The following is a 57,671-nucleotide window of genomic DNA, read 5'->3' on the forward strand; positions in this document are numbered from 1 at the left end:
TTGCTCCCAGCCTTTATTGGCGTGCGAATGTGCTTGATGCGCCTCTACCGTTAAAACGGTATTGAGTAAGAACACGCCCTGCTTTGCCCAAGCACTTAAATCGCCTGTTTTCGCAATATCAACATTCAAATCATTGTGCAACTCTTTATAAATATTCATAAGCGACGGCGGTAGTTTAACACCTGCCTGCACTGAAAATGCCAAACCATGAGCTTGATTGATATTGTGATAAGGGTCTTGTCCGAGAATAACAACTTTTAGCGATTCAAATGTACATAATTTAAATGCATTAAAGACATCTTCCTTTTGCGGAAAAATTTGTTTTCCTTGGCATCGTTCACTTTCAACAAAAGCCAATGTTTCTTTAAATTCAGTGCTTTTTTTATAACCAGATAACACATCCGACCATGAGAGCAATGAGAGATCTGCTTGCATCTTAGTTATGCTCTGATGACATTAAGCTCACTGGCCATACGAAACCACTCAGCTGCCATTCTATAATCACCACTATTATATGCATGCAAACCACGCAGCATCGGTGATTTATTATAGGCATTGCGTTGTACACCAATATAATACCAAAGACTAGCTGTTTTCATATCTTTGGCAACTCCACAGCCAAACTCATACATATAGCCAATCACTAAAGTGGCATTAGTATCCGCACTTCGTGCAAAAGGCAAAAGCTGCTGATAAGCAAGAGGACAGTTGCCTTGTTCAAAGTTATGATAACCCAGCTGATAATTTTGCGGCTCATCACTTGTCAATTTAATGGAAGACAACAAGGCACTTGCATCGGCTTGAACCTGACGTTGTGAGGTATTTAACGTCAGCTTACTTTCATAACGACTATGCAGAGCATCTACCATAATGCCCGCAAAGATAAACAATAAAATGACCAGAATAACCCACTGCATAGGTTTTGATTTTTTTAATTTCAAAACAATCTCCTAGTTTAATCGTTTAGGTTTTCTGCCAATAGCTCACGACGCTGGCGCACGACTTCATACATCGCAACACCTGCTGCAACTGAGACATTGAGACTCGATACTTGCCCCTGCATTGGCAGTTTAGCTAGATAGTCACACATCTTACGCGTACCAAAACGAAGACCTGAACCCTCAGCACCCATCACTAACGCTATCGCACCGCTAAAGTCGCTGTCATAGATCAGACTCTCTGCTTCACCTGCTAATCCTGTAACCCATATACCTTCATCTTTTAAAACACCAATAGCACGCGCGAGATTAGTCACCGAGACAAGCTTCATGCTACTTACTGCACCACTGGCAACCTTCTCAACCGTTGCATTGATCGTCGCACTGTTATCTTTTGGGAAAACGATAAAATCAACCCCCGCAGCTTCGGCACTTCTAATGCATGCACCCAAATTATGCGGGTCTTGAACGCCATCAAGGATTAAAATAAAAGGTGTTTTTGAAGAGCTCGCGACAAGATCAGATAAATCACTTTCTTCATACAGCTTAATATCGCTTTGGCAAGCTGCTAATACATTTTGATGTACCACATCTTCAAGGGCATGAGACTCTAGTAATGATTGAAACTTCTCTTTATTGACAAGCTCAAACTCAATATTTTTCTTAGCCATCAATGACTTTAACTCACCCAATCTTGGAGAGGTGTCTTTGCCTTTAAGACAATAGATAACTTTAATGCCATCGGCATGCAGTTTAAGGCGCGCCTTGATCGCGTGTATTCCATAAAGTAGTGACATAATTAATTAAAAACTCTCTTTTCTTTGACCTTTCGGCGCACGTAAATATAAGCGACCGATCGGAATTCCTTCAACATGTAACCCATGGGTAATCCGATCGACGATTTCTTGGCATTTTTCTTTACATTCCTCACCACGAAACCCTTTGGTTACCAACCAATCTGCAATTTCATTCAAAAACATCTTAAGCTCAGATAATAATTTTTTATTGCGCTCGTTCGGGCTGTAGCGAAAACGATTAAAATCAAGCGGTTGACTCCACTGGCGATACAAATTACTTAGCTCAAACACCACATCCGTGACCATTTGCTCAATCGCGAGCTCAAGCTTACCTTCAGGCATAATATGCATCTCACGCATCGATTGAATCTGCTCACGCCTGACATCTGCAATGGTTCTCACAGGTTCGTTTTGCAGCTCACTTAAACGCTTCCTGTTCGATAAAGTGACTTTATTTTTGGACATAATTACTTAGCTTATGAAGATATATGTCAGGCATTATATACTTAACACTGCATTTTTTGCAGCGTTTTCTTGGCGTTTTACACCATCACTCAAGAAAGCATTTAGCACATGACCAACATTTAAATAAATCAGCAAAATTTATAATGAATTTTATTCAAAGACTGGTAGGATAATGACGTCTAGGGCATAAAATTTTAGGGAGATTACTCAAGTGCAAGCACATAAAGTAGGATTATTTTCAGCCATCGCCATTCCAGTGACATCAATGGTGGGTTCTGGTTGGCTTTTTAGCGCACAATTAAATGCACAATTAGCAGGAAACTACGCGTTTATCGCATGGATAGGCGCGGCTTTTATCGCCATTATTGTCGGGTTATGTTTTGCAAAACTTTGCGCATTATTCCCTGAACGTGGTTTAAATGCCAAATGCGTATCACTAAGTCATGGTAAAGATTTTGGCATGGTCTTTGCTTTTGCCATCTGGTTTGGATTATTAGCAATGATCCCAACTGAAGCGCAAGCAACCGTACAATATTTAAGTCCATTTATCAAGTTCACGACTTTATATCATGGTGAAAGTTTAACTTGGTCAGGCAAGCTATTTGCCATTATTATTTTGGCAATTTACTTTATCGTGAATTACTTTGGCATTAAGCTATTAGCTTATGTCAACAACATCTCAACTGTTTTTAAAATCAGTATTCCAACGCTAACCATTATCGTTTTATTAGCCGCACACTTTGATACAACGAACCTTGATCTTGCGGTTAACCACTATACAGCAAGCTCAATTCAAACTGCACTGATTGGTGCGGGTCTTGTCTATGCGTTTAATGGCTTTCAAGTGGTTGCATCGTTTGCCAGCGAGATTAAAAACCCAACGCGCAATATCCCATTGGCTATTATTATCTCCGTGGTTATCACACTAGCTTTATATATGCTACTGCAATTTACCTTCATGACGGCAATGCCGCATGATGTTGCTGCTAAAGGTTGGGCGGCTCTTAATTTCTCAAGCCCTTTGGTTAACTTAACCATGCTACTTGGTTTGAATTTCTTAACCATTTTATTAATTGCTGATTCGATCGTGAGTCCATCTGTTACCGGTTTAACTTATATGGGCTCTTGCTCAAGAATGCTTTATGCGATGGCTGAAAAAGGGCAAATGCCACGCTGGATTGCCAAGCTATGTCCAGTGCATCATTTGTCTAAACGTTCATTATTTTTAAACTTCATTATTGGCATTATTATTTTGTTAAATTCCGCAAGCTGGGCATCGTTAATGGTAATTACTACTGCCTTTAACGTGTTAGGTTATATGGGTGCGCCACTTTCGCTAGCTGTGTTAGGTAGCCGCAAACTATCAACCAAAATAATGACTTTATTTGTCTTTATTGTACTGGCGTTGCTATTAGCCACCCTACCAGAAAAAGACTTTTTACTGAGTAATCTTGCTGTTACTGTAATGATGGCAATTTATGCTGTACTGCAAATAAAACAAGGTGGATTTAACTGGTTCGCAGTGAGTTTTGTCATATTCTTGTGGATTTTGATGTTAGTGGCAAGCTCAGCAATTGCCACTATTATCTTGGCAATTGTGTTCTTTTTAATTGTCACCAGTCAACGTTTTGTGACGAAATTAGGGCATTCACTGAATAAATAAAGATTTATAGGGTCTACTCTGGATATAATGGTGCCAATACTTCTTGATCTTTATCACTCATGATCTTGTATGATTTGATATGTTGATACAATTCACTATATTCCACAAACTCACCTTTAGCATATAGCGCTTTGTTTATAGCAGTAAGCATTAGCTTAAGCGCTTTATCATCAACAACAGAAGCAACATCCATCGCACTGTAGAAGCTTTGATTGAACAAAGCATTACCCCAAGAGACAATTGCATAATTGACAGCGGCTAGCTCCTTATGATCACATGCTTGTTTAATATCTTTAAGCGCCTGATCAATATCCGGCTTTTCAAATGATATTTGTTTATCTAAAGTTGGTGGTACTTTCTTAGATTTAAACTTGCTAATAACCATAAGCAATATAATCAATGTAACTAACCATAAGATTGCAAAGATAATCGTTAACACCTTCCATAGTTTGCTATGCACCACCTTAATGACTGTCTTTGCGGGCTGTGCTGCAGAAGCTGCATTTATCGCACTGGTTTGCACAGGTGTTACCACTTTGCCAGGCAATACTTTAAAGGTTTGGGCTGGCAAAATGGCAGTTTGCATGGTCTGTGATTTCACATCAAACCAATGCACTGTAATCTTTGGAAACTCAATAACACCTTTCTGTGTTGGGATATAGGCAACCTTAAAGACTTTACTTGCTGCAGGCAGGTTATTCTCCACATAATCTTTGCTTTGTGCCTTATCTGGATATGCATTCACACTATCAGCATGTGGAAAGGTTAAATTAGGCAAGCTAGCTGCTTGCACACCTGTTGCTGTCAAGACAATTGTGCGCGTTACCGGCTCACCAACGGTTAGCTCATTGGAATCACTTGACCAACTGTCTTTTAGCGTAACTGAATTGGCAGGTAACCAGTCATTAATGTCAACATTTTGAGGAATTGGCTTCACATGCAACGTCAATGAATTTGACTTCACCAATATTGGCTTAGCACTTTGCATGGCAAAAAATGAATTGGGATTATTTTGTAAAACCGCTGCCTGAATAATGCTTTGTGGAATAGTAATCTCACCGGATTGATTAGCTGTAATTAAAAACTGCTGCTCAACCACATTATAGGTTTTACCATTTTGTTGTGCTTGATATTGAGTATTTTTGCCAAAAGACTCAATCGTTGCATTGGCTAATTGCAGTGGCTGCATACTTAAATTAGACAATGGCTCTGCATAGTATAGCTTCAGGGTATAGAGCACTGGTGTATTAACATAAGCACTATCACTTGAAAGAGATGCATCTAAAAAGACATTTGCCGTTTGTTTACCATGAGACCCTTGTACTGCCTTTGTTACCGTAATTGTCAATGGCTTAGTTTGCTCACGCCCAACAGTTAACGCTGGAATGGTTATATCTCCAGTTTTTTTAGGTAATAAAGTCACAATATACGAAATATCTGAAGTGCTTTTGCCATTGATAACGCTGGTCTGACTACTGGTGCTTGTACCATAAACATCAAAATCTTTCTTCAATGGCGCCAAATCAGGTTGTTCATTCATATCATCAAGCTTAATCGTTAATGTCAAACTTTCACCATCTGCCACCTGTGTGCGATCAACTGATGCAGACACCGCAGCATGCAATGATTGCACCATAAACATAAATACAGCAGGTATAAGTATAAGAATGCTGATTGTTCTTTTGATTTTTTCCATTTTGTATGTCTTATTTATTCTGCTGATAAATCTAATCATTATTCCCTCCATTTTGCGATGTTTGACGTCGCTCATAATCTCTTAAGAATTTCTGCTTCAATAATCCACCTGGGTCATCTGGAATCTGTGACAAAATGGCATCAACCTTCTTCTGACGCAGTGCATCTTCACGCGCTTGGGCACTTGAAACCGCTACCTTTTGTGACGGATCATGATCATCTTCTTTGTCTTTGTCTTTGTCTTTCTCTTTTGCTAATGCCTGAGAACGTTCATCTTTTTGATTCTTATCATTATCTTTGCTTTTCTCACTTTGAGCACTTTGAGTGTTTTCAGTCGATGATTTATTATCTTGTTGCTCTTTTTGACCGTTTTGACCTTTTTGTTTTCTTTGCTCTTGCTGCTGATCTATATTCTGTTGATCATTGCTACGATCACTTTGACTCTGCTCATTTTTCTTATTTTGCTCATTTCTTTGACTATCTTTATCACTCTGTTGTTGATTAGCATGTGACTGATCTTGTTGATTTTGTTGATCTTTTTGATTCTGATTATTTTTATTACTTTGTTTATTTTGCTTACTTTGGTCATCTTGCTGATTTTTCTGATCACTATTTTGTTGACCCTGCTGACTTTGATCTTTTTGATCTTGCTTATTATTTTGATTGTTTTGACTGTTTTTCGTATTCTGTTGTTTATTCTGCTGATCTTTATTCTCTTTATTTTGAGAATTTTTCTGATCCTGCTTTTGCTGATTATTTTGTTGCTGTTGTTGCTTTAATAAATTCTCAATATACTCAAGGTTCGCTTTAGCGTCAGCAAAGTCGCTTTTTTTGGCTAAAGCCGCTTTATATGCTGCTATTGCTTTTTGATATTCATGCAATTGCGCTAAAGCATTGCCCTGATTATACAGCCCAACTGCCGAGTTATCTTTCTCAAAAGCACTTAATGCCGCCTTATAATCTTTATCACGATATAATGCTGCACCTTGCCAACGACTATCACTAAACATCGCTGCTGCTTCTTTGTTTTTGTGTTCATTAAATAAGTTCTCAGCCTGTTGATTTTTATTTAACCACAGATCCTGCCAAGTATTTGCCAACAACAGTGTCGGCAATAATAACACTGCAAACCCACTGATACGCTTTATCGACATACTTTCTCCAACCAACCTTTTCGTGCAACCAATGCCACCACAATAATCAACAACCAAATAAACCAATGCCCTTCATCTTTCCATAATGCGTTGGCTTTTTGTGCTTCTGTTTTTTGTGTCTTACCATCACCATCATGGCTTAGCATTTTTGTGACATCCTGATCATTATCAGTAATTAAGCTAAATTGCCCATCACCTGAGCTCGCAAGTTTTTGTAATTCAGCAGCATTCATATTAGCAAATACAATTTGCCCTTTTTTATCAGTAACAAAACCGCCATCGCTATTTTTGATTGGTCCACCTTGAGCCGTGCCAATCGCTAATACAGACGTTTTAATACCTTCTTTTGCTAGGTTTTTAGATTCTCTTAATGCCGCAGGTGACGGCGTGCTATCAGTAACTAGTATAATCTGACCTCCAGCAAAGCCTGCTTGCTTAATGAGTTTGGCTGATTCTACTAATGCTTTTTGGATATTGTCACCTCCAATCGGTACAACACTTGAATCCAAAGAAGGTACCATATTAGCAATGGTATTTGCATCAGCCGTTAAAGGCGACACCACGAAAGGCTCACTAGAGAATACGATCATTCCTGTCTGCCCCTCTTTAATCGATTTAAGTAAATCCAACACCTTAAAGCGAGCTCGCTCTAAACGCGTAGGCGGGACATCATTAGCATTCATGGTTTGCGAGACATCTAAGGCAATCACACGTGCTGCCACCTTTTGATAAACTGGTTGTGGATATTGCGACCAAGTTGGTCCTGCCAATGCGACAATGCCAATACACCATAATAAAAAAATTATCACTGGCAACATACGACGCTGACGTGCTTGCTGCCCGACTAATAAATGTTTTAATAAGTGTGGATCACAATGTGCACTCCAGTTATTGCCACTGCTCTTGACTCTTAAGATCATGATGAGTAAAAAAATCGCTAGAATGATCAGTAAAAACCACCATGGACGTAAAAAGTGAAATGAATTAAATAAGTGGAAATCGATGGAACTCATATAACACTCCTTTGACTTCTTTTAATCCATAACAACGCTAAAATAAAGCTTAAGATCATCGCAGCTCCCAAAGTCCATGGATAAAATGGTGTTATCGGACGAATGGTGATTTTATCGGATTTCACGGGTTCCAACTGGTTGATTTTATTGTAAATCGCTTGCAACTCTTTACCATCTTCAGCGCGAAAAAACTCCCCACCTGTCATCTGGGCAATTTTTTTCAAGCCATCAATATCCAAATCACTCGATGGATTAACAATTTGCGGACCAAACATCGTCTGCATCGTCATTTGCTTTGCCCCCAAACCAATGGTGTAAATCTTGATATGTTCATCTTTGGCAAGCTTAGCTGCTGTATCAGGGTCAATAACACCAGCGTTATTGCCACCATCGGTTAAAAGAATAAGCGCGCGTGATTGCTTGGGATAATGCATCAACTGTTTAATCGCAAGACCAATGGCATCCCCTATCGCGGTTTGAATACCCGCAATACCCACCGTAGCATCATTAAGCATTTGTCCAACGGTTTTGCGATCAAAAGTTAGTGGCGTTTGCAAATAAGGTTTAGAACCAAATAAAATAAGTCCTAATCGATCGCCTTCTCGCTTTTGAATAAATTCATTAGCAACCGTTTTCACCAAATCAATTCTTGACTCAGCCTTGCCATTGACCATCATATCTGGTGTGCGCATACTGCCTGAGAGATCAACTGCTAACATCAAATCCCGACCCGTTTGTGGCAAAGTTAATGGCGCACCTAACCATTGCACACCAGCACCTGAAACGACTAATAAACACCAAATGATAAGTAACAAATATTTAAACCATGACAAGTGTTGAGTTCCTTTAGCCTCACCTTCGGTCATTGTTTTTTGCAATGAAGTATAAAAAGGAATTCTAAGCCCTTGTTTTGCATCACTATTGTTTACTCTTGGTAATACAAAACGCAAGATAATGGGTAATAAGAGTAAAACAAAAATCCAAGGATAGGCGATGGTCATCATAACACTTTCCTTAACCATTTTTTCGTTAATATAATAAGCGCTTGACGCTCATCAATACTGACTTCTTTTAACCTATAGCTATCTAACAATAAACGCCCATCACCTTTACTAAAATCATCTGTTTTCAGCTGCTGATCTAGGAACTTTAACCAATCCTCACCGAAGTATAGATGCGCATTATCCGCTTTAAGCTCTTGCATAATAACTCGCTTTAAAAAAGTAGAAATCTCTGATATCAATGCCTGTGGTCTCTCTGACTGAGTGGTTTGTACAGTTGTGTCAAATAAGCTTATTATTGCTTGCTTATGACGATGCGCTTTAATCTTTTTAGCCAAGAACCATATCATCAGCGCAATCACAACTAAGACAACAACAGCCAAAATATACCAACCCACTGCCAGTGGCCAAATCGATACCGCAGGCGGAAGATGAATGTCTTTTAGCCCAGCTAATACATCAGTAGCCATAGCGCATTACTCCATGATTTAAGGTTTTAACCACATCATCATTCGTTGCTAATGCGACAAATTGCATATTGTGTTTGCTTGATAATGCTTTGATCCTATCTAGGCGCTGATTAAATGGCTCGGCATAGCGCTTATGCACGTCTTTATCCGCGGCATTTAGCTCCAAGAAATGCAACTGCCCATCACTAAAGCAGTATTGCCCTCTATCAGGTAAACTTGCTTCTAATGGATCATAAGTAAATACTTGGATAATCTCACTCTTGCGATTAATTAACTTCAAATACTGTTCAGCCTCATCATCAAAATGCACAAAGTCACTGATCACAATTACAACACTGCCACTTTTAAGTGTTTTTGATAGATTCTTCAGTGTCATTGCCATTGAATGGTTATTTGATGGTCTTAGCATATTATCTGGGTCACTTAGGCATTTGAAAAACTTCAATAAATGCGTACGACTACGCGCTGGTGTTAATTGATATAAACCATCATCTGCAAATACCACACCACCGACTTGTTCATGATGATTCAGTGCTGCCCAACCTAATAATGCACAGATCTTAGCGGCTAGTACGCTTTTAAAGCAAACACGCGTCCCAAATTGCATTGATGCAGTTTGATCGACGATAAAATAAATCGCACGTTCCCGCTCCTCTTTATACACCTTGGTATACGGCTTCCCAAGACGCGCGGTTAACGGCCAATGCATTAAACGAATATCATCCCCTGGTTGGTAATGCCGAACCTCTTCAAAGTCCATTCCTCGCCCTCTGGCGCGTGAGACATGTTGACCGACCTGATTCGTATTCACACGTTGACTATTAAAAAATTGAATATTTTGCGCCTGAAAACGCAAACTCAATAATTCATTAATATCTGCCGTTATACCTTGTTGATCACTTGTGTTTTTTAAACTCATGAGCGTTTCCCCTCTTCCACTTATGGAATCGGCACGGCTTTTAAAAGTGCATCAATCACATCATCACTGGTAATATTATCAACTTCAGCTTCAAAGCTTAGCAATATCCTATGCCTTAATACCTCATGAATCACCGCATGGACATCATATGGTGACACATAGTCTTCTGCATTAAACCAAGCATGCGCACGTGCCGCGCGCTCAAGTGCAATCGTGCCACGTGGACTTGCCCCAAAACGAATCCATTTAGCTAAATCTTCATTGTATTTCGCGGCATCACGTGTGGCTAATACCAACTGAATCATGTACTCCTCAACGGCACTAGAAACATGCAGATCTAACACTTGTTGTTGCGCTGTAAATATTTGATCTTGTGTTATTAGCGGTGGCTTTTGCAAGTTCACTGAACGATTGCCACGATTTAATGCTAAAATTTCTTTTTCCATTGCTGCATCTGGATAGCCGATTTTAACATGCAGCATAAAGCGATCCAATTGCGCCTCGGGTAAAGGGTAAGTTCCCTCTTGCTCAATCGGGTTTTGTGTTGCCATCACTAAGAATAAATCAGGCAATGGATAGGTTTGTTTGCCAATGGTAATCTGCTTCTCACCCATTGCCTCTAATAGTGCTGATTGCACTTTAGCCGGTGCGCGATTGATCTCATCGGCTAATAACAAATTATGAAACAAGGGACCGGTTTGAAACTCAAAGCTTTGGCGCTCAGGAATATAAATCTCAGTCCCTGTTAAATCTGCAGGTAGTAAATCAGGGGTGAATTGAATACGATGATATGAACATTCAATACATTCAGCTAAGGTTTTGATTGCCGTGGTTTTAGCAAGACCAGGCGCGCCCTCAACCAATAAATGTCCTGATGATAATAAGGCAATTAGAAGGCGCTTTGTCAAAGCGCGTTGCCCAACAATACGCGCATCTAAATACGCTAATAAACTTTCAAAATCCTGATATACCGGCATAAACCCTCCTAAGGCTTGATATAGTTAACGGTCTTTATTTTATAAATCCGTTTATGAATTTCAAGCCTCGTTTTGCTTATGTCGTAAATTTCTAAGCTTTATCCCAATAAACTTTAATGCCTGCAACAACATTTTGTGGAATACCGACATAATCAAGTTTCTGTGCAATCTTGTCACCCTGTTCAGAATAAGCAAAAGTAAAGAATTGCTTAATATCTTGATTGATGCCTTGCTTTGCTTTCTCAGGTAACAAAACAAAAGTCGTTGCAACAATCGGCCAGCTGTTATCACCTGGCTGATTAACCAATAGCAAATTATAATTATCCTTTGCCTGCCATGATGCATACTTTGCGGCACTTGCAAAACTATTTAAATCCGCAGTCACTGTTTGACCATTTTGATTAATCAGTTTAACGGTTGGGATATTCGCGGTTTTTGCATAGGCATACTCAACATAGCCGATACTATCATCGACTTGCTGCACTTGTGCTGCCACGCCTTGGTTGCCTTTAGCACCAATACCTACCGGCCATTGCACTGAAGTATCAACACCAACTTGCTGCTGCCATACAGGATTAACCGATGCTAAGTATTGTGTAAAGTTATAAGTTGTCCCTGAACCATCGGCGCGATGCACCGTGATAATCGCATTATGTGGCAACTTAAGCTTTGGATTTAAAGCGGCAATCGCTGGATCATTCCAATATTGGATTTTACCTAAATAAATATCCGCTAATACTTGACCACTTAACACAAGCTCATTTGTCTTAATGCCCTGAACATTAATCACAGGCACAATACCGCCAACAATTGCAGGGAATTGTAATAAATTGTACTTACTAAGCTCAGCATTGTTTAGTGGCTGATCTGATGCTGCAAAGTTAACCGTGCCTGCAAAAATCTGGCGCTGTCCGCCACCTGAACCAATTGGTTGGTAATTAATTTTAACACCTGTTTGATTATAATATTCATTTGCCCAACGTGACATCGCAGGATAGATAAAACTTGAGCCTGAGCCCATAATAACTGACTGACTTGACGCTGCCTTGCCATCACTTTCATGTGCTTTTTCACTGCATCCTGATAATGCCAGTACAGCCATAGCGCTACTTATCAGAGCACCAACCAATACAGTTTTCTTAAATCTTACTCGTTTCATTCATTTATCCTTATATCTTAATTTATAAACCGTTATACCCTTTTCCTATCTCAACACCCCACCTCGCAAGCTCGGCACCCCTCTTGTAAAGAGGGGAATATAAAACATCATTGCCCAATTCCCCTCTTTACAAGAGGGGTGGCAGCTGCAGGCTGACGGGGTGTTTTAAAATCATCACTTTGTTTAGAATATCTAACTCTAGTTATTCATTATGAATATAATCAACCGTTCGTGGATCCTTAGGTGCGTTAAAGAATACATCAGTTGGGGCATACTCGACAAGCTCGCCATTAATCATAAACATCGTACTGTCTGATAAGCGCTCAGCTTGCTTTAAATTATGTGTCACCATCACAATTGTATATTGAACCTTTAACGCTGTGAGCAACCGTTCTATCTTCTTGGTAGAAATAGGATCAAGCGCCGATGTCGGCTCATCTAATAATAAAATCTTAGGTTTCACTGCCAGTGTACGCGCAATACACAGTCGTTGCTGTTGCCCACCTGAAAGACGTGTACCTTGTTGTTGCAATTTATCTTTAACTTCATCCCATAACGCCGCTTGCTTTAATGCCTCTTCAACGCGCTGTTGCAACTCAGCCTTAGGTAATTTTTCATGCAACTTAATGGCAAAAGCAATATTATCAAAAATACTCATCGGAAAAGGCGTTGGTTTTTGAAAAACCATGCCAATTTCTTTACGCAGTTGATTCAAATCGATATTTTTTTCTAAGACATTTTGCCCTTGTAACAAAATCTGCCCCGTGGCTTTTTGCTTCGGATACAATTCATAAATACGATTTAATGTTCTAAGCAAAGTGGACTTGCCAGAACCTGATGGACCAATTAATGCGGTAATTTTATTTTGCGCGAAGCTTGCATTAATATCATGCAATGTTTTGCTATCACCATAATAAAAGTTAAGATTCTTTACTGCTAAGTACTGCTTATTTGGCAAATTTAACACCCTCCCTTGAGTTTCAAATTGACTATTACTATGATCAGTTTGAGCTTGTGCTGTGCTTTCTATGTTTTCTAAATTCTTTAAGCTTTTAAATTCTGTCGATTGTTGCATGATCATCTCTTATTCTTTGCTTTATTACCAGTTATTTATCTTTTGCAATCCAACGCGCCGTTAGATTCATCACCAATACTAATGCGGTAACAATAAGTGCCGCCGTCCATGCCACTTGTTGAAACTCCGGATATGGTTGCATTGCATTTTCAAAAATCATCACTGGTAAACTCTCAATCGCTTGCCCCATATTGAAGCTTAAAAAGCTGTTTTTTGCCGAGGTAAACAACAATGGCGCACTTTCGCCCATCACTCTTGCTGTGGCTAATACCACTGCAGTAATGAGTCCCGTCTTTGCCGAGCGATAGCCAATCATCACAATCACACGCCACTTTGGCACACCTAGTGCGATGGCTGATTCCTTTAGCATAGGGGATACAAGATATAACACATCCTCCGCTGCACGCGTAATCATCGGCATCGCGATAACCGCGAGCGCAATGATTCCGGCATAACCTGAAAAACTGGTGTTAACGACAATAAGAGTATAAATAAATAAACCAACAATCACTGATGGCGTGCTTAACATCATGTCATTAATAAAACGCAAGACTTTAATCGTGCGTCTGAATTGTCGAAACTCAACAAAGAAAGTCGCCGTTAAAATCGAAATCGGTGTTGCGATCACGATAGCACCAATTGTTAACATTAATGAACCAATAATCGCATTTCTAAGCCCTAGTTCCCTCGTGTCATGTATAAAAAGATACGTGCTAAAGCTAGGCATACCACGCATTACCAACTCATATAAAATGCTACACAAAAAAAAGATACTAATAATCGCACTTAGCCAGCACAGTGAGACAAAAATATTTGATTTAATACGGCGCTTAAGTGCGACTTGTCCAATCGTATTCATTATGCCACCCCTACTTTGTAACGCTTTAAAATCCAACGTGATATCAGTAAAACCACCAGAGTGATTAAGAATAATATCAATCCTGTTTCAACTAGTGCGGCAGGATATAATGTGCCTAATGCTTCATTAAACTCATTAGCAATGGCTGATGAGATGGTCGCACTTGGCATAAATAAGCCTTGCAAGCTATGAACATTGCCAATCACAAAGGTCACTGCCATTGTCTCGCCTAACGCGCGTCCAAAACCTAAAATAATCGCACCCATCATGCCGGGTAAGGCATAAGGGAAAATGACATTTTTGGTGACTTCCCACTTAGTCGCACCAATACCAAATGCTGCTTCTTTCGTCACTTGTGGAATCGCACTGATCACATCACGCATTACCGATGAGATTAAAGGGATCACCATAATGGCTAAGATAATGCTCGCAGCAAAAATACTACTGCCTGTTGGTAAGCTTTTGATAAAGAACATCACAAGCGGCTCAAAGTGCGCCCAAAATGAACCACTCTCGGCAAGAGCTGAAAACTTAGCCTGCCAAGATAGTGATAACGGCATTAATTTTAACTGTAAAGATTTCACCCACGGCAAAAGCACGAAAAGCCCCCAAATACCATAAACGATACTCGGGATCCCTGCCATTAACTCAATCAATCGCGCAAGAATTCTACCTATACGTCTGGGCAATAACTCATCGATCAAAAGTGCAACACCTAAGCTAAAAGGCACAGCAATTACAAGTGCCAAAATGGATGTAACCAGCGTACCAATGATAACTGAATAAGCACCAAATTGCTCAGTCACAGGATTCCATGCATCACTCCATAAAAAAGAGACGCCATACTCACGAATACTTGGCCAACTAAATACAATAAGACTCATTAATAGCAACACAAAAATGATCAGTGTTAGCGATGCTAAAGCTATTAATAGCTTCAAAAAATTTCTATCCCCACTTTGCCTCAAAACCTATCCTTCCTACTTAATTAAGTCGTTGCTAAGCATAAATATCAATTGTTACAGTTATGTTACAAATGATGGCTATGGTTGTTTTAAATTGAATTTCTCATATTTCTCACTATTATTCCATATGAACATAGGACTAAACACTAAGGAATATTTATGTTTCATATTTCAGAACGTAGAAAATGGTATATTGGCTTTGGCATTGTCTTACTTATTATTCTTGCGTTTTTAGCATTACTACACAGCAAACTTACCGTAGGCATTATTATTATTGCGCTTATTATTGTTGCCATTTATGATGTAACACAAAAAAAGCATACCATACTACGCAACTTCCCCGTCCTTGGGCATATGCGCTTTATCTTGGAGTTCTTTCGCCCTGAGATTCAGCAGTATTTTGTTGCGACAGACCAAAGTGAACGCCCTTTTGATCGACAAACTCGCTCTTTAGTTTATCAACGCGCTAAAGGCATTGAAGACACGCTGCCCTTTGGTACCGAGCGCGATATTAACCGTCCAGGTTATGAGTGGGTTTTGCATTCATTAGCACCGATTCACCCAAAGGATGTGGATCCTAAATTTCAAATAGGCAATCATCAATGCACCAAACCTTATATCTCGTCACGCTTAAATATTTCAGCCATGAGTTATGGCGCCTTATCCAAAAATGCAATTATGGCACTTAATAAAGGTGCTAAGCTTGGGGGCTTTTGTCACAACACTGGCGAAGGTGGTTTAACAGAATATCATCGCCAGGGTGGTGATATTTGTCTGCAAATTGGGACAGGATATTTTGGTTTTAGGACTAAAGATGGGCACTTTGATCCAGATAAGTTTGCCATTCAAGCGCAATATGATGATATTAAAATGATTGAGATCAAACTCTCACAAGGAGCAAAACCTGCTCATGGCGGTGTTTTACCCAAGGAGAAACTTACCCCTGAGATTGCTAAAATTCGTGATGTGCCGATGGGTGAAGATGTTTTATCTCCCCCTGCGCACACTGCTTTCTCAACTCCTGTTGAGCTATGTCAATTTGTGCAAAAACTGCGAGAGCTTTCCGGTGGTAAACCCATTGGTTTTAAACTGTGCATTGGGCGCAAAACCGAGTTTTTCTCAATTTGTAAAGCCATGTTAAAAACGCAAATTTTTCCTGATTTTATTACCATTGATGGTGCTGAAGGTGGTACAGGAGCAGCTCCTGAGGAATACGTCAATCATATTGGTGTACCACTTGAAGATGCTTTAGCATTTGTTCACAACGCATTGGTTGGTTCTGGCATTCGCGAGCATATTTGTATTATTGCCAGCGGTAAAACAGCGACAGGCTTTGATATGGTCAAGCGTATTGCCTTAGGTGCTGATGTTATCAATAGCGCCAGAGCCATGATGTTATCTTTGGGATGCATTCAATCTAAACAATGCAACCGCAACACCTGTCCAACAGGCGTTGCCACACAAAATCCACGATTGTACAAAGCACTGGACATTGATGACAAGAAACAACGAGTTTACCGCTTTCATGATGCAACCGTTAAAAGCTTTACTGAACTTGTTGGCGCTATGGGACTTAGGAATCCAAGCGAGCTTTCTGCCTCACGTGTTATACGTCGTATTGATGAAAAAACCGTGCAATCACTTGACGAAGTCTATCAATACCTTAAAAAAGATAGTTTATTAGATGATAATAACTTACCAACGCAATATGCTAAATATTGGCAACAAGCATCTGCTGAGCGCTTTTAAAAAACTATCAGCAAAACGTCCATTTTATCGACTTATTTTAAAAACTGCTTGCAAGTGATTAACTAAAGATTGTAAGGTATCCACCGGTAACTTGCTCTTACACTTTTTTAAATACTTAAATTATAATAAATAACAGGTTTTGGTTTATCATCTGACTAGCAGTAAGAGAAGTCATATGAAAAAACGACTTGAAAACAACGAACAAATAGGAGGTAAAATGCACAAAACAATAAGTTTTATTAAAACCGAATATGGCGTTATTTTGCCCATCATCCTCTTTGTTCTATTAAATATGGTTTTTTTAGGTCTGGACCCATATAACATTAGCCACTTTGCCACAGCAGCAACAACATTCGTTATCTTTGCTGTAATGCTCGTTTGCGCCTTTAATGTGGTTAAACACGCGGATTGGTTAGCTGAAAAATTTGGTGAACCCTATGGTACCTTAATTCTAACCCTTTCTGTTATCTCAATTGAAGTAGCATTAATTATCACCATGATGTTGATTGGCAAAGGGGACCCTACCCTTGCCCGAGACACGATGTTTGCCGTAATTATGATTGCCGTTAATGGCTTTGCTGGACTTAGTCTATTAACAGGAGGTATAAAACACAACACACAAATGTATAATACCGAAGGTGCTAGTATTTATATTTCTTTACTTATTCTTTTATTAACAGTCTGTTTAATACTCCCTAATTACACCGTTGCCACAGATGCGGGCACGTTTAACTTAAGTCAATCAATTGTCGTGATTATTGTTTGTGTCATCCTTTATGCGGTATTTCTAGTGAAACAAACGGTAACACATAAAGACTATTTTCAGTATAAGCATGATGGCGATAGTGATGAGGAACACCACAGCCCTATGGGCTCAGTACTCTATCATGTCATTATGTTACTCCTTGGTCTTGTCGTGATGATCGCCTTATCAAAAAACCTTGCCAGTTTTCTTGAGTTTAGCATTCAAGAGGCAGGACTTCCCAGTAAGTTAGGCGGTTTTATTATCGCGCTTTTAGTATTAACCCCAGAGGGAGTGAGCGCTATTCAAGCTGCTTATAAAAATCAATTACAGCGCTCTATCAATCTATGCATGGGCTCTGCGGTTGCTACCATTTGCCTTACCGTGCCATCGGTACTTGTCATAAGCCTTGTCCTTGGTCAACCATTAATTCTTGGATTAAATAGCACATCAATTGTGATTATGGTGCTAACCTTTTTAATTGCTTTAGTTACCTTTACCTCACGACGCACCAGTGTCTTTAATGGGATGGTTCTTCTGAGTGTCTTTATCGTTTACTTTGCGTTGATTTTCGATGTCGCTCAACCTTTGTCTCAATTATAAATTCATCCAAGAAGCAATTCTCTAACAAATTTAAAACAATCTATCAGAGGAAATTTGCAAATTGCGATAATTTGCTCTAACCTTTCCACATGAGACAAACTTTGGAGTATTACCATGGGATTTATATCAGTCAGACTTCCTGAAGAATTTGTTAATGAAACGAAGGGTTTTGCAGAAAAAGGTTATCGCACAGTACCGCAACAAATTCTATATTGGGCAGAACTTGGCAGACAGCAAGAGCTACGAAACTGGCAACTTGAAAAAATGAGACTCGGCTTACAACAAGCCAAGAATGCTCAGATTGCCACAGAGCACGATGTTTCACGAGTATTTAGTAAATGCAAAAAATAAACTGGTCACTTGAGGCACTTAACGACTTTGAAGACTATGTCGATTGGTATTTAAAATATGCTGATGAAGTTGTGGCTCTGCGTTTTATTCAAAGTATTGAAAGTGCTTTGAAGTATATTTTATTAAATCAACATGCCTCACGTATGGTAAGTGAGATTCCCGAGTTAAGGGAATATATTGTCTATGACTTCCCTTTTTTAATTTCTTATTGGATTAAAAATCAAGACGAAATCATCATTACTTCTTTTCTACATCAAAAAATGAAAAAGTAAAAAAGTAAAAAAGTAAGCTACTGTATATTTTCTTAGGTGATATACTGTTGACATTAATTAGCACGATACCTTTATTTGTTAATGTCAAAAAACAAACATAGCAAAAGCAGCAAACGCTGGCTTGATGAACATCATAATGATCATTATGTTAGCCAATCTAAAAAAGATGGTCTAAGATCACGCGCAGCTTACAAACTCATGGAATTACAGCAAAAAGATAAGCTATTCAAACCAGGCATGACCGTTGTTGATCTGGGTGCAGCTCCTGGTGGTTGGTCACAGGTTTTAACGGATTTTGTTGGTTCTGAAGGCAAGGTGTTTGCCTTGGATATTCTCGAGATGGATCCTTTGCCTGATGTGACCTTTATTCAAGGAGATTTCACCGAGGATGAGCCATATGAAGCCTTAATGCAATTAACTGAAGGTGAGTCAATTGATTGGGTGATCTCTGATATGGCACCAAATATGAGTGGAAATCGCAATACCGATCAAGCCGGATCAATGTATCTGGTTGAATTGGCACTTGATTTTGCCGATAGCACATTAAAATCACGTGGTAATTTCTTAGCTAAAGTTTTCCAAGGTGAAGGCTTTGATCCTTTTGTAAAGGCAGTTCAAGAGCGTTTTCAAAAAGTCGTTATTCGTAAACCTGATGCATCTCGTGCGCGCTCACGCGAAGTCTATGTGATCGGGTTTAATAAACGTTAAAGGAATTATTCATGGGTCATAGACTGTCAAAAATTTACACCAAAACCGGCGACAAAGGTACTACTGCCCTCTCAGATAATATTCGTATTGATAAATGCGAACCGATTATTGAAACCATTGGTCAGATTGATGAGTTAAACGCCGCCATTGGTGTGATTGTCGCCTTTTCAAGCAACCTTGACATAAACAACCAACTACAAAATATTCAACATCATTTATTCAATATTGGTGGCGAGCTATCGTTTCCTCAATTTAGCCAACTAACGGATCATGCTGTTACCGCACTTGAAATCCAAATTGATCATTGGAATGAGTCTTTACCACCTTTGAAAGAGTTTATTTTACCTGGTGGTTCACAGTGTGCGGCTTTAAGCCATCAAGCACGTACCATAGCACGTAAAGCAGAACGCCACTATGTTGCCTTGATCCAAGATCAGACAAAAGCGCATAACCTACTTATTTTAAGTTTTTTAAATCGCTTATCTGATTATTTATTTGTGTTGGCACGTTTTTTTAATCAATTAGATCAGCATGATGAAGTGTTATGGAAGAGCCATAGAAGTGATAAAACACAGGAAAAATTATGAAAATTATTATTTTAGGTGCCGGACAAGTCGGCAGCTCACTGGCTAAGAATTTACAAAAAGATCATAACATTAGCGTCGTGGATGAAAGAGCCGAACGACTAAGACATATTCAAAATCACTTTGACGTCAAAACGATCTGTGCTCGGCATCACACCCCAATATTCTTGAAGAAGCAGGTGCTAATGATGCGGATATGATTATTGCGGTAACTAATAATGATGAAGTTAATATCGTTGCTTGTCAGATCGCCTATAGCCTTTTTAAAATCCCAACGAAAATCGCGCGTTTACGTAACAAGAACTACGCGCGCTATCCGCAAATTTTTAATAATGACAATATCCCAATTGATCTTATTATTAACCCCTCTGAGTTAGTTACTCAACGCTTGGTGCGTTTAGTTGAGCACCCTGGCAGTTTCCAGATTGTTGATTTTGCTAATGGGCGCTTGCAGTTAGCAGGGAGTGAAATTGCCGAGGACTCACCACTTCATGGCATGAGCATTCGTGAGTTTAGACAAGAGCTTCCTGATATCGATGCGCGTGTTGTTGCTATTTATCGCAAAAAACAAAACTTACTTATATCCGCTGATGCCGTTTTGCAAAAAGAAGATGAAGTATTCTTTATTGCTGAGCGAATTAATATTCCTGCGATTTTACGTGAATTTCAACCGCAACAAACTGCGTGCCGTAAGCTCTTTATCGCTGGAGGTGGCAATATCGGTATGGGACTTGCTAAGAAGCTTGAGAATGATTATTTGGTTAAAATCGTTGAGCGCAACTATGAGAACTGTCACTTAGCCGCTGAGACACTAAACAATACCACGGTACTCTCAGGGGATGCCTCGGATGCTGAGCTATTAAATGCCGAGAGTATTGATGATACCGATCTTTTTTGTGCGGTAACCAATGATGATGAGGCAAATATCATGTCAGCAATGCTTGCTAAGAAAATGGGGGCTAAAAGTACCATTGCTCTTGTTAATAGCTTAAGCTATGCGGCTTTAGTTGATGAAACACATACCATTGATCGCGCGATTTCACCACAGCGAATCACCATTGGTGTAATTCAAACTTATTTACGCAAAGGTGATATGCTAAATATCTATTCACTCTATGGCGGGCACGCCGAAGCCTGTGAAATTGTCGTGCACGGCACAGCTGACAGCTCACCAATTGTCGGTAAGAAAATCAGTGAACTAAACTTACCAAAAGCGATTATTATTGGCGCCATCGTGCGCGATGACACCGTATTAGTTGCGCATGATCATTACACGATTGAGTCAGGAGATCACGTTATTGTCACGATCACGGATCTTGATCATGTCTATACGATTGAAAAGCTTTTTCAGGTATTGCCGGTTTTTCTATAATCCTTTATTACATTTTTTTTCATCTACCCACTTTACATCAGCCACATTTTCACCTAAATTATATAAATTATTTTTTATATAAAAATTTATGGATTTATAATGAGTGATATTGATGAACTTATTTTGACGAGAATTGCTGATGTGTGTCATATCATGGGCGATGCCAACCGTATGCGCATTTTATTCCTATGTGCAAAAGAGGCTACACCGGTCAATCACTTTGTTGAAAAGCTTGGCGTGTCTCAGCCTCTGGTTAGTCATCATTTGAAATTAATGAAACAACAGCGTTTGATTAAAGGTGAACGCCAAGGCAAACAAGTGCTCTACTCCTTATACGATGAGCATGTTCATTGCATTTTACAAGATATGTATAAACACTGGTCGGATGAAACCCATTAATAGAATAAAGGGGAAACAAAATGTTTGAATATAAAATTTATGGCATGGACTGTTTGGATGAAGTCTCTGTGGTGAAACGAGAGCTTCTGCCTTATGTTAAAGATGAGAACCTTTTACAGTTTAACCTGTTGAAAGGCAAGCTCATGATCCACAATCAAACACAACAATTTACACAAGCTGAGATTGAAAAAAGGCTCAAAGCGACAGGCTACCAATTTATCAGTTGGCAACAATATGAAATCAAACAACAAACCAATAGCGAAAGCTTTCGGCAAAAGCATATGCGCAGCCTATTAACACTGATTTGTGCACTATTTTTAATCATAGGCTTTGCTATCCATGGCAGTTATCATGGATTTTTGGATGCTCTTATTGGTGAGCATGGTGCAGCAACTGCCCAACCTGTTAGCTCAATTATTTTTTATGTTTTGGCATTAATCGTTGGTGGCTTTTTTATTTACCCTAAAGCATGGGCAGCATTAAAACGTATACGTCCTGATATTAACCTTTTGATGACCATCGCTGTGATTGGTGCGATATGTTTAGGTCAATGGTTAGAAGCTGGCATGATTGTCTTTTTATTCTCCATCGCTTCATTGCTGGAATCATGGAGTGTTGGCAAGGCGAGAAAAGCGATTCAATCATTACTAGAAATAGCACCCGATACTGCGAATGTTTATTGTTCACATCATAAAGATATCGATGTTAAGAAGGTTGAAGAAGTTAATATCGGCGCCACAATCGTTATCAAACCGGGTGAGCGTATCCCTTTAGATGGCGTTGTTACAGAAGGTGAAAGCTTTATTAATCAGGCACCTATTACCGGTGAGTCATTACCTGTTGAAAAAAAGCAAGGTGATCCTGTATTTGCTGGTAGTTTAAATGAAGATGGTCTTTTGTATGTCAAAGTGACAAAACTTGCCACTGAATCAACATTATCAAACATTATCCGTCAAGTGGAACTAGCGCAAGCGAATAAGGCAAAGTCCGAGATGTGGGTTGAGCAATTTGCCAAATACTACACGCCTTTGATGATGATATTTGCCCTATTAGTCGCGATTATCCCGCCGTTATTATTTGCTGGCAGTTGGTATAATTGGATTTATGAAGCCTTGGTGATTCTTGTCATCGCCTGCCCTTGCGCTTTAGTGATTTCAACACCTGTGAGCATTGTCTCGGGCTTAAGTGCTGCGGCTAATCATGGCATTTTAATCAAAGGTGGCAGCTTTCTTGAGTTACCCGCGAAGCTTAAAGCGATTGCTTTTGACAAAACAGGGACGATTACCCAAGGCAAACCTGTCATTCAGTCAATTATTAATATCTCAAAAGAGTATAGTGATAATGAATTACTACAACTTGCTGCAGCATTAGAAGAAGGTAATAACCACCCCTTAGCACACGCTATCTTTGATAAAATGGCGGCGCTTAAATTAGCAAAAACCTTTAATGCTTCTAATATTCAAGTGATTAAAGGCAAAGCAATTACAGGACAAATTAATGAGCACAATTACTGGATCGGCAGTCATAAATATTTACATGAAAAAACTGAAATTACAGCAAATTTAAATGCCTTTCATGACCAGATTCTCGCATTAGAAAAAACAGGACATTCGCTATTAATTTTCGCTAACAGCAATCATATCCTTGGCTTGTTTGCTGTTGCTGATAGCATCAAAGACAATGCTAAAGAGACCTTAACTAAACTCAATGCCCTTGGTATTAAAACTGCACTATTAACTGGTGATAATAAGGGTGCTGCACAGTTTATTGCGCAACAAGCTGGACTTGATGAGGTTTACTCTGAGCTTTTACCCGAAGATAAAGTAGCAAAAATCAAAGCCTTACAAACTCAATATCAAACAGTTGCGATGGTTGGTGACGGTATTAATGACGCCCCTGCTTTGGCAACGGCTGATTTAAGCCTTGCAATGGGGGACGCGGGTAGTGATGTTGCAATTGAAACGGCTGATATTGCATTGATGTCTGATGATTTGGCAAAATTGCCATGGTTAATAAAACATGCCATACGTGTTAAAACCATTATTCAGCAAAACATCACCTTTGCTTTAGGGCTTAAAGTAGTCTTTATGGCATTAGCTTTACTTGAACTTGCGAATATCTGGATGGCCATTGGTGCGGATATGGGTGCGTCCTTACTCGTGGTATTTAATAGCTTGCGTTTATTAAAAAGCAAAAGTCAGGATTGATAGTGAATTTGGCGTTGTTTATCGCGGAATGCCTTATGGCATTGCCAAGGAAGTCCCTGCTCATTAACCGCAAACTGCTACAAAGCCATTAAAGGATATGCTACACTTCGACTTCGTTGATGCCATCAAATCAATGATGGCATAGATCTAAAATGGAGCATCTTATGGAAAACTTTATTTATTACAACCCAACTCGCATTTACTTTGGTCAAGGACAAATCACACAATTAAGTCATGCAATTGCCAAAGATCAAAAAGTATTGTTAATCTACGGTGGTGGCAGCATTAAACAAAATGGTGTTTATGATCAAGTAAAAACAGCATTAGCTGACCATCAAGTGACTGAATTTTCAGGCATTGAACCAAACCCTGAGTATGAAACCTGCCTTAAAGCAGTTGAGCTCATCAAACAAAATAAGATTAATTTTGTATTAGCTGTTGGTGGCGGCTCAGTCATTGATGCCACTAAATTTATCGTTGCAGCCGCTAAATTCAAAGGTGATGCATGGGATATTTTAGCCAAACATGCTGATATTACTGGCGCTGTACCTTTTGGTTGTGTGTTAACACTGCCTGCGACAGGCTCTGAAATGAACTCAGGATCTGTTATCTCGCGTCGAGCGTTGAATAAAAAACTTGCCTTTATGCATGAGAAAGTATTCCCTGTTTTTTCAATTCTTGATCCAGAAACAACTTATACCCTACCAGCAAGACAAGTTGCCAATGGTGTTGTCGATGCCTTTGTCCACGTGATGGAACAATATTTAACTTATCCGCAAAACGCCCAATTACAAGATCGCTTTGCTGAAGGTATTCTCAGCACGTTAATTGAAGAAGGTGAAAAAGTACTGACTCATCCTCATGACTATGATGTACGTGCTAACATTATGTGGGCAGCAACACTTGCATTAAATACACTGATCTCTCAGGGTGTTAAAACCGATTGGGCTACACATATGATTGGGCATGAATTAACCGCCTTTTATGGTTTGGATCATGCACAAACCCTTGCAATCATTCTGCCAAGCATTATGGAATACAAAAAGGATAAAAAACAAGCCAAGCTGATTCAATACGCTGAACGCGTCTGGCAGGTTGATAAAACACTTGATGCTGAAACAAAAGTGCAAATTGCTATTGAGAAAACACGCGCCTTTTTTGAAAAAATGGGTAACCCAACCAAAATTAGTGCTTACCAACTGTCACAAGATAAATTTGACGATATTATTAATAACCTCAAAGATAATGGTCTTACCGCATTGGGAGAGCATGCGGATATCACGCCTGAAGACAGTTTAAAAATCTTGCAAATGAGTTACTAAATAATAGTGCGTATATAATACAAATCCTCAGCTCCGCCCTTGCGGGATTGCTCGTGTGGCATAGGCTGCGCGGGTGAGGGGTAATTGAATTTATTTTCTTTCACTTATCAACACATCCTGCTAAAATTCACCCACTAATATCATACTTATTTATCAAAAAATCAAAAAATGAAAAGATCCAAACTAATCAATACAGCTTTACCTATATTCGTTGCAACAACAGCCTTAGCAATAAGCGCTTGCTCATCAAATACTGGCTTAGGCAATTACAATATTAATCAAGCGATGAGTTCAATGCCTACAAAAGTGAAAACACAAACCACTGATTTTAAATTTTATTTTGGTAAAAACTCAGCTCCTGCAGGCGCTAAAGACTTAGGTGAGATTACAACAAGCCGACGCGCTAACGCCTTTGCCAAAGATCCTGTTGCTTCTTGTAACTGGGTATTCTACTCAGCCCTTCTAAGCTTAGAAAGCCAAGCCAAAGAAATGGGTGGCGATGGCGTTGCTAATATTCAATCGAATTGGAAAAATAACACAACATCAAGCACAGATACTTATGTGTGTGAAAATGGCTTATGGATGTCAGGTGTCGCTTTAAAAGGTAACGCCATCAAGCAGTAAGTCTTTATAGCTTCCTGACACAAATAAACCGATGTGGCATCTCTTTTTGATCCTCTAATACGTCAAATCCTGCTTCAATAAATAATTGATGTAAATCCAGCTGATGGAACGCCTTAACAAAGGGTTCATTCAGCTTGCGCGCTAACAATTTGAAATAAACACCTTTCATCCCGTGGTCTTTACATAATTGCCACGTTTTATCTTGATATTGCAGCGGCGATGGCTCAGCAATAACAAACACCCCACCCTTTTTAAGCACTCGTGAAGCTTCTGCGATAAGTTGTTTGATATATCTTGGTGGGATTTCATGTAACACATAGCATGCACTTAATCCATCAAAGCGTTTATCAGCAAATGGCAATGACTCAGCTACACCTTGAATAAACTTTATCTGTGGGAAATCTAACGCCGCATGTTTTAATAAATAAGGACTTGGGTCAATCCCCCAAATATCGTGGGCACCTTGTTGATAAATCGCGTTGCTAGTTTTACCACCGCCACAACCAATATCTAACACGGCATGACAGTCTTTTAGATAATATGCTATTTTTTTGCGTATGGGATCAACTTGATTAAGCATCGCAATATCAAAGCCTTTGATATAACCACGAGTTAATAGCTTAGAATAGTTCCCGCAAGGAATATTATGAAACTCCTGTAAAACATACTTAGGAACAGGCATTTCCTGCAATAGTTTTTCATCTAAACGCACAGATCTATTTTTTGGATAAAAAACTGCCTTCACTAAGGTAAGCCAAGCCATTGGTGATTTAAAATTTAACTCATCAACCCAGCTTTTAGGTAAATCCAATTCATCCCAATTTTGGATTTCAGGATCTAAGAAAGCTTTATTATCAACTTGCTGCATGGTTAAAAATCACACATTCAACAAATTATAAAGAATCGCTTGACGCATAAATACGCCATTTTTAGCCTGTTGAAAATACCATGCATATTGAGTGGCATCAACCGAATTGCAAATCTCTTGCACGCGCGGCAGTGGATGCATCACAATCAAATCATCATGTGCGCTATTGACCAACATATCCGCCGTCAGCACATAATCCATTGTATGCCCATCTTCTTCGGAAAAACGCTCTTTTTGCAAACGCGTCATATATAAGACATCAACCACAGAAATGACATCAACTAAGTTTTCAACACAGTGTACGGCTATGTTTTTATTTTTAAGTTGAGCTAAAATTTCTTCTGGAATTTGCAATGCCTTTGGTGCCACATAATATATTGTAATATCATGATAGTTTAATAATGCATAGCTTAATGAATGCACGGTGCGACCATAACGCAAATCACCAATCATCGCGATTTTTATACCATCAATCTGTCCAAATTTTTGCTCTATCGTAAAAAGATCAAGTAAGGTTTGTGAAGGATGTTCATTAGCACCGTCTCCGGCATTCACCACAGGGATATGCGAAATATTTGCAGCGATTTGGGCACTGCCTGCTTCAAAATGACGCATCACAATCGCATCAGCATAGCCATTAAGCATTTGGATGGTATCGCTTAAGCTCTCGCCTTTCTTACCAAAGGAAGTATTATGTGCATCAGCAAAACCAATGACTTTAGCACCTAAGCGATGAATCGCTGCTTCAAAAGATAAGCGCGTACGTGTTGACGCTTCAAAAAAGCAGCTGGCAATAACCTTGTCACTCAAAGTATTTATAAGCTTGCCATGCTCGGCATCATGCGCAAGCTTCATCAGTTGATCAAAATCATCCCGTTTTAAATCTTTGATACTGACAAGGTGCTTTGTTGTGTTATTGGCTGTAGATAATATTGTCTCAAGCATATTATGTCCCTTCAGGTGTTAATTACTTTAATTACTCTATGCATATCAGGCAAACAGCGCTATCCTATCAAGAAAAAATAACAAGGTATATTAAAACATGTTTCCCGTTGCATTGACTGGTGGTATTGGTAGCGGTAAAACAACAGTTGCTCATCTTTTTCATGAACTGCATAACATTGATATTATCTGTGCGGATCAAGTCGCTAGAGAAGTTATCCTATCACCCAAAGTCATTGAAGCCATTGTTGATGAGTTTGGCGATACAGTAATGACTAACGGTATGATTGATAGAAAAGTCTTACGCAGTATTATCAGTCAAGACACATCAGCACGCACTTGGTTAAACAATCTCATGCATCCGATTATTCGTCAGCAGATTGAATTAAAACTCTCAAAAAGCCAATCCATCTATACGATCATAGATATTCCACTTTTGACAACTGCAACACTTACTAATTACCCCTATATTAAAAAAATCATCTCGATATGCGCATCTATGGAAACCAAACTTGATCGCATTACAGCGCGTGACAACCAGACAACGTCACAAGCTTTATTGATGATTCAAAGCCAAATTAGTGATGATGAGCGTCGCACATTTAGTGACTTTATCATTAAAAACGATGGCGATATTTCTGAGCTGACACCACAGATTAATGCTATTCATCACAGCATATTGTCATTCTTAAACGGCACTTCCTGACAGGCGATAATATCTAATTCTCGTGGATAACCCACTTCAATTAAGTACAAACCTTGAGGGGGTGCCGTGATACCTGCTTGCGTGCGATCTTTTGCACCTATCAATGCTTTGATCCAATCGGGTGATTTTTTTCCTAAACCCACCTCTAGCATTGATCCAACAATATTTCTGACCATGTGGTGCAAAAATGCATTTCCTTGAATATCAAAAATAATAAACTGACCATGCTCGATAAAATGCGCATGCTGAATATTGCGCTTAGCACTTATTGATTGGCATTGTGATGAACGAAAAGAGCTAAAATCTTTCTCACCGAGCAAATACGCACAAGCTGTGTTCATTTTGCTTATATCCAATGACTGATTAATCCAAGTTACTCGCTCATGCCATAGTGCACTCGATGTTTTATTCTGATAGATCACATATTGATAGCGTCGATATAATGCACTAAAGCGCGCACTGAAGTCCGCATCAACCTCATAAGCAGCAGAGACACTAATATCATTGGGCAAATGTGTATTAACACCCAACACCCATGCTTTTTCTTGCCTCACTGCTGAAGTTGAAAAATTTACCACTTGCGCCGTGGCATGTACACCAGTATCCGTTCTACCTGCGCAGACCACCTCAACCGATTCATTGGCAATAATGGATAAGGCTTTTTCTAAGCGCTCTTGTACACTGTCGCTATGATTTTGGCGCTGCCAACCACAGTAATTGGTGCCTGCATATTCAAGTACCAACGCATAATGTTTTAACATCGTTTAATAGTTTAAATCAGTATTCACGAAGACCGTGAATCATAGCACAACTTAAGATGTTTTATAACACCAATGCCAAGGTTCATAAATAAACCCATAGGTATTATCTTGAGGGTAACTCAGTGAGAAATGAAATTTGCTGGCATGCTTTGTCAGCCATTTAAAGGCTTTGGTTTGCTCAAAACCTTCTGTTAGTACCTCACTCTCCTCATCTGAGGTAAAATCCAAAGCACATCCTGTGTGATGCTCACTAAATCCAGGCAAAGCTGATACTTTTAAAATATCCTCCAGCAATAAACCTTTATTTAACTTATTTAAAATAATATTAGCTTGATACAGGTAGCTACGAAACGCTGAAATAATCATGAGGTTTACGCCATCTTGTGAAGCGCTTTGCTGCATTTTCAGCCATGCATGATATGCCTCATGTTGCATATAATAATCTCGATTAAACACATCTTTACCGCCACAGATGAGCGTCGACTCTGAGCATTCTTGAAAAAATGGCTGTTTATTATTTTCGGCAAATGCTATTGGCAAAATCGCATAAGCGCTCTCAAGTTTTTGATGATTATTAGGCATTGGCTGGCTTTCCTTGCATAAATAAATTCTCAGCAATTGCACTTAATGGTTCATGTAATAGCTCAAGCGGTGTTTTTTCAAAGCCTGGCATTTTTGAACTTATGCTATTAATATGCACTTCATCAATAAGTTGGTTCGTTCTTAGATCATATATTTTAATGCTTAATTCAACTTGATCAGCAACCCCAGTAAGTAATGTATAACTCTCTGTCCACTTACTTATTCTTGGCAAAATAAAATAATCATACTTCTTATCACGTGCCGCTAGATATTCAAACTGTGCCGACTGGAAATGTGATGCCAACGTCAGCGTTTTAAAGTGGTCTTTTAATGCATTATTTAAAATTGATAATGTGTCCTTAGCAGTTCCTGGATAACTATGTAAATCATCATAGCCATTATTAGGATATGCCATATAAGCGGTAGCATCCTTAGGCAATTTCACTAAGCCATCACGAAAATGAATATCATTACTCTGTGCTGCCACTGTCTTTTGCATCGAGTTTGCAACGATTTCATGTGTGCTTGCACAGCCTGTCATTAAAAAGCAAAGAGCTAAAAAAAGTTTCTTCATTTTTGTTAAAAACACAACTAACGATACAAATATTATACAGAATATACCGTTTAGACCAAGTAGGCACAGCGCTTTTTTTGATTTTCTTATAAGCCTGAAATCAATGACATTAATTCACTACGACTTTTCTCATCTTTTCTGAAAATTCCGCGCATACAACTTGTCACTGTTGAGGTTTCAGACTTATGTACTCCTCGCGTTGTCATACATTGATGCATGGAATCAATAATCACGGCAACACCTTTGGGTGCTAATGCTTTCTCGATTGCCAAAGCAATTTGCATGGTTAAACGCTCTTGTGTTTGTAAGCGTTTGGCAAACACATCTAACACGCGCGCTATTTTACTGATGCCAACAACTTTGCCATTAGGCAAATAAGCAACGTGCGCTTTACCAATAATTGGCACCATGTGATGCTCACAATAGGACTCTAAGCGCATATTCTTTAAAAGCACAATCTCATCATAACCCTCAACATCTTCAAATGTTTTTGATAATATCTCATCTGGATCTTCTGCATAGCCTTTAAAAAACTCAGCGTATGACTTAATGACACGCTTGGGTGTTTCAAGCAATCCTTCACGATTAGGGTCTTCACCAATATATTCGAGTAAAGTTTTTATCGCTGCCTCAGCTTGCTCGGCATTTGGTTTTTTTGTCATTGCATTCACTTCATTTATTTTATTTGTTTTCTATTTCATTTGTTTCATTACTTATTTTTATCAAATGCCATTTTAATGCCTTGTAGCACTAAGTCAGGCACGATAGCATCAAATAACCCAGGGACATTAAATAATTGCGAAAATCCACCAGTAGCGACAGTAATGACATTGCTTGGATCTGTTTTTAATTCTTGAATCATCACTGATTTGAGCTCTTTTAGAGCACCTAAGTGCCCATAATAAATACCGGATTGTAGATTAGTATCGGTATCTTTGCCTATTGCCATCATCGGTTTGACAATACTCACTGACGACAGCTGAGCGGCATTACTACTTAACGCTTCAAGCGAAATACGCACGCCCGGCAAAATGGCGCCACTTAAATAGGTTTTATCTTTACGCACCACATCAAAAACCGTGGCTGTACCCAAATCAATCACCAAAATATCTTTGTTGGCAAATAACTCAACAGCGGCAATGCATCCAGCAATTCGATCGGCACCAACCTCTTTAGGTGTTGCTACTTGCATTTTCAAGCCTGTTTTGACACCAGGTTGTAAGAAAAATGGTTCAAGATCAAAATACTTTAAAATGGCGGAGCGCAGCGAATAATTAATGGCTGGCACCACAGAGGCAATGGCAACACCTGTTATTTTATTTGGATCAAGGGCATTCTCACTCAACGCTTGCCTTAGAAAAATACCTATTTGATCTGAACTACCATGTGCTGATGCCGTAGTATAACGAAACTGTAATATCAACTCATCATGATCAAAAACACCCGCATGAATATGCGAGTTGCCAACATCTAAAGTAAGTAACATCTGTTTTTTCTGTCTTTTAAATATTTCAGCTTAGTTTGAGTCGCAGTATATACCCATCATTAATTCATTTACAGCATTAATCCGTGTTTTTTAAGTGTCTGATACTATTATTTTTTATGGTTTACGCTATGATGGCAGCAAGTTTATCCGACCCTACTTATTGAAGTATAAACATGGCTAATTTTGATCGTCATTTTTATCGCATTTTATTGCTTATTATCTTGCTCACTGCCGCAGGACAAATGACCAACACCATTTATGTGCCCGCATTAACACAGATGGCGCATGAGTTCTCCGTGAGTGTTGGGCGTATGCAAGCTGTAATTGCCTGTTATCTTTTCCCTTATGGTTTACTGCAATTTTTCTATGGTCCTTATTCTGATCGCTTTGGTCGCAAACCGATGATTTTAATTGGTATTGTCTTTTTTACACTGGGATCTATTTTGGCTGTGTTTGCAACACACTTTATAACCCTTTTGATTGCCAGCTTCTTACAAGGCAGTGGTATTGCTGTTGCTGGCGTCATGGCGCGAACGGTCATGCGTGATCTATATTCTGGGATGAAGCTACATAGCGCTAATAGTATTATGGCAATTGCGCTTATCTTCGCACCTTTAATTGCCCCTTTATTGGGAGGTCTTTTTACAGATCTTCATAGTTGGCGTGCTATTTTTGTTTTTCTAACCATTTATGGCATTTTGCTTCTTGCCATTCAATGGCTTTTCTTTCCTGAAACCAACACGCAGAAATCAACTAAAGGTAACCTTTTAGCCAAGTATAAAACCGTACTATCCAATGGCAACTTTATGATTAATCTGATTTTATTGATCGTTGCCAATGGGGGTGTTGCGGTATTTGAAGTCAGCTCAGGCGCGCTTTTTACCTCCGTATTACAGCTTTCGCCAGCAGTTGCCAGCTTATTCTTTATTATTCCTTTGCCTTGTTATATGTTTGGCAGCTTTCTCTCAGCACGTCTTGCGCGACGCTATAGCCTCGATCGCTTATTACTCATTGGTTGTTTTACCCTTTTAATTAGCGGTATTGCCCTTGGTTTATCCTATTATATATTTGGTGTCACAAGCTTAAGTATTATCTTACCAGGTTGCCTATATTTCTTAGGGTGTGGCATTATTTTCCCAACAGCAACCACCAAAGCATTAGAAGAGTTCCCAAGTATTGCAGGAACCGCTGGCGCTGTTTTGGGTGGTGCGCAAAACTTAGGAGCTGGATTACTAACAGCATTAGCAGCATTTATTCCGTTAAAAAATCAGCTCCCTTTAGCCATTATTCTATCCACTTTGTCCGTATGCGCTTTAGTCAGTGTGATGATGAGTCAGCGCTCACGTATTGTGAAAGTAAGTTAAATATAAAGAATGTATAAAAAACATAAAATAAAGCTCATCTTCCTTTGAGGAAATGAGCTTGTATACGGTTGGTGGGTGGTTTTTATTGGTTATCAATTAAAAGTTCAAAGACATCTTTTGTAATTCGCTCACCGGCACTTGCTTGACTTCTTTTTGCACTTTGCCATCTTTGCTCAACCACTCTCTTGTTACTGTCGCCGTCTTGCCATCTTGATTGGTTTGAATACTTACAGCATTAAATGAACGCTGCATCTGATTAGCATTCGGACTTGCATTTGCTGCCACCATTTTTTGTGCAGGCTGAGCTGAGGCTTGCGTTGGTGCATTTTGTGATTGTGCTTGACTCATTTGTTGTTGTAGGTGCTGCATTTGCTGTTGAAGATTCTGGGCAGCTCTTTGATATCTTTGTTCAAATGCCTGACGTTCAGCTTCTAACTGTTTTTGTTGCATATTAAGTGCATTCACGGCTTGTTGGTATTGTGTTTGCATTTGCGCCTGTTTAACTTGTGCCGTGTTTACCCAGCCAACTTGCCCTGTTTGTGTATCCGCAACTTTGATCCAGTTACCCTGCTGATAGAACTGAATATATTGATTTTGATTCTGATCAGTTAGCTCAGAGACCACTTTAGCATTAGTCGTTGGCTCATTATAAACCTGATAAGTCGCGGCAAAAGCAGCACTTGAAGCGGCAATTAGACCCAAAGATAATAATAATTTTTTCATGCTGATTCCTTAAATGTTAAGTTAATTAAAGTTGTTGATTAAAAGATCAAAAGATCAGTTATGCTTAAAAACACAACAAAGTTAAAAGGGAAATCTTAACGCAAACTTAAGAAAACTGGCACAAAATTAAAAAAGCACTTACTAAGCGACTCAATAACATTTATGATTTGTCCATGACTAAGCTTTCGCTTTATGATGATAACAAATTACTACATTATTGCTGACTTGCATTTAAATGAGTCGCGCCCACAAACTACCGATTTATTTAAGACGTTTTTAGATGACATTAGCCACATGGGTAATGCCCTTTTTATCTTAGGTGATTTTTTTGATTACTGGGTTGGTGATGATGTAATAAGTCATATGCAAGAAGATATTATCAAAGCACTTCATGATGCACATGATAAGGGACTAACCATTTATTTTATGCATGGCAATCGTGATTTTTTAATTGGCAAAAGCTTTGCGCAAAAAGCAAAGCTAACTCTGATTAACGATCCTTATCTTTTGCAATTAAAACACAAAAATATTGTGCTGATGCATGGTGACTTATTATGCACTGAGGACAAAAGCTATCAAATGTTTCGCTACATTGTCCGCACTCCACTGATCAAAAAACTTTATCTGTCCTTATCAGTAAAAACACGCCAACGCATCGCACAAAAAATTCGCGCTAAAAGCCAACAGAAAAACGAAAAATACAAAATAATCGATGTCACGCCAAAAGGCATTAAACGATATCTAGCTGATAATAAATTATTAATTCATGGGCATACCCATTTGTTTAATACCCACCATGAAAAAAACTATACACGTTATGTTTTAGGTGATTGGTTTAACACAGGAAGTTATATCCATATCGATCATGATGAAAATATTAAGCTTTTAAAGCTAGATGCAGTTTGAAAAATAGCAAGACTTTGCCATACTTGCCATGCAACAACTATTTAAAAACACATGGAGCTAACATACGATGAGTCAGGAAAGCATTACTAGCATTACAACTCAAACCACCACCTTATCAAGTGACCCTCATGCCATTTTAGGCATGGGCATTGCACTACTTATTATGATCGTTGTTTTTTATATTTTCTCGATTGCCTTTTCATGGAGCGTTTATAAGCTGCTGAAAATCATCGATAAGGATAAACAAGTCACCAAGCCATGGTTTGCTTGGCTTTTCCTTATTCCAATCGTCGGTTATATTTTCCAGTGGATCGTATTACCCTTTGGTGTTGGCAACGCGCTTAAAAAATATCAGGATATGACCATTAAACTGCGAGGTGATACTTTATTTATCTTGGGATTAGCTTTGGTGATATTACCCATTGTTACCTTTATTCCCATCATATCGCCATTTGCATCTGTCGCTTGTATGGTGATCTATATTATCTATTGGGTTAAAATTGTTAAAGTGCGTAAATTACTTGAAGCATCACATCTTAATACAAACGAAGTTTAATAAACACTTATTATCTACTACGGAAGCGTTGGCTGAGCGCAAGTCGAAGCCTTTATACGCACACCCTTTGACTTATGCTCAGGGTACGTGCTTTTGAACAAATATTAACTGCAGTCTATACATGCTAATCTTCTCCCAACCCTTTAAGCACGTGGATGATGTTCCTTATATAAATTCATTAATCGCACTTGTGAGATATGCGTATAAATCGTTGTCGTCGACACACTGCTATGCCCTAAAAGCATTTGCACTGAGCGCAAATCCGCCCCATGGGTTAATAGATGTGTTGCAAACGCATGACGCAAGGTATGCGGTGAAATTTCTTTTTTGATGCCGACAAGATCAGCGTAAAACTTAATACGGTGCCAAAAAGTCTGACGCGTAATACCCTTTCGGTGATGCGATACAAATAATTTATCAAGCTTTAAGCCTTGCAGCCAACCATCGCGCACTTCATTAATATACTTGTGTAAACACTCCAAAGCATATTCACCGGTTGGTACTAAACGTTCCTTTGAACCTTTACCCATCACGCGCACGACACCTTGGCGTAAATTGACATCATCTAAGGTTAAATTAACCAATTCACTGACGCGCAAACCCGTGGCATAAATAAGCTCTAATAATGCCTTATCACGAATGCCAATCTCTGTCGTTAAATCAGGTGCATCCAACAGTTTCTCAACATCTTCTTCAGATAGATCTTTAGGTAGACTTTTCGGTAATTTGGGTAATATTAACTTCTGTGTTGGATCTGTTGTAATCTTTTGCTGTGCGTAACACCAACCGTAAAATTTATGTAAGGTCGAAATCATCCGCGCATTAGATCGGGCACTATAGCCCTCGTTTAAACGCTTAGCTAAAAAGACTTGTAGCTCTGAAAGTTTTAGATTAACCACATCATGCTTTTGATAGAACTTAAGCAGATGATTTAAATCCGTTTTATAAGAAGATAAAGTGTTTTGACTTAAGCCTTCGCTTAGCCAGATATCATCGATAAATTGATTAATAATTTCGGAGTAATCACGCATTTTTAACAGCAATTAAATTTTCTATGCTTTCAAGCCATTCATTAAAGAGAAAACATTTTTCTCTTATACAAGGGACGCCTGTTTTTATTGCGATAGCTATCCCCGTTGTTGTTTTGGCAAATTTGCCTGTTGCAGTAAATCCGTCAAGTCTTTTGGAAGGTGCTGTTTCTCTAGAGTTGTTAATTTCTTCTGGTGTAGCAAATGTTTTAACTGTCTTAGTTATCTTATGTTCATCAATATTTAATGATTGCGCCAAAATCTTACTGTCACTAAATAATAATGCCTCAAACTCATGCATTATCATATAGGGGATAAATCGATTTTTAATTTGTAATCGTGGTGATAAGTCTTTGTATAAAGCACTAAGCGTCTGATCATTGAGATATTTTGAAATTTCTTTTATCGAGCTATTTTGTGGTATCCCATCAATGCCAGGCCATTCTTTAATCCCGTAATAATCAATCATCGTTGTTACATAAATATCAGGTCGCTGCTTTAAATGTATGGCTATATCTTGCTTAACCCTTTCAAAGCGAACATCGCCACCTTTTTGTCCAGGTTTTGAAACTTGAGTTGCACGTATAAATATATTTTTAGGCGCAAGATACGGTTGTACTACTTTTTCAATAAATGTCTGCTCCGTTCTACCCTCAACTATGGCAATGACTTCAATATAATTACTCATACTGAGGTCCCCCTGCAATAACATTTTTAGCCCATAACTCTCCAACGGAATAACTCTCAAGCCATTGTGAAAAATCTTTTTCATTTAATCGCTCAAAAGTTGACGCTCCTTCTTTGCGATTAACAACAATAATATCTTCAACTGCAAACTGATCGATTAACGCAGGAGATTGCGTCGCTACAATCACTTGTGTTCTTTGAGCTGCTTGCTGAATAAGCTCTGCTAGGATAACGATAGCTGCTGGATGAAGTCCTAACTCTGGTTCATCAATAATAATTGTTGATGGTGGTTCAGGTTGTAATAAGGCAGTTGCCAAACAAATAAAACGGATTGATCCATCGGATAAATGATATGGCTGCATCGGGTAATCTGAGCCTTTTTGCAACCAATCAAGCCTCACTGTTTGCTCTTGTCCAGACACTTTAATATCCAATATGAAATCATCAAAAAATGGCATAACCAATCTAATAGCATTAAGAATTTCCATATAAGAATCATGAAAATGATCTCTTAAATTTAATAAAAATGACGCAATATTTTTTGCATTACCATAAAGTTTCTTATTATTCTCAACAATATCTGATCGACGCATCGGTGAGTTAGCACTTGTATCATGAAAGTGATATACAACCCAGTTAGATATCGAACGATGCACAAAATATCCAATGCCATTATATTTACCATCTGCAGACCTTTCACTTTTTAACTCCGAAATTCTACTCTCTCTACTGGGCAGTCCATAGCTACGCCATGTATCTTTTGATGGCCATGACCATCCTTTATTTTCTGAATGCAACTTTGAATCCATTTCGTCAATCTCAAATTCCAAACCTATGAAAGGGTTCTTTTGAAATGCTCTACTCTCTTCAATTAGAAAATCCTCCTCTACTGTTGGCACTAATTCAAGAGCATAGTAATTTCTCGCTTCCATATTATTTGTTGACTGAAACTCAAAGGAAATTTTTATTCTTTCCGTAATTTTGGGACCATTATAAAGAAAGTTATCAGCTCTGCCACGACTACTAATAAATGACGTAAAGCTGCCCTCACTCATTGACATCAGCATACGAAAAATTTGAATAAAGTTACTTTTTCCTGCACCATTAGCGCCAATTAAAATATTTAAACTTCCAAGCTCTAAACTGTCTAAATCAGCAATAGATTTAAACCCACTAACTTTCATTCGCGTTAAATAACCACTTTTCATATTATCCTTTGAGATCACTCAAAACTCTGAAATTATCTAAGTACATTAAAACTATTTTAATCAATATTTCAGATAACGTTAACCAATATTTTGGATCAAAAAAACATGATAACGAAAAACTTTAATGACATGAGGAAAACTTACTTTAACAAAAAATCGAACGGTTCATTTAAAGCAAGTCATAAAAACAAAAAAGGTTGGCGATGCCAACCTTAAAATTATACTTTTTCTTTGATTCTTGCTGCTTTACCCGTCAAGCCACGCATGTAGTAAAGCTTAGCGCGACGAACTTTAGCACGTCTTTCGACAACAACGCTGTCAATGATTGGGCTGTGTGTTTGAAACGTACGCTCAACACCTTCACCAGATGACATTTTACGCACAGTAAACGCTGAGTTGATACCACGATTCTTGATCGCAAGTACGAAGCCTTTAAACGCCTGAATACGCGCTTTATCACCTTCTTTTACCCATACGTTAACTGTTACTGAATCACCAGGGTGAAATGTTGGTAAGTCAGTACGTAGTTGTGAATTTTCAACCATTTCTAAGTATTTATTCTTCATTTTGTTCTCCTAATTGTGCATTCTCTATCACATTTATTGTTTTTCATCTTGCGCTAATTGCTCAAGATATTGCTTATCTTCATTCGATAGACATAGGCACTCAATCAATTCTTTACGTCGCAAAAAAGTACGTTTTAACTTTTGTTGATGTCGCCATTGTTGAATTTTTTGATGATCTCCAGATAACAGCACCGCAGGTACATCACCTGCATCCACATGTGTCGCAGGACGTGTGTAATGCGGACAATCTAATAAACCATCGTAAAATGAATCCTCAACAGCTGATGCTTGATCATTTAACACCCCAGGCAGTAAGCGCACGATGCTATCAATCAATGTCATCGCAGGTAGCTCGCCACCGCTTAAGACATAATCACCTATTGAAACTTCTTCATCAACATGACGCTCAATCAAACGCTCGTCGATACCTTCATAACGACCACAAAGCAAGATTAAAGCATCTTCACAAGCAAACTCTTTAACCAAATTTTGAGTTAACGGTTTTCCTTGCGGCGACAAGTATACAACTTTAGCGGGTTTGTTCAATCTTTTTTTGGCTTCAGTAATGGCTTTTTGCAGTGGGTCATACATCATCACCATGCCAGGTCCACCACCAAAGGGGCGATCATCAATTGTCTGATAGCGATTGGTTGCAAACTGACGTGGATTAATGGTCATAAGCCCCGCTTTTTCAAGCTGAAATGCACGTGCTGAAACGCCATATTGGGTAATCGCATCAAACATTTCAGGAAATATCGTAATCGCTGCAAAGTTAATCATTATGCTTACTCTTAATAGTCGTACTGCCAATCAACAGTTATTAGCTTCTGATCTTTATTGACCTCAATCACATAGTCATTCACAAAAGGGATTAAATACGATTGATCTTTATATTTGCAACAAAGCACCTCATTGGCACCTGTATCTAAGATATCATCAACCTTGCCAAATGATTGCCCTTCTTTGTTGACAACCTGCATGCCGATTAAGTCCACCCAGTAGTATTCATCTTCTGCTGTCTCTTTTAGCACTGATCTTGGCACAGCGAGTAAGGCATTGGTATATTTAGCAGCAATCTCTTTGACATCGGCATCAGCAAATTGAATCACAAGCTTATCACCGACGCGACTGACCGACTCACCGGTTAACACGGACCACGTGCGATCACTTGCTTTTTTGATATACCACTGACCATAAGACAATGCCGTTTCAATCGAATCACTTAAGACATAAAGTTTTAATTCGCCTTTTAAGCGATATGTTGCACCCACCTTGGCAATGACGATCATCTCATCATTTTGTACATTATCTTGTTGTGACATATTAACAACCTTATTACGCAATCAGTTTTAAAACAAATAAAATACATAAAACAAAAACGCCAATCAACGATACGAGCGTGATTGGCGTTTCTTAAAACTTAACATAAGCACTTAAGCGTGCTTTGTGCTTTTTACTTAAGCTTGTACTGTTGCTTTACGCGCTTCTTTAACGATAGAAGTTACACGATCAGACATCTTAGCACCTGTACCTAACCAGTAGTCTACACGCTCAAGATCAACACGTACTTTTTCTTCATGTTCTTTTGCCAATGGATTAAAGAAACCAACACGTTCGATAGGACGACCATCACGCGCTTTACGGCTGTCTGTTACCACGATTCTATAAAAAGGACGCTTCTTAGCGCCGCCTCTAGCCATACGAATTACGACCATTAGTCTTCTCCAAATTTTCTATTTTAGTTATTGTTGCTCTAGAATTTGTGCTAAACACAAAAACGGGCGCATTTTAACGTACTTTTGACGTGGGCACCAGTGATTTTAAGGCGTTAATTCATTTTTTATGGTGTTTTCACCATTTCACCCTTTATTGATACCTTTCTCGAGAATGGATAGTGCTCGTTTTACCTTTTCAGCTGCAGTATAAGGTGAATTAACGATAATCATACCTGAGCCATACATGCCAATGGCTTTGCTTGGGTTTTCAAAAACCCACTCATCAATCGTCATCATAAGTTGTGCGTCACGCAAAATCTCTTTTAGACGTTCATGGCGTCTTTGTGGCAACAAAGGATACCATAGCATAAAAGTACCTGTTGACCATTTTTTGACGGATTGCATGAGTAGTCTTGCTTGACTTTCATACTCACTTTTAATCTCAAAGCTTGGATCAATCAGCACACCACCTCGACGCTCTTTGGGTGGCAAAAAGCCTGATATCAGCTTTGACATATCACCATATTTTACGGTGACTTTCTCAAAGTCATGCATTGCTAGCTTAAGATGCTCAATCTCTTGCGGGTGCAGCTCAAGTGCCGTCATTCTATCTTGCTCACGCAGTAAGCTTGCCGCTAAATAAGCTGATCCTGGGTAAAACTGCAATGTTGTTTTATCAGAGTTCAATTCGTCAATGAGTGTTTTGTATTTTGCCAACAAAGGGTTGTCACTTTTCTCAAAAAGCTTGAGCACCTTGCCAATGCCATTTAGCCCTTCTTTGGTCTTTTGCGCCTCAGGACTATACAGATCATAGATCCCACGTCCGGCATGCGTATCCAACCAAAAAAATGGCTTCTCTTTATTACCTAAATGCTCAATAACCGCGATAAGCCATAAATGCTTATGAATATCTGCAAAATTGCCCGCATGATATATATGTTGATAACTTAATGACATTAATAACCCCTATTCAATTGTTTTTGCCAACTTAATTTAATGCAAAATTCTCCTTTCAAAGACGTTCAATTACTGGAGTTACGTACTTTAGAAAAAACTATCATTCTATAAACACCCCGTCAGCCTATGGCTGCCACCCCTCTTGAAAAGAGGGGAATTAGGCAACGATGATTTTATATTCCCCTCTTTTCAAGAGGGGTGCCGAGCGTGCGAGGCGGGGTGTTAAAATATAAAAAGTCCGTAACTCCAGTCAATTATTCAAATCTTTTTTTGCAATACTTAATCATTCACCATTTCTCTCGTTTTCATTGAGTGTTTTGCCACTGCTATCCTTCCAATCATTCCAACCATTTGACGATGAACCTAAACATACTGCAGAGGCAGCTGATGGTGAATTAAATAAATAATCCTTATCAAATATCCTCGCTTTTATAACTCCATCTCTAATAAGTTGCTCCCTAAGCTTCAAATAGTTATTTTGCTCAAAGTTTCGAGTGATATCAGGAGATATTAAAGATCCTTTTAACACAACAAACCCCTCTGAGTTATAGTGTCCTTTTGCATCTGAAGAACGCCTAATGCAATAATAAATTTTTTCAACTTCTTTGCAATCAATGTTATGTGCTGTCAACGCCTTAAATACAGGCAGTCCAAGCGTTGATGCTAAAACCTCAATCACCTCAAAAAGAACATCACACTCAGCCTTTAAATGTACCGGTGTGTGCGGCTGTAACCCAGCATTACCATTAATAAGTTGATAGCGATTCACCATAGTAGCAATCGATATTGCCAGTGATTCCAAGTAAAGGACATGACTTGCAGTAAAACTATTAGTAATAGATACAAAAATAAATGCTTTATTCCAAAAAGTTTTATCTTTATGGTGCTGCTTTAAACGCATAAACAGAGAACTTGTTTGCCCAATATAAGCAACCGGTAAGCCAGTTTTATCATCAATACCGACTAAGCAATATAGCGCAACCTGTTGAATATTTTCTAATTTGAGAAACTCGCTTAATAATGCTCTAGGCACCTCTATTGCTTCAATAATAGATGTCGTTATTTTGGCTAGTTTAATACCTGTTGGGTCACCTGTGGGTAAAAAAATCTGTATCGTTTGCGGAGATGTTTTTTTGCCGTACATTTCACATCTATTCCTTTAATTTCATAAAACATGTTTATTTCATTTAAAAACACACAAAAGTGTATCATTTTCCTAGCATGCGGGTAAATTGACTGCTAAGCCACCAAGAGATGTTTCTTTATATTTGGTGGACATGTCTTTACCTGTTTCTTTCATTGTCTGAATCACCTGATCTAAGCTCACATGATGCTCACCATCACCTAGTAGTGACAACTTAGCACCATTGACCGCTTGCACCGCACCCATGGCATTTCTCTCAATACATGGGATTTGCACCAAGCCACCAATCGGATCACAGGTTAAACCTAAATTATGCTCCATGCCCATCTCAGCAGCATTTTCAACTTGTTCAACACTGCCACCTAGAATTGCGCAAAGCCCCGCTGCTGCCATTGAACAGGCGACACCAACCTCACCTTGGCAACCTACTTCAGCCGCGGAAATAGATGCTCCTTTTTTAAATAAAATACCAATCGCTGCCGTTGTTAACAAATAATCGATAATCTCTTTTTTACTGGTAAAGGGATGGCTTAATACATGGTGTTTTAATACCGCAGGAATCACGCCTGCCGCACCATTAGTAGGTGCTGTAACCACCTTGCCACCGGCAGCATTTTCTTCATTAACCGCAATGGCAAAAACATTAAGCCAATTAAGGTCTTTAATATCTAAACGCGATTCTTCTAAACGTTTTTTAAGTTTATACGCGCGACGTTTAACCTTAAGCCCACCGGGTAGCTCACCATCTGTTTGCAAACCTTTTTCAATGGACTGATCCATCACCTGCCAGATTGCTAACACCCCTTCTTCGACTTCATGTTTATCACGTAGCGCACATTCATTCGCCATCATTAAATCGGCAATATTCATTTGATGTTTTTCACATAAATCTAATAACTCTTTAGCCGTTGCAAATGGATAAGGTACAGCATGCGCATCAACAGGAGCTGGATCATTATGCCGATGCATTTCATGCTCATCTAAGATAAAGCCGCCACCAACTGAGAAATACTTCAATGTGCCAAGCTTTTCACCTTGCGCATTCCATAGTGTAAACAACATACCATTAGCATGCTCTGGCAGCGCCTCATTATAATGAAATATCAGATCAGTCGTATAATCAAAATCAATCTCATAAGATCCCAATAATTTCATCTTTTTGCTTTTAAGCATCTGATCATAACAAAGTGCAGCCGCATTAATATCAATACTATGTGGCTCAAAGCCTGCCGATCCTAAAATACAGGCATAATCTGTTTTATGCCCTTTTCCAGTAAGTGCTAATGAACCAAAAAGTTCAATCGTAAAACGCCTAGTCTCTTGCAATGCAGCTTGATGTTTTTGTAAAAACCGAAAGGCTGCGCGCATTGGACCTACTGTGTGTGACGATGATGGTCCAACACCAATAGAGAACAAATCAAAAATACTAATATTCATAAACTCACCCTTAAAAAAAGCCCATTTACCTCTAAAAAACCTGCTTACAATAAATCAGTGGCTGGCAGATGTAAAATAATTTACAATGCCAGCCAAAAATATATCGCTTAATACTGCATGTTTAAAGATACCTTATTTCTAACGCTTCAAAAAATATTACCACAAGCCTGTTTATCACGCCTTGCTGGGAAGCTTGCTAACTGTGAAAACCCAACCGTTAAAAATAGATTAATCCACCTTGCGATGAAACGTTTTAATATCAAATTAACTGACGCGTTAATCAACGATCCGACAGAATATACTAGCTTTAATGATTTTTTCACCCGCAAATTAAAACCTGAAGCGCGCCCGATTGATCCAAACGATAACAGCATTATCTCGCCAGCAGATGGCAAAATCACGCAAGCAGGTTTAATCACCGAAGGCAAACTAATCCAAGCCAAAGGCAAATATTTTTCCTTAAAAGCACTTACAGCGGATACGGCAAAAGAGAACTATTCTGATTTCTCAGTGATTTATTTATCCCCTTCGGATTATCACCGTGTGCATATGCCAATCGATGGGAAGCTCACACGCATGACCTATGTTCCAGGCAAATTGTTCTCAGTCAATGAATTAACCGCGGAAAATATCGATGGACTCTTCGCCAAGAATGAGCGCCTGATTTGTTACTTTGATACTGCGATTGGGGAAATTGCCGTTATTTTTGTGGGTGCAATGCTTGTTGCAGGGATTGAAACCGTTTGGCATAAGTTAGTTGCTCCTAATTACTACAGCAAAGTGATACACTTTGATTACTCTGAGCAAAACTTACACTTTAAAAAAGGTGATGAGATTGGTTTATTTAATTTTGGCTCAACGATTATCACGCTTTTCCCTGCCAATAAAATCGCATGGCAGGCGAGCATCACGGGCAAAATTAATATGGGGCAGACGATCGCTAGCGCTATCTAAAAGCATTTAGCCTGATTTAAAATATAAAATATCAGCAAAGCATTTTTTTTTATCTATACTCAAACTTGTCAAAAGCTAATAAAACAACAAGGAGTTTGTGATGAAACCATTTGACGGATTATTAATTGCTGATTTTACCCATGTGTTATCAGGGCCGTTTTGCACTATGCTACTGTGTGATCTAGGTGCCAGAGTAATCAAGCTTGAACGCCCAGAAATCGGTGAAGATTCACGCCAGTTTGGTCCCTTTATCGATGGCATTTCAATGTATTTTGAAACAGTCAATCGAGGCAAAGAAAGTATTGGTGTTAATCTTAAAGATCCTAATGATCTAGCACTTGTTAAAAACATTATCAAACAGGCTGATGTTGTGGTTGAGAACTTTCGCCCAGGCACCATGGCTAAGCTTGGTCTTGATTATGACTCTCTTTGTAAACTTAATCCTCGGATAATTTTCGCCTCTATCTCAGGCTTTGGACAATCTGGTTCGATGTCGCAGCTGCCTGCCTATGATGAGCTGATTCAAGCGATGAGTGGCTTTATGAGTGTCACCGGTGAGCCCGATGGTCCACCAATTAAAGCAGGTCCTTCAGTTTCTGATATGCTTGCTGGTGTGTATTGCTTCTCGGCAATTGCCACAGCGCTTTATCAGCGTGAGAAAACAGGCAAAGGGTGTCAAATTGATATTGCCATGTTTGATGCGATGCTGTCATTTTTAGAAAGTGACGTCGTCTCTGATAAAATGTTGCATAAAATCCCCAGTCGGATTGGTAACAAACACCCCAATATCTCACCCTTTAGCACCTTTAAATGTAAGGATGATGATATTGTTATTTGTGCGGCAACCGATAAGCTTTTTGCTTCTGCTTGTGACGTTATGGGACTTGATCAACTTAAAAATGATCCCAAATGCCAGAGCAATAAAGATCGCTTAGCACATAACGATCTTATTAAAGCTGCCTTTGAAAAATCGCTTGGTAACGATACTGTTGCTAACTGGTATGATAAATTTGTGAAAGCCGGCGTTCCCGCGGGCCCCATTAATAATGTCAATCAAGCCCTTAGTCTTAAGGTTGTTAAAGAACGTGATATGATTGTCAAAGCGGGGAAATATCAGCTTCCTGGATGTCCATTGAAATTCTCAACCAATAAGGAAACCGGCACAAGAAAAGAAGCACCTAAGGTAAATGCTGATGGCGCCAAAATTAAGAAAGAATTTAAATAATCGCTCTTTGATCATGCAATTAGCTCACGTTCTATGCTTTCGCCTCTGGCGTATGTTTTGTCGTGGACTTACTGCTGCATTTCTACTTATTTTTTTCTCACATGTAGCATTTGCGCAACAACTTGAAGATAACAATCAACCAACGATGATGGCAGCGCATTATGATGCCTTATTAACTGCTTTTAATACTGATTTACACATGACACAAACACTGTTACACGATATTAAGCTTAGGATATATGAGCCTGATATTAGCCAAAAACAATATGCCTTTTTTGCCAAACAATTAGATTTCGTGCGCCAGAAATTCTATCAATATCAAACTGAACTGATTAATGAAAGACATAAATTAAGTCATGAACTGACTCATTTTGAAGAAACCAGTCAACCGGGATCTATTCGTGATTTGAGTAATGGTATCGCGCTATTTAAACGCGTGCATGCCGATATTAATAAGCTTAAAGAGGCACAACAACAAGCACAAGAAATCATTAAAGCAACAAACCATCTACTGCTGAAACTCTCCGATCATGAGCGTTTAATCAATGAAATTAAAGAGCTGAAATCAACACCATTTATGATCTCACCCCATTCATTTATAACGTCATTTAAAGAGTTTAACGCTTATTTTAATGACACTCATTTTAACAAACATCAGCTGGTGTTCCCCACCAATGAACAGCTGATCTTAGGTGCGTTATTGCTGCTATTACTACTGGCGAATATGACTTATCGTAAGCGACTGCAAGCTAAGCTTTACTTTTATCTGCGCCATTATGTTTACCATTATATTTATTTACGCGTGTTTTCTACCTATTTCAATGAAATAAGCTACTTGTTTACGCGTAGTATTTTTCCAGCATGTTTGCTGTATCTCATCTACTGCATTGTTTTCATTGATCAAGACCCGCTCAATATTATTAATACCATGGTTAACGCCTTGGTACTGAGCTTGATCTTTTATGTATTATTTAGCACCACCATCAGAAACTTACTACATCTTAATTCATCTGAAAATAAATCTAGCCATCGATATGTTCGCCCCTTAGCCTTAGTGAGCTCAATGATTATTTTTATAGAGCACATAAATCCGATTGCTTTTGGCTTTAATATTGAGCCCTTTCTCATTGACTATGCTTACGCTCGCGTTTTTTGCATGCTTATCTTAGGTATTGTTCAACTCATATTACTCATAAAGCTATATTTGAGTTACACCAAAACGCACCACTTTCATTCAAGTCGCTATGGCTTACTTGTCTTACATTTTCTGCTCATACTCTATAGCTTATATGTTGTGATGGTACTCATCGGTTTTGGCAATCTGGCATCGATTGGTTTTTATAAGTTATTGCAAAGCTTATGGGTAATTTATATTGCCAGTCAAATAGCACGTTTGATTGCTTTTTTATTAACACCATTAAGTGCGCTTAAGCTCCAACGCATTGCTCCGCGCAAAAAACATACCAAAGCCCGCGCGATTGTTGTTTATCACTGGCTAAAGCTCATTGGTATTATTATTAGCTATATGTCTGCGCTACTTCTTATTACCCTACTATGGGGTGTTGAAGCCAATGAGTTAAATGCGATGATAATTTATCTTTTTACAACACCTTTTCCTATCAGTGACAATCAGATTTTTTCTGTTATACATATCATCAACGCATTGGCTATTTTTCTGATTTGCTACGTGGCTTTATTGATTATCAAATGGATGATTCAACGCCTGATTATTCATTATTTAACCATAGAAACTGGTACAAAATATGCGCTTGATAAGTGTCTTAACTATCTGGTCTTTATTTTTGCAATTGTTATTCTTATTTACGCAATGGGAGTTAGCACACATGCATTAACTTTTATCATCAGTGGCTTATCGATTGGTATTGGTTTTGCACTACAAGATGTCATCAAAAATTTTTTCTCAGGGTTTATTCTACTGATTGAGCGCCCTATTAAAGTTGGCGATATGGTGCATTGCGGTAATGATCTAGGATTTGTTAAACACATCAATATTCGCACGACCATTATTGAAACCTTTGATAAAAACACCTTAGTCATCCCGAATAGCCTTTTGATCAATGATAAATTAAGCAATGAAACCATTAATCCTTTAAGCCGCGCTAGCATTAGTATTGGCGTTGGCTATAACAGTAATCCTGAAGAGGTGAGAAATATCCTATTACAAGTCGCTGAGAATAATCAGTATGTCTTTGATGATCCTAAGCCATCGGTGAAATTTAATGACTTTGGCGACTCAGCACTTATTTTTGTCCTTAAGGCGTTTGTTAATAAGCTTGAGCAAAGCAAAGCAGAAGATAGTCTCCGACACGAGATCTTTGCAGCCTTTAAAGTCCATAATATCGATATTCCTTTTCCACAATTGGACATTCAATTTAAAAATATGCGACGACCTTCTTAAGGTCTCATCACAATAGATATGGTGGGTTACTGACTTCTGTCATTTAGCACCCTAATCACCCCCAATATTCTAGATTATTTAAAGTATCAATCATTGCCGTAATAACTTTTTTAATGATCGGATTTTTATAGGATTCACTATTCACAAGCAGATATGTTGTAAATGGTTTACTCGATAAGTTAGGTAATATATTCACCAGTGTTTGATGATCTGATTTTACAACCGACTCTGGAATCAAGCTCACTCCATAGCCTATTTTTGTTAACTTATACTGCATAATAACCGCATCACAACCTATGCTTTGCTCAAATGTGACGGCGTGTTCATTTGGCTTATTTTGCTCATCTTGTAGCAGCCATGATTTCGTCGGCAATAAGTTATTATAAATACAAATATGTTTTCTTAAGTCTTGTGGGTCATTAATTGCTGGATGTGTTTTAAGATAATATTCACTAGCATATAGCTTATGTGTCGTTTGTAAGCGCATTTTAACGAGCCATTCTTCATCATTAATTAAATGAATAAGTGCATCATGGATAAAGATCACATCAAATTGATCAAAAAGAGACTTCGAGACTGAGCCGAAATTAAGCATTTGGTAATAAGTATAACTGGTCATCTCAATTGAAATATCAGGATTTATTGCCAATAATGACTGCAAACACTCATCAATAAAAAAGTAATACACCCCTATATTATTAAAAAAGCGTACCTGCATTTTTTGCGTTTCCTGCTTTTGAACCAGTTGAGAGAAACTTCGATCCATATGCTGCACCATTGCTTGCAATCTTGGGATTAGTTCAGATCCATAAGGCGTTAATTCAACTCGCCCACTTTTTGTCGTAATCACCGTATTTTTAAGATGAAACTCCAAGCGCTGAATGCGTCGTGAAATGGTTGTGCGATGCTCACCCTTAGCATCTGATAGTCCCGCAATTGAACCTATTTTAATGATATCTAACAAGGTAAGCGCATCCGTAAAAAATTCAGTATACATAACATTCCTTCGCTATTAATCAGTCTTTTAACCTGCTATCAAGCATAGTTCAATCCCTCTATAAGTAAAGTATGGATTCTAATACTTTTGTCTTCTGTCTTCTGTCTTCTGTCTTCTGTCTTCTGTCTTCTGTCTTCTGTCTTCTGTCTTCTGTCTTCTGTCTTCTGTCTTCTGTCTTCTGTCTTCTGTCTTCTGTCTTCTGTCTTCTGAAGAAGTGTACACAAAACGCAACAACTGGTGCAACATGTGATCTGTTTACCATGCACCAATCTGTTCATAATGCGACCACACAAGGTGATCACTAACTGTCATCTTGCGATGTTCAACAACCTTCGAGGAAAACATTATGAAAAAGATCACTCAACTTAACAAACTATATACTCTTTGTGCATTATCTCTTGGTAGCATCTCATTGGTTGCCTGTGGCGGTGGCGGCGGTGGTAGCTCTGAAGAGAACACACCTGTTGCACAAACAAAGATCAACGCTGCAGTTACATTGGATACACCAAATAATGTAATCAATGGTGACAAAGCACTTTATAGCACGCAATTAACTGCAGAAGTTGCAAGCCTTTCTGTCAGTGCTGAGCCAGCTCAGATTATTGCTAAATACTTCTCACCACAGCTAACTACAGTACAAGCGAATGCATTAACGCATAATCTTGGCTGTTATGAAGGTTTAGCATTAAGTGCTGGTGAACATTGTGAAGATCATTATGAAGTTACATCAACCATAGAAAATGCAAGCTACCATGGTAGCCTTGTTTATGAAACAACAACTGGCACGGTAACAACGCCAATCAATATCGATTTTAAGGCTGATAATGATGCAGTATTTAATCGCTCAGACATTCAAGTGACAAGTGTTGGTTCATTCTCACCAGGATTGCAGACAGCAATCGATATTATTAACACCTCACAAAAAGTACTGCAAAACCCACAAATGGTATTTCCAGAATCTGTACGTGCATATATCCATCCATTAAATAGTGTATCAACATTAGCAAGTGGGCAAGCAACAACCTTAAAATTTGAGGTAGATAATTCCGCTGAAGCACTTGCCGCATTAAAAGCATGGGAAAATGAACTTAAACAAGCGTTAGCAACAAGCGCTTTATACGTTAAAACCAATGCGCAAAAAGCGCAAAAAGTAGAATTAACACCGTCTTTTAGTTTGGCAACACTAGTAACTGTAAATAATTCAAATGATTTTTTACGCAATGCTAATGGCAACTTAGAAAAAGTTATTACTTTAAAAAATATAACCAGTGACGCCATCAATAGCATTGATGCACAATTCTCACCCGTTGTAGAGGGCGTAAATGCTGACTTTTCACTATGCACATTGCCACTAGCCGCTGGTGCAAGCTGTCAAATCAAAGTCATTGTCAGTCCTGAAGTCAGTAACACAGGTATTTCAAGCTTTGAGACAAATGTTACCTTTGTCACTGATTCAGTCTATCATCTTGATGATTTGAAGACGACAGTAGCAATGAATACAGATGTTTCGCTAAGCCTTGATCCATTGAGTGTTTTTATTGATCATCACGATAGTGTGATTAAATTTATCAATACTGGTGATGTTAATTTTAAGCCCTCAATGCTTGCTAGTGATTATAAAGTTTACGATGCAACAGGCAAAGACATCACTAACCAGATCAGCATTTTAGAAACTTCATCATGCTTAAGTGGCAATGTTGTCGCACCTAAAGCAAGCTGCTCGCTAGTGGTTAATCCAGAAATTGCCATCTCCCAAGTTGTCCAACCGTTTAAATTAGTTATTAATAATAGCAACACAAATACTGAAGTGACCTTACCAAACTATAGCGATAACGGGATTTTTGTTGATGCAACACACACACCAAATGCTTTTGTTTCAGGTAAAGATGCCTCAATTTATGTAGTACTTGCACCTGTTGAAGCCAAAGTGCTCTACGGCTTTAAACTACCCTTTGACATGCCATACACATTAGATACCAGTGTTGAAAACAGTTGCCAAATTGGTAGTATGATTAGCACACCTTGTGTTGCCAAGCTTGATATTTCAGGGGTTGATTTAGCCAATAAAAGCCTGTTGAGTAACTTGATCATTCAATGGGGTGACTCAAGCACAGACACAGAAACACTCAATATCAAGGTTGTCGATATTAATGATCCTGAAGCAGATACGAGTGAGCTTGTGGATCTTAATGTGCTATCGCAATTAAGCAGTAATGCGATTACTGTTGATAAAGAAGGTTTACATATCAACTTAACCAACAACGCCAGCCAAGCACTACAACACTTAAGCGTTAGCGCTCCACAATGGTTAAACAATATCATTGACTTTCAAGCACTTAACACCTTAAGTATGCTTGCGGTTAATGAATCTAAAACACTTAGTCTTCCTTTACTTGCGGGTAAAACGGTTGCTGATTTGCAACAAGCAATGATGGCACATCAAAGTGAGGTTCTTGCTAATAATGATGTTAATGCAACACTGGATAAAGTCTTTGGCTTTGCTGCGAATAATGCCGCAACCTTATTTTATCCTAGCATAGCTAACTCGCTTTATCCGACGTTTGAGGATGGTATGCTCACACAAGAAGTTATCTTTACAGCACCTAGCGTACGTTATATCCCGATCACCAATAACACGACTGAAGCACAGATAATAAGCTTTGAGCAGAATTTACCAACAGGTGTCACACTATCACAGCAAACCTCATCTCCAGAGATGACCTTATGTCAAGAATCGATGACATTAGCCAGTGGTATGACTTGTTTTGTCGCCTTTAATGCAGCAGCTGATGCCAATGAACAAGCAGGTAACCACTTTAACTTAACATTAACACCGGATGCTCAATCTGGATTATCGGCAACCACATTACAGATGAGTTTTAAAACTAATTTTGTTAACGAGTTAAGCTTTAGTGCACCTGAATCAGCGATCAATATCCCATTAACTAGTGTCAAACACTATGACTTAAAAATTGTCAACAATGAGCTCTTTGTTGCTTGGTTGCCATCAACGGATATTGCGAATTATCACCTAACAGGAGATGATCTAACAGGTTTACAATTAACTGATCCAAGCATGAGCCCAAGCTGCTTCACAGGATCTGCTGTTGCCAGTGGCAGCTATTGTTATGTTGGTTTAAACGTATCTGATAACAGTACAGCAGCAGAGTATGGATTAGTCTTAGATATGGGTAGTAACAGCAATTTAGCACAAGATAATCTTAATATCGGTACCGTAAATATTATTGATCATGGCGTTGCATCTGTTGAGCTTGTTGCTAATGGTCAAAATATCACAGGCGTTGTTTCAGGCTTAGGTTTTGACGTTGTCATTCATGCACCTGAAAATTGGTTTAATGAAGCTTCTACTGATCAAAGCTTCACGATTAGTTCAAGCTCGCCAGATATCCTAATCGATGGTGCAGAAAGTAGTACTTGTAGCTTGTCACAAACTCTGCAAAGTCTAACTTGCCAAGTACATGTTACGACCACTGAAGCACTTGCTGTTGGTAGCTATGAGTTAGCTATCACCGCAAATAACGATATGCCAATTAATAATTCCATCATGAGCTTTAATATCCAAAGTTATGCATGGAAAGCCTTATCACAAGTCTCAACACGTAACGATATTGGTTCATGTGGTATCGGACATGATAATAAAGCCTATTGCTGGGGATCTAAGAGTGCCTACAGGTTAGGGGTTGATGTTTCTAGCGCTCAACGTAAACCTGTTGCCGTATCTCAAGGGCAAATGCCACAAGATGTTGTGCTTGAGACAATTATCGCCGCTGAAACTACAAGCTGTGCGCTGGATAATACGGGGCAAGCCTACTGCTGGGGGGATAATAATAATGGTAAGACAGGTACTGCTAATGGCGATAATGGTAGCATTCAACAACCAACCAAAGTTGCCCAAAATGGCGTAACTTTCAAAAGTATTGTTGGTGGGCAATTCCATATTTGCGCAATCTCAAATGATGAGAAATTGTATTGCTGGGGATTGAATTTAGAGAATCAATTTGCTACTGCTATTCCGATAGGTAACGATATCGATCGCCCAGTTGCCATTCCTAAAGGAGGTATCCCCGCATCAGAAACAGTTAAGCAAGTTGCTGTGAGCGTAAACCAAACCTGTGCGCTTGCAAGTAACAACTGGATATACTGTAGTGCTCCGACCAGAGATAATACAAAAGCATCTCAATTAACAGCAATTGCTCAAGGTGCTTTACCACAAGGTGCTTACTACACCAAGATCCAATCAGGATATGATTACTTCTGTGGGCTTGCCAGTGACAACCATGCTTACTGCTGGGGAGATAACAGACGTGGTCAATTAGGAGATAATACGACAACTAATCGCACGACACCAGTGCAGGTCAAAGCCGGAGCCATTCCAGCTAATGCAACCTTGCAAGATATCTCTGCTAACTTTAGAAGCACTTGTTTACTTGCTGATAATAAAGCCTACTGCTTTGGTGACAACGCTTCCTATGATCTAGGTACTGGAAATACAGTTCAAAGGGAAATACCCTTTGTTGTTGCTCAAGGTCAGCTAGCTCAAGGTGAAACGGTGAAATCACTGGCTGGTAACAACTGCTTTATCAGCAGCCAAGATAAGGCTTATTGCTGGGGTAATAACGAGTACTATAAGACAGGTACCAACACAATTAGCGGTTTTGTTCCAACACCTAAAGTGGTTTACCCTTATAATGGTTAAGCTCTAATCTAATACTCATTTAAGCCTGCGACAGCAGGCTTTTTTATTGTTATCGCAAACCATCATGCACACATTACGCACAACTTAGCGCACAATTTGTCGTTTTTTTAATCAATCAACCTTTTTATCATAAGCAACATCTCTCAGCGTGATTAACTTTAAGGAAACTTACGATGCAATATAAAACATTAATCAGACTTCTACCCTCACTCATTAGCACCTCTTTAATCAGCGCCTGTGGCGGTGGAGCGGGTGCACCCTCTCCAGAACCAATCATTGGCAGCACTAAACTTAACAATGAAACTTTATTAGCACCAGCCTCTAGCATTAAAGCCGAAGGTATTGGCATCAATAAGCAACGTCTAAGCACTGAAACCACTTATAACCTGATGACAGGTTTAAATGACTCGAAACAGGACAATGTTAAAGTAATAGGCGCACATATTGACCCACAAATTGATGGGCTTACATTGAAATATGTGGCTGATAAATCAGAAAAAAGCTGTCTTATCACCAATGATGATGGTTCGCTCACACAAACGACATTAACTGCTAATGACAGTTGTGTGCTTAATATTGAAACCATCTACACCGGCTCACAAACACTTCTTGATCAAGAGCTTAACTTAATTATCGAAGTTGAAAATATTGAAAACAAAGTGCTGCATTACCAAGGCAATTTTATTAAACAAGAAGATATCGCAACAGCACAATCATTAGCTAAAGCAAGTGTTACACCGATTACCATTCATAGTGATGGTCAGATTGATGTTATCTTTAAAAATATTTCAGATAAAGCGATAAATCGCGTAGTATTAAATATCGCTGAAGGTGATGATAGCAAATGGTTTATCGATCTGTTAGATGAGGCGACAAAAAAGCAACTAAATGCACATTATCAAATCGTTGATGATGAGAAAAATATTTTGCCTGATGAAACTGGCATTATCACTTTGCAACTTGACCCGATAAAATTAAAAACTGCCCTTGAAGATGAAACTCATCAAGCACAACTTGTAGATAATATTAACAAGGGTCATCTTCTTAACATTGATGCCAGCAATATTGCTAAAACGAATATTGCATTAGCCTATGATAAACGTGTACTTGTTAGTGATCGCTCTAATATCCATTTCACACAAGCAAATAGTAATACAGTCACGCTAAAGAATACCTCTAATAACCCAATTAAAATCAATCACATAGACATCACAGGCGATATTTCAGACGTTAACCTTACAGCAAACATCACAGATATTGCCCCACTATCTAATGCCATGATTGTGCTTAATGCACAAGCATCGGCAAAAGGTCAAGGTGAATTAGTCATTGAATATGAACATGATCATGGCATAACTGAGACAATGAATATTCCAATAAGCGTTGCCAATTCCAGCATTACATTATCTGCAATCAATAATAACAATCCCTTTGAGATAACAGATCAAAGCAGTGAAGTATCAACACAGATCACCAACAATGGTAATTTTAACTGGTATCCAGCAACAGCATCAACACAAGGAGCCTATCAAGTGCAGCGAGTTGGTGACAAGAAAATAGATCACTCTTTATCTAATTCAATCAATTGTCTTAGCTTAAACGAAACGGGATTAGCACCTCAGCAAAGCTGTGAGATGCCAATAATGACCATTAACCCAGATACACAGGCAGGCACCTATGAATTTACTCTATATGCTAAGGCTCAAGATGGAACTATTTACACCAATCTTGATAACAATCATAGTGCCGTATTTTCAGTCATTGAAAGAGAGAAAGGACAAGCACAGTTTCAAACAATCGATGGCACAGCATTAACCAAGCTTCAGTTAAATAACATCGACAATAAAGCAACAATTGTGATTAAAAACATCGGCAAAGGTGATCTTAATAACTTATCCTTTAACAGTGATCAAGCTGATGTACTGCATATTGATAGTCAAGCTTGCCAAGAAACCTTAACAGCAGATCAATCATGTCAAATCATTGTTAGTACTGATTATGATGCTAATGATCCGCTTTATGCCAAGATTAAAGTATCTGCTCATAATATGAGTGAAGACAGCGCTGAGCTTCCTACTACTATTACCAAGGCAAAAACACGCCTGATATTCATAACTATGCAGAGCTTTAATGGTAATTTAGGTGGCGTTGAAGGTGCAAATGACAAATGCCAGATTGAAGCAAGCTCTCGTGGAATGTATGGTCAATACAAAGCAGTGATTGCAGATACTTCGCGCAGTGTTAAAGATAATATTGGTTTTGATCAAACAGCATACTATCTAAATTTAAATGGTGAAGTCGTGGCTGCTCCTAACACACTCTTTTTAGGCAATTTAAAAAATTCTATTGCAAAAGATACTGAAAGCTATGTTTGGAGTGGATTTGCGGTATATGACGATGTTTATGGCTTAAGTGGCAATTGTAATAACTGGACAAATAATGGCACTTCAAATAGCCCTCAATATTTTGCCAATGTTGCCAATCCTTTAGCCACAGACAACTCATGGGCTGCTAAGTTTGAGAGCGAGAAACACAGCCTGCAACTAGCTAGCTGTAACACGCCAAACAAACTCTATTGCGCACAAAAATCTTAATGATCAATAATCAACTAAATCACAAGGAACATTCATTATGAATATTAAAAATTTAACTAAAAAGATTGGCTATTTTGGTTTACTTAACCTAAGTTTGATTGGCAGCAGCTTTGCCAACTCTAGCGTGTCTATCTATGTTGACCCCGCAGTAGCAGATCTTGATGCAACGCAAACACAGTTTATCGTTGCTAGCGCATACCCTGAAGTAACACCACCAACACTAATTGTTGATACTGATAGGGTTACGATTGATATTGGTTATAATATTATGTCAGAAAACAGTGACGTTGCTAATTGGCTTAAAAACATCCGCAGCACATGCGATACTGATGATACTAACTGCAAAGCAATTGGCAGCAAAATGAGTAATCCTACAGCAGGTCTTGGTTTATACGGTGATCTTATTTTCACCTCCAAAGATCACCAACATCACTATATTTGCAAAAACGTCGTATTAGGTGCTGTTAAACTT

56 protein-coding genes and 1 pseudogene (2 of these 57 running past the window's edge) are annotated in these 57,671 nt (G+C 38.7%); 22 read left to right on the forward strand and 35 right to left on the reverse strand.

Features of this window, described 5'->3' with window-relative positions:
* The 4 genes in view from ung to DNJ75_RS01040 are tightly spaced (at most 14 nt apart) and all read right to left on the reverse strand, a layout consistent with a single transcriptional unit that may run on beyond the window.
* A protein-coding gene (gene ung, locus DNJ75_RS01025; RefSeq protein ID WP_117001308.1) for a uracil-DNA glycosylase crosses the window boundary here: on the reverse strand, nt 1–435 show its 5' portion. Its footprint begins 240 nt before the window's first position; 435 of the gene's 675 nt are visible here — the first part of the coding sequence; it begins with the start codon at nt 433–435; its stop codon lies off the left edge, out of view.
* Between the two features lie 5 nt (nt 436–440).
* Nucleotides 441–941, reverse strand: a complete 501-nt coding sequence (locus DNJ75_RS01030) for an SEL1-like repeat protein (protein WP_117001309.1) — start codon at nt 939–941, stop codon at nt 441–443.
* A gap of 14 nt (nt 942–955) precedes the next feature.
* Nucleotides 956–1,735 carry a 23S rRNA (guanosine(2251)-2'-O)-methyltransferase RlmB gene (rlmB, locus tag DNJ75_RS01035; protein ID WP_224742251.1) on the reverse strand — a complete coding sequence of 260 codons (780 nt, stop codon included), beginning with the start codon at nt 1,733–1,735 and terminating at the stop codon, nt 956–958.
* Nucleotides 1,736–1,741: 6 nt separating this feature from the next.
* Entirely contained in the window at nt 1,742–2,200 is a 459-nt protein-coding gene (locus DNJ75_RS01040) for a hypothetical protein (protein WP_117001311.1), read from the reverse strand.
* Nucleotides 2,201–2,411: 211 nt separating this feature from the next.
* On the opposite strand from DNJ75_RS01040, the gene DNJ75_RS01045 reads away from it, so the two are divergent.
* Nucleotides 2,412–3,863: an APC family permease gene (locus tag DNJ75_RS01045; protein ID WP_224742252.1), complete on the forward strand. Its 1,452-nt coding sequence runs from the start codon at nt 2,412–2,414 to the stop codon at nt 3,861–3,863.
* A gap of 13 nt (nt 3,864–3,876) precedes the next feature.
* Here DNJ75_RS01045 and DNJ75_RS01050 read toward each other — a convergent pair whose 3' ends face one another.
* The 11 genes from DNJ75_RS01050 to pstC all read right to left on the reverse strand — a co-directional run bounded on the left by DNJ75_RS01050 (nt 3,877) and on the right by pstC (nt 15,126).
* Nucleotides 3,877–5,598: a BatD family protein gene (locus DNJ75_RS01050; RefSeq protein ID WP_157968158.1), complete on the reverse strand. Its 1,722-nt coding sequence runs from the start codon at nt 5,596–5,598 to the stop codon at nt 3,877–3,879.
* Complete coding sequence (locus tag DNJ75_RS01055) at nt 5,591–6,712, reverse strand: hypothetical protein (RefSeq protein WP_117001313.1); 1,122 nt, start codon at nt 6,710–6,712, stop codon at nt 5,591–5,593. The genes DNJ75_RS01050 and DNJ75_RS01055 overlap by 8 nt, the downstream gene beginning before the upstream one ends.
* Nucleotides 6,703–7,725: a vWA domain-containing protein gene (locus DNJ75_RS01060; protein ID WP_117001314.1), complete on the reverse strand. Its 1,023-nt coding sequence runs from the start codon at nt 7,723–7,725 to the stop codon at nt 6,703–6,705. The genes DNJ75_RS01055 and DNJ75_RS01060 overlap by 10 nt, the downstream gene beginning before the upstream one ends.
* Entirely contained in the window at nt 7,722–8,729 is a 1,008-nt protein-coding gene (locus DNJ75_RS01065) for a vWA domain-containing protein (RefSeq protein WP_170137160.1), read from the reverse strand. The genes DNJ75_RS01060 and DNJ75_RS01065 overlap by 4 nt, the downstream gene beginning before the upstream one ends.
* On the reverse strand, nt 8,726–9,196 hold the full coding sequence (locus DNJ75_RS01070) for a DUF4381 domain-containing protein (RefSeq protein ID WP_117001316.1): 471 nt from the start codon (nt 9,194–9,196) through the stop codon (nt 8,726–8,728). Before DNJ75_RS01070 ends, DNJ75_RS01065 begins: the two co-directional genes overlap by 4 nt.
* Nucleotides 9,186–10,115, reverse strand: a complete 930-nt coding sequence (locus tag DNJ75_RS01075; protein WP_117001317.1) for a DUF58 domain-containing protein — start codon at nt 10,113–10,115, stop codon at nt 9,186–9,188. The genes DNJ75_RS01070 and DNJ75_RS01075 overlap by 11 nt, the downstream gene beginning before the upstream one ends.
* A 20-nt stretch (nt 10,116–10,135) precedes the next feature.
* A complete protein-coding gene (locus tag DNJ75_RS01080; RefSeq protein ID WP_117001318.1) occupies nt 10,136–11,092 on the reverse strand; it encodes an AAA family ATPase in 957 nt (318 codons plus the stop codon).
* A gap of 91 nt (nt 11,093–11,183) precedes the next feature.
* A complete protein-coding gene (gene pstS / locus DNJ75_RS01085) occupies nt 11,184–12,251 on the reverse strand; it encodes a phosphate ABC transporter substrate-binding protein PstS (RefSeq protein ID WP_117001319.1) in 1,068 nt (355 codons plus the stop codon).
* A 202-nt stretch (nt 12,252–12,453) separates the two neighbouring features.
* A complete protein-coding gene (gene pstB / locus DNJ75_RS01090; protein ID WP_117001387.1) occupies nt 12,454–13,326 on the reverse strand; it encodes a phosphate ABC transporter ATP-binding protein PstB in 873 nt (290 codons plus the stop codon).
* A 31-nt stretch (nt 13,327–13,357) separates the two neighbouring features.
* Entirely contained in the window at nt 13,358–14,185 is an 828-nt protein-coding gene (gene pstA, locus DNJ75_RS01095) for a phosphate ABC transporter permease PstA (protein ID WP_117001320.1), read from the reverse strand.
* Nucleotides 14,185–15,126 (reverse strand): phosphate ABC transporter permease subunit PstC, encoded by a 942-nt coding sequence (pstC, locus tag DNJ75_RS01100; protein ID WP_224728281.1) that lies wholly within the window; start codon nt 15,124–15,126, stop codon nt 14,185–14,187. The genes pstA and pstC overlap by 1 nt, the downstream gene beginning before the upstream one ends.
* Nucleotides 15,127–15,309: 183 nt before the next feature.
* On the opposite strand from pstC, the gene DNJ75_RS01105 reads away from it, so the two are divergent.
* The 11 genes and pseudogenes from DNJ75_RS01105 to DNJ75_RS01155 all read left to right on the forward strand — a co-directional run bounded on the left by DNJ75_RS01105 (nt 15,310) and on the right by DNJ75_RS01155 (nt 26,083).
* The gene (locus DNJ75_RS01105; RefSeq protein WP_117001321.1) at nt 15,310–16,899 is read left to right on the forward strand and encodes an FMN-binding glutamate synthase family protein; all 1,590 of its coding nucleotides are present in this window, start codon (nt 15,310–15,312) and stop codon (nt 16,897–16,899) included.
* A gap of 217 nt (nt 16,900–17,116) precedes the next feature.
* Nucleotides 17,117–18,244 carry a calcium:proton antiporter gene (locus DNJ75_RS01110; protein WP_117001322.1) on the forward strand — a complete coding sequence of 376 codons (1,128 nt, stop codon included), beginning with the start codon at nt 17,117–17,119 and terminating at the stop codon, nt 18,242–18,244.
* Nucleotides 18,245–18,358: 114 nt separating this feature from the next.
* The gene (locus DNJ75_RS01115) at nt 18,359–18,595 is read left to right on the forward strand and encodes a hypothetical protein (RefSeq protein WP_117001323.1); all 237 of its coding nucleotides are present in this window, start codon (nt 18,359–18,361) and stop codon (nt 18,593–18,595) included.
* Nucleotides 18,583–18,867, forward strand: coding sequence for a type II toxin-antitoxin system RelE/ParE family toxin (locus DNJ75_RS01120; protein ID WP_117001324.1), 285 nt, complete (start codon nt 18,583–18,585; stop codon nt 18,865–18,867). Before DNJ75_RS01115 ends, DNJ75_RS01120 begins: the two co-directional genes overlap by 13 nt.
* An 81-nt stretch (nt 18,868–18,948) precedes the next feature.
* The gene (gene rlmE / locus DNJ75_RS01125) at nt 18,949–19,575 is read left to right on the forward strand and encodes a 23S rRNA (uridine(2552)-2'-O)-methyltransferase RlmE (protein WP_117001325.1); all 627 of its coding nucleotides are present in this window, start codon (nt 18,949–18,951) and stop codon (nt 19,573–19,575) included.
* An 11-nt stretch (nt 19,576–19,586) separates the two neighbouring features.
* Complete coding sequence (locus tag DNJ75_RS01130; RefSeq protein WP_117001326.1) at nt 19,587–20,162, forward strand: cob(I)yrinic acid a,c-diamide adenosyltransferase; 576 nt, start codon at nt 19,587–19,589, stop codon at nt 20,160–20,162.
* A 59-nt stretch (nt 20,163–20,221) separates the two neighbouring features.
* A pseudogene (gene trkA, locus DNJ75_RS01135) lies at nt 20,222–21,531 on the forward strand (Trk system potassium transporter TrkA); the annotation flags it as partial.
* A gap of 99 nt (nt 21,532–21,630) precedes the next feature.
* A complete protein-coding gene (locus tag DNJ75_RS01140) occupies nt 21,631–21,930 on the forward strand; it encodes an ArsR/SmtB family transcription factor (RefSeq protein ID WP_117001327.1) in 300 nt (99 codons plus the stop codon).
* A 20-nt stretch (nt 21,931–21,950) separates the two neighbouring features.
* Nucleotides 21,951–24,137 carry a heavy metal translocating P-type ATPase gene (locus DNJ75_RS01145; RefSeq protein ID WP_117001328.1) on the forward strand — a complete coding sequence of 729 codons (2,187 nt, stop codon included), beginning with the start codon at nt 21,951–21,953 and terminating at the stop codon, nt 24,135–24,137.
* Nucleotides 24,138–24,301: 164 nt separating this feature from the next.
* Nucleotides 24,302–25,459, forward strand: coding sequence for an iron-containing alcohol dehydrogenase (locus DNJ75_RS01150; RefSeq protein ID WP_117001329.1), 1,158 nt, complete (start codon nt 24,302–24,304; stop codon nt 25,457–25,459).
* 168 nt (nt 25,460–25,627) lie between these two features.
* Nucleotides 25,628–26,083 (forward strand): excinuclease, encoded by a 456-nt coding sequence (locus tag DNJ75_RS01155; protein WP_117001330.1) that lies wholly within the window; start codon nt 25,628–25,630, stop codon nt 26,081–26,083.
* 4 nt (nt 26,084–26,087) lie between these two features.
* On the opposite strand, the gene DNJ75_RS01160 is transcribed toward DNJ75_RS01155, so the two are convergent.
* Nucleotides 26,088–26,951 (reverse strand): class I SAM-dependent methyltransferase, encoded by an 864-nt coding sequence (locus DNJ75_RS01160; RefSeq protein ID WP_117001331.1) that lies wholly within the window; start codon nt 26,949–26,951, stop codon nt 26,088–26,090.
* A gap of 9 nt (nt 26,952–26,960) precedes the next feature.
* Nucleotides 26,961–27,896 (reverse strand): aspartate carbamoyltransferase, encoded by a 936-nt coding sequence (gene pyrB, locus DNJ75_RS01165; RefSeq protein WP_117001332.1) that lies wholly within the window; start codon nt 27,894–27,896, stop codon nt 26,961–26,963.
* A 97-nt stretch (nt 27,897–27,993) separates the two neighbouring features.
* Here pyrB and coaE point away from each other — a divergent pair, with 97 nt between their 5' ends.
* Complete coding sequence (gene coaE, locus DNJ75_RS01170) at nt 27,994–28,599, forward strand: dephospho-CoA kinase (protein WP_117001333.1); 606 nt, start codon at nt 27,994–27,996, stop codon at nt 28,597–28,599.
* On the opposite strand, the gene truA is transcribed toward coaE, so the two are convergent.
* The 5 genes from truA to DNJ75_RS01195 all read right to left on the reverse strand — a co-directional run bounded on the left by truA (nt 28,563) and on the right by DNJ75_RS01195 (nt 32,002).
* Nucleotides 28,563–29,360, reverse strand: a complete 798-nt coding sequence (gene truA, locus DNJ75_RS01175; protein ID WP_117001334.1) for a tRNA pseudouridine(38-40) synthase TruA — start codon at nt 29,358–29,360, stop codon at nt 28,563–28,565. The genes coaE and truA overlap by 37 nt on opposite strands.
* 51 nt (nt 29,361–29,411) lie before the next feature.
* The gene (locus DNJ75_RS01180) at nt 29,412–29,942 is read right to left on the reverse strand and encodes a M15 family metallopeptidase (protein WP_117001335.1); all 531 of its coding nucleotides are present in this window, start codon (nt 29,940–29,942) and stop codon (nt 29,412–29,414) included.
* Nucleotides 29,935–30,516 carry a DUF4823 domain-containing protein gene (locus DNJ75_RS01185; protein ID WP_117001336.1) on the reverse strand — a complete coding sequence of 194 codons (582 nt, stop codon included), beginning with the start codon at nt 30,514–30,516 and terminating at the stop codon, nt 29,935–29,937. The genes DNJ75_RS01180 and DNJ75_RS01185 overlap by 8 nt, the downstream gene beginning before the upstream one ends.
* Before the next feature lie 86 nt (nt 30,517–30,602).
* Nucleotides 30,603–31,178 (reverse strand): GTP cyclohydrolase I FolE, encoded by a 576-nt coding sequence (gene folE / locus DNJ75_RS01190; RefSeq protein ID WP_117001337.1) that lies wholly within the window; start codon nt 31,176–31,178, stop codon nt 30,603–30,605.
* Nucleotides 31,179–31,225: 47 nt separating this feature from the next.
* Nucleotides 31,226–32,002, reverse strand: coding sequence for a type III pantothenate kinase (locus DNJ75_RS01195; RefSeq protein ID WP_117001338.1), 777 nt, complete (start codon nt 32,000–32,002; stop codon nt 31,226–31,228).
* Nucleotides 32,003–32,175: 173 nt separating this feature from the next.
* Here DNJ75_RS01195 and DNJ75_RS01200 point away from each other — a divergent pair, with 173 nt between their 5' ends.
* On the forward strand, nt 32,176–33,366 hold the full coding sequence (locus tag DNJ75_RS01200) for a Bcr/CflA family efflux MFS transporter (RefSeq protein ID WP_117001339.1): 1,191 nt from the start codon (nt 32,176–32,178) through the stop codon (nt 33,364–33,366).
* A gap of 96 nt (nt 33,367–33,462) precedes the next feature.
* Here the strand turns inward: DNJ75_RS01200 and DNJ75_RS01205 are convergent, their stop codons facing one another.
* Complete coding sequence (locus DNJ75_RS01205; RefSeq protein ID WP_117001340.1) at nt 33,463–34,089, reverse strand: hypothetical protein; 627 nt, start codon at nt 34,087–34,089, stop codon at nt 33,463–33,465.
* A 192-nt stretch (nt 34,090–34,281) separates the two neighbouring features.
* Here DNJ75_RS01205 and DNJ75_RS01210 point away from each other — a divergent pair, with 192 nt between their 5' ends.
* Together DNJ75_RS01210 and DNJ75_RS01215 are read left to right on the forward strand one after the other, a co-directional pair.
* A complete protein-coding gene (locus tag DNJ75_RS01210; RefSeq protein ID WP_117001341.1) occupies nt 34,282–34,995 on the forward strand; it encodes a UDP-2,3-diacylglucosamine diphosphatase in 714 nt (237 codons plus the stop codon).
* A 67-nt stretch (nt 34,996–35,062) separates the two neighbouring features.
* The gene (locus DNJ75_RS01215) at nt 35,063–35,551 is read left to right on the forward strand and encodes a hypothetical protein (RefSeq protein ID WP_117001342.1); all 489 of its coding nucleotides are present in this window, start codon (nt 35,063–35,065) and stop codon (nt 35,549–35,551) included.
* Nucleotides 35,552–35,694: 143 nt separating this feature from the next.
* Here the strand turns inward: DNJ75_RS01215 and xerD are convergent, their stop codons facing one another.
* From xerD to DNJ75_RS01265, 10 genes are all read right to left on the reverse strand, one after another.
* On the reverse strand, nt 35,695–36,582 hold the full coding sequence (xerD, locus tag DNJ75_RS01220; protein WP_117001343.1) for a site-specific tyrosine recombinase XerD: 888 nt from the start codon (nt 36,580–36,582) through the stop codon (nt 35,695–35,697).
* Nucleotides 36,575–37,267, reverse strand: a complete 693-nt coding sequence (locus DNJ75_RS01225) for a DUF4276 family protein (RefSeq protein ID WP_117001344.1) — start codon at nt 37,265–37,267, stop codon at nt 36,575–36,577. Before DNJ75_RS01225 ends, xerD begins: the two co-directional genes overlap by 8 nt.
* The gene (locus tag DNJ75_RS01230) at nt 37,260–38,474 is read right to left on the reverse strand and encodes an AAA family ATPase (RefSeq protein ID WP_117001345.1); all 1,215 of its coding nucleotides are present in this window, start codon (nt 38,472–38,474) and stop codon (nt 37,260–37,262) included. The genes DNJ75_RS01225 and DNJ75_RS01230 overlap by 8 nt, the downstream gene beginning before the upstream one ends.
* Before the next feature lie 218 nt (nt 38,475–38,692).
* Nucleotides 38,693–39,040, reverse strand: a complete 348-nt coding sequence (rplS, locus tag DNJ75_RS01235; protein ID WP_117001346.1) for a 50S ribosomal protein L19 — start codon at nt 39,038–39,040, stop codon at nt 38,693–38,695.
* 33 nt (nt 39,041–39,073) lie between these two features.
* The gene (gene trmD / locus DNJ75_RS01240; protein WP_325048285.1) at nt 39,074–39,817 is read right to left on the reverse strand and encodes a tRNA (guanosine(37)-N1)-methyltransferase TrmD; all 744 of its coding nucleotides are present in this window, start codon (nt 39,815–39,817) and stop codon (nt 39,074–39,076) included.
* A gap of 14 nt (nt 39,818–39,831) precedes the next feature.
* On the reverse strand, nt 39,832–40,362 hold the full coding sequence (gene rimM / locus DNJ75_RS01245; RefSeq protein WP_117001348.1) for a ribosome maturation factor RimM: 531 nt from the start codon (nt 40,360–40,362) through the stop codon (nt 39,832–39,834).
* Between the two features lie 135 nt (nt 40,363–40,497).
* On the reverse strand, nt 40,498–40,755 hold the full coding sequence (rpsP, locus tag DNJ75_RS01250; RefSeq protein ID WP_117001349.1) for a 30S ribosomal protein S16: 258 nt from the start codon (nt 40,753–40,755) through the stop codon (nt 40,498–40,500).
* 144 nt (nt 40,756–40,899) lie between these two features.
* Nucleotides 40,900–41,712, reverse strand: coding sequence for a 23S rRNA (adenine(2030)-N(6))-methyltransferase RlmJ (locus DNJ75_RS01255; protein ID WP_117001350.1), 813 nt, complete (start codon nt 41,710–41,712; stop codon nt 40,900–40,902).
* A 283-nt stretch (nt 41,713–41,995) separates the two neighbouring features.
* Entirely contained in the window at nt 41,996–42,856 is an 861-nt protein-coding gene (locus tag DNJ75_RS01260; protein WP_117001351.1) for a GIY-YIG nuclease family protein, read from the reverse strand.
* Nucleotides 42,857–42,928: 72 nt separating this feature from the next.
* Nucleotides 42,929–44,293, reverse strand: a complete 1,365-nt coding sequence (locus tag DNJ75_RS01265) for an L-serine ammonia-lyase (protein ID WP_117001352.1) — start codon at nt 44,291–44,293, stop codon at nt 42,929–42,931.
* A 117-nt stretch (nt 44,294–44,410) separates the two neighbouring features.
* On the opposite strand from DNJ75_RS01265, the gene asd reads away from it, so the two are divergent.
* The 3 genes from asd to DNJ75_RS01280 all read left to right on the forward strand — a co-directional run bounded on the left by asd (nt 44,411) and on the right by DNJ75_RS01280 (nt 48,891).
* Nucleotides 44,411–45,247: an archaetidylserine decarboxylase gene (gene asd, locus DNJ75_RS01270; RefSeq protein WP_117001353.1), complete on the forward strand. Its 837-nt coding sequence runs from the start codon at nt 44,411–44,413 to the stop codon at nt 45,245–45,247.
* Between the two features lie 100 nt (nt 45,248–45,347).
* On the forward strand, nt 45,348–46,472 hold the full coding sequence (locus DNJ75_RS01275) for a CaiB/BaiF CoA transferase family protein (protein ID WP_117001354.1): 1,125 nt from the start codon (nt 45,348–45,350) through the stop codon (nt 46,470–46,472).
* The gene (locus tag DNJ75_RS01280; protein ID WP_157968160.1) at nt 46,441–48,891 is read left to right on the forward strand and encodes a mechanosensitive ion channel family protein; all 2,451 of its coding nucleotides are present in this window, start codon (nt 46,441–46,443) and stop codon (nt 48,889–48,891) included. Before DNJ75_RS01275 ends, DNJ75_RS01280 begins: the two co-directional genes overlap by 32 nt.
* A gap of 55 nt (nt 48,892–48,946) precedes the next feature.
* Here DNJ75_RS01280 and DNJ75_RS01285 read toward each other — a convergent pair whose 3' ends face one another.
* Both DNJ75_RS01285 and DNJ75_RS15800 read right to left on the reverse strand, forming a co-directional pair.
* Nucleotides 48,947–49,888 carry a LysR substrate-binding domain-containing protein gene (locus DNJ75_RS01285; RefSeq protein ID WP_117001356.1) on the reverse strand — a complete coding sequence of 314 codons (942 nt, stop codon included), beginning with the start codon at nt 49,886–49,888 and terminating at the stop codon, nt 48,947–48,949.
* 38 nt (nt 49,889–49,926) lie between these two features.
* Nucleotides 49,927–50,166, reverse strand: a complete 240-nt coding sequence (locus DNJ75_RS15800) for a DUF874 family protein (RefSeq protein ID WP_117001357.1) — start codon at nt 50,164–50,166, stop codon at nt 49,927–49,929.
* A 68-nt stretch (nt 50,167–50,234) separates the two neighbouring features.
* Between DNJ75_RS15800 and DNJ75_RS01295 the strand changes: the two genes are divergently transcribed.
* From DNJ75_RS01295 to DNJ75_RS01305, 3 genes are all read left to right on the forward strand, one after another.
* Nucleotides 50,235–54,605 carry an RCC1 domain-containing protein gene (locus DNJ75_RS01295; protein ID WP_117001358.1) on the forward strand — a complete coding sequence of 1,457 codons (4,371 nt, stop codon included), beginning with the start codon at nt 50,235–50,237 and terminating at the stop codon, nt 54,603–54,605.
* A 173-nt stretch (nt 54,606–54,778) separates the two neighbouring features.
* Nucleotides 54,779–57,199, forward strand: coding sequence for a DUF1554 domain-containing protein (locus tag DNJ75_RS01300; protein ID WP_117001359.1), 2,421 nt, complete (start codon nt 54,779–54,781; stop codon nt 57,197–57,199).
* A 37-nt stretch (nt 57,200–57,236) separates the two neighbouring features.
* Nucleotides 57,237–57,671, forward strand: partial view of a hypothetical protein gene (locus DNJ75_RS01305; RefSeq protein WP_117001360.1) — the 5' portion only. The gene runs 174 nt beyond the window's last position; only the first 435 of its 609 coding nucleotides appear in the window; its start codon is at nt 57,237–57,239; the stop codon falls past the right edge of the window.

Source organism: Cysteiniphilum litorale, from assembly GCF_003428165.1.
Taxonomy (GTDB): Bacteria; Pseudomonadota; Gammaproteobacteria; order Francisellales; family Francisellaceae; genus Caedibacter; species Caedibacter litoralis.

Bases quoted from the DNA above. Each gene is read 5' to 3' on its own strand.
- rlmB (WP_224742251.1), bottom strand. From the start codon at position 1,735: ATGTCACTACTTTATGGAATACACGCGATCAAGGCGCGCCTTAAACTG.
- DNJ75_RS01040 (WP_117001311.1), bottom strand. From the start codon at position 2,200: ATGTCCAAAAATAAAGTCACTTTATCGAACAGGAAGCGTTTAAGTGAG.
- DNJ75_RS01050 (WP_157968158.1), bottom strand. From the start codon at position 5,598: ATGATTAGATTTATCAGCAGAATAAATAAGACATACAAAATGGAAAAA.
- DNJ75_RS01055 (WP_117001313.1), bottom strand. From the start codon at position 6,712: ATGTCGATAAAGCGTATCAGTGGGTTTGCAGTGTTATTATTGCCGACA.
- DNJ75_RS01060 (WP_117001314.1), bottom strand. From the start codon at position 7,725: ATGAGTTCCATCGATTTCCACTTATTTAATTCATTTCACTTTTTACGT.
- DNJ75_RS01065 (WP_170137160.1), bottom strand. From the start codon at position 8,729: ATGATGACCATCGCCTATCCTTGGATTTTTGTTTTACTCTTATTACCC.
- DNJ75_RS01070 (WP_117001316.1), bottom strand. From the start codon at position 9,196: ATGGCTACTGATGTATTAGCTGGGCTAAAAGACATTCATCTTCCGCCT.
- DNJ75_RS01075 (WP_117001317.1), bottom strand. From the start codon at position 10,115: ATGAGTTTAAAAAACACAAGTGATCAACAAGGTATAACGGCAGATATT.
- DNJ75_RS01080 (WP_117001318.1), bottom strand. From the start codon at position 11,092: ATGCCGGTATATCAGGATTTTGAAAGTTTATTAGCGTATTTAGATGCG.
- pstS (WP_117001319.1), bottom strand. From the start codon at position 12,251: ATGAAACGAGTAAGATTTAAGAAAACTGTATTGGTTGGTGCTCTGATA.
- pstB (WP_117001387.1), bottom strand. From the start codon at position 13,326: ATGCAACAATCGACAGAATTTAAAAGCTTAAAGAATTTAGAAAACATA.
- pstA (WP_117001320.1), bottom strand. From the start codon at position 14,185: ATGAATACGATTGGACAAGTCGCACTTAAGCGCCGTATTAAATCAAAT.
- DNJ75_RS01105 (WP_117001321.1), top strand. From the start codon at position 15,310: ATGTTTCATATTTCAGAACGTAGAAAATGGTATATTGGCTTTGGCATT.
- DNJ75_RS01110 (WP_117001322.1), top strand. From the start codon at position 17,117: ATGCACAAAACAATAAGTTTTATTAAAACCGAATATGGCGTTATTTTG.
- DNJ75_RS01115 (WP_117001323.1), top strand. From the start codon at position 18,359: ATGGGATTTATATCAGTCAGACTTCCTGAAGAATTTGTTAATGAAACG.
- DNJ75_RS01120 (WP_117001324.1), top strand. From the start codon at position 18,583: ATGCAAAAAATAAACTGGTCACTTGAGGCACTTAACGACTTTGAAGAC.
- rlmE (WP_117001325.1), top strand. From the start codon at position 18,949: ATGTCAAAAAACAAACATAGCAAAAGCAGCAAACGCTGGCTTGATGAA.
- DNJ75_RS01130 (WP_117001326.1), top strand. From the start codon at position 19,587: ATGGGTCATAGACTGTCAAAAATTTACACCAAAACCGGCGACAAAGGT.
- DNJ75_RS01140 (WP_117001327.1), top strand. From the start codon at position 21,631: ATGAGTGATATTGATGAACTTATTTTGACGAGAATTGCTGATGTGTGT.
- DNJ75_RS01145 (WP_117001328.1), top strand. From the start codon at position 21,951: ATGTTTGAATATAAAATTTATGGCATGGACTGTTTGGATGAAGTCTCT.
- DNJ75_RS01150 (WP_117001329.1), top strand. From the start codon at position 24,302: ATGGAAAACTTTATTTATTACAACCCAACTCGCATTTACTTTGGTCAA.
- DNJ75_RS01155 (WP_117001330.1), top strand. From the start codon at position 25,628: ATGAAAAGATCCAAACTAATCAATACAGCTTTACCTATATTCGTTGCA.
- DNJ75_RS01160 (WP_117001331.1), bottom strand. From the start codon at position 26,951: ATGCAGCAAGTTGATAATAAAGCTTTCTTAGATCCTGAAATCCAAAAT.
- pyrB (WP_117001332.1), bottom strand. From the start codon at position 27,896: ATGCTTGAGACAATATTATCTACAGCCAATAACACAACAAAGCACCTT.
- coaE (WP_117001333.1), top strand. From the start codon at position 27,994: ATGTTTCCCGTTGCATTGACTGGTGGTATTGGTAGCGGTAAAACAACA.
- truA (WP_117001334.1), bottom strand. From the start codon at position 29,360: ATGTTAAAACATTATGCGTTGGTACTTGAATATGCAGGCACCAATTAC.
- DNJ75_RS01180 (WP_117001335.1), bottom strand. From the start codon at position 29,942: ATGCCTAATAATCATCAAAAACTTGAGAGCGCTTATGCGATTTTGCCA.
- DNJ75_RS01185 (WP_117001336.1), bottom strand. From the start codon at position 30,516: ATGAAGAAACTTTTTTTAGCTCTTTGCTTTTTAATGACAGGCTGTGCA.
- folE (WP_117001337.1), bottom strand. From the start codon at position 31,178: ATGACAAAAAAACCAAATGCCGAGCAAGCTGAGGCAGCGATAAAAACT.
- DNJ75_RS01195 (WP_117001338.1), bottom strand. From the start codon at position 32,002: ATGTTACTTACTTTAGATGTTGGCAACTCGCATATTCATGCGGGTGTT.
- DNJ75_RS01200 (WP_117001339.1), top strand. From the start codon at position 32,176: ATGGCTAATTTTGATCGTCATTTTTATCGCATTTTATTGCTTATTATC.
- DNJ75_RS01205 (WP_117001340.1), bottom strand. From the start codon at position 34,089: ATGAAAAAATTATTATTATCTTTGGGTCTAATTGCCGCTTCAAGTGCT.
- DNJ75_RS01210 (WP_117001341.1), top strand. From the start codon at position 34,282: ATGATGATAACAAATTACTACATTATTGCTGACTTGCATTTAAATGAG.
- DNJ75_RS01215 (WP_117001342.1), top strand. From the start codon at position 35,063: ATGAGTCAGGAAAGCATTACTAGCATTACAACTCAAACCACCACCTTA.
- xerD (WP_117001343.1), bottom strand. From the start codon at position 36,582: ATGCGTGATTACTCCGAAATTATTAATCAATTTATCGATGATATCTGG.
- DNJ75_RS01225 (WP_117001344.1), bottom strand. From the start codon at position 37,267: ATGAGTAATTATATTGAAGTCATTGCCATAGTTGAGGGTAGAACGGAG.
- DNJ75_RS01230 (WP_117001345.1), bottom strand. From the start codon at position 38,474: ATGAAAAGTGGTTATTTAACGCGAATGAAAGTTAGTGGGTTTAAATCT.
- rplS (WP_117001346.1), bottom strand. From the start codon at position 39,040: ATGAAGAATAAATACTTAGAAATGGTTGAAAATTCACAACTACGTACT.
- rimM (WP_117001348.1), bottom strand. From the start codon at position 40,362: ATGTCACAACAAGATAATGTACAAAATGATGAGATGATCGTCATTGCC.
- rpsP (WP_117001349.1), bottom strand. From the start codon at position 40,755: ATGGTCGTAATTCGTATGGCTAGAGGCGGCGCTAAGAAGCGTCCTTTT.
- DNJ75_RS01255 (WP_117001350.1), bottom strand. From the start codon at position 41,712: ATGTCATTAAGTTATCAACATATATATCATGCGGGCAATTTTGCAGAT.
- DNJ75_RS01260 (WP_117001351.1), bottom strand. From the start codon at position 42,856: ATGTACGGCAAAAAAACATCTCCGCAAACGATACAGATTTTTTTACCC.
- DNJ75_RS01265 (WP_117001352.1), bottom strand. From the start codon at position 44,293: ATGAATATTAGTATTTTTGATTTGTTCTCTATTGGTGTTGGACCATCA.
- asd (WP_117001353.1), top strand. From the start codon at position 44,411: ATGTTTAAAGATACCTTATTTCTAACGCTTCAAAAAATATTACCACAA.
- DNJ75_RS01275 (WP_117001354.1), top strand. From the start codon at position 45,348: ATGAAACCATTTGACGGATTATTAATTGCTGATTTTACCCATGTGTTA.
- DNJ75_RS01280 (WP_157968160.1), top strand. From the start codon at position 46,441: ATGGCGCCAAAATTAAGAAAGAATTTAAATAATCGCTCTTTGATCATG.
- DNJ75_RS01285 (WP_117001356.1), bottom strand. From the start codon at position 49,888: ATGTATACTGAATTTTTTACGGATGCGCTTACCTTGTTAGATATCATT.
- DNJ75_RS15800 (WP_117001357.1), bottom strand. From the start codon at position 50,166: ATGAACAGATTGGTGCATGGTAAACAGATCACATGTTGCACCAGTTGT.
- DNJ75_RS01295 (WP_117001358.1), top strand. From the start codon at position 50,235: ATGAAAAAGATCACTCAACTTAACAAACTATATACTCTTTGTGCATTA.
- DNJ75_RS01300 (WP_117001359.1), top strand. From the start codon at position 54,779: ATGCAATATAAAACATTAATCAGACTTCTACCCTCACTCATTAGCACC.